General features: G+C 53.6%; 48 protein-coding genes and 1 tRNA gene (2 of these 49 cut by a window edge). 19 read left to right on the top strand and 30 right to left on the bottom strand.

What is annotated here, in order from left to right; all coding sequences use genetic code 11:
* Positions 1 to 620, bottom strand: partial view of a redox-regulated ATPase YchF gene (gene ychF / locus QMG27_RS02770; RefSeq protein WP_281812948.1) — the 5' portion only. Its footprint begins 472 nt before the window's first position; only the first 620 of its 1,092 coding nucleotides appear in the window; the start codon lies at positions 618 to 620; its stop codon lies beyond the left edge, outside the window.
* 62 nt (positions 621 to 682) lie between these two features.
* On the opposite strand from ychF, the gene QMG27_RS02765 reads away from it, so the two are divergent.
* Positions 683 to 1,090, top strand: a complete 408-nt coding sequence (locus QMG27_RS02765; RefSeq protein ID WP_281812946.1) for a hypothetical protein — start codon at positions 683 to 685, stop codon at positions 1,088 to 1,090.
* On the opposite strand, the gene QMG27_RS02760 is transcribed toward QMG27_RS02765, so the two are convergent.
* Positions 1,091 to 2,038, bottom strand: coding sequence for an MOSC N-terminal beta barrel domain-containing protein (locus QMG27_RS02760; protein ID WP_281812943.1), 948 nt, complete (start codon positions 2,036 to 2,038; stop codon positions 1,091 to 1,093). It abuts the gene before it with no gap.
* 33 nt (positions 2,039 to 2,071) lie between these two features.
* Here QMG27_RS02760 and QMG27_RS02755 point away from each other — a divergent pair, with 33 nt between their 5' ends.
* The 7 genes from QMG27_RS02755 (at position 2,072) to QMG27_RS02725 (ending at position 8,569) form a co-directional block, all read left to right on the top strand.
* Positions 2,072 to 3,193, top strand: coding sequence for an FAD-dependent monooxygenase (locus QMG27_RS02755; protein ID WP_281812940.1), 1,122 nt, complete (start codon positions 2,072 to 2,074; stop codon positions 3,191 to 3,193).
* 78 nt (positions 3,194 to 3,271) lie between these two features.
* Positions 3,272 to 3,958 carry a DsbC family protein gene (locus QMG27_RS02750; RefSeq protein WP_281814484.1) on the top strand — a complete coding sequence of 229 codons (687 nt, stop codon included), beginning with the start codon at positions 3,272 to 3,274 and terminating at the stop codon, positions 3,956 to 3,958.
* A gap of 31 nt (positions 3,959 to 3,989) precedes the next feature.
* Positions 3,990 to 4,442 carry a DUF3429 domain-containing protein gene (locus tag QMG27_RS02745; protein WP_281812937.1) on the top strand — a complete coding sequence of 151 codons (453 nt, stop codon included), beginning with the start codon at positions 3,990 to 3,992 and terminating at the stop codon, positions 4,440 to 4,442.
* Between the two features lie 5 nt (positions 4,443 to 4,447).
* Complete coding sequence (locus tag QMG27_RS02740; protein WP_281812935.1) at positions 4,448 to 6,253, top strand: peptidase M61; 1,806 nt, start codon at positions 4,448 to 4,450, stop codon at positions 6,251 to 6,253.
* Between the two features lie 49 nt (positions 6,254 to 6,302).
* Positions 6,303 to 7,082, top strand: coding sequence for an enoyl-CoA hydratase (locus tag QMG27_RS02735; RefSeq protein ID WP_281812932.1), 780 nt, complete (start codon positions 6,303 to 6,305; stop codon positions 7,080 to 7,082).
* Between the two features lie 77 nt (positions 7,083 to 7,159).
* On the top strand, positions 7,160 to 7,897 hold the full coding sequence (locus QMG27_RS02730) for a TerC family protein (protein WP_281812930.1): 738 nt from the start codon (positions 7,160 to 7,162) through the stop codon (positions 7,895 to 7,897).
* 123 nt (positions 7,898 to 8,020) lie between these two features.
* Complete coding sequence (locus tag QMG27_RS02725) at positions 8,021 to 8,569, top strand: hypothetical protein (RefSeq protein WP_281812928.1); 549 nt, start codon at positions 8,021 to 8,023, stop codon at positions 8,567 to 8,569.
* 38 nt (positions 8,570 to 8,607) lie between these two features.
* Here the strand turns inward: QMG27_RS02725 and QMG27_RS02720 are convergent.
* The 8 genes from QMG27_RS02720 to pal all read right to left on the bottom strand — a co-directional run bounded on the left by QMG27_RS02720 (position 8,608) and on the right by pal (position 14,944).
* Positions 8,608 to 8,684, bottom strand: a tRNA-Met gene (locus QMG27_RS02720).
* A gap of 36 nt (positions 8,685 to 8,720) precedes the next feature.
* Positions 8,721 to 9,635, bottom strand: a complete 915-nt coding sequence (locus tag QMG27_RS02715) for a hypothetical protein (protein ID WP_281812926.1) — start codon at positions 9,633 to 9,635, stop codon at positions 8,721 to 8,723.
* 6 nt (positions 9,636 to 9,641) lie between these two features.
* A complete protein-coding gene (locus tag QMG27_RS02710) occupies positions 9,642 to 10,115 on the bottom strand; it encodes a flavin reductase family protein (RefSeq protein WP_281812924.1) in 474 nt (157 codons plus the stop codon).
* Between the two features lie 19 nt (positions 10,116 to 10,134).
* Positions 10,135 to 11,319 (bottom strand): acetate/propionate family kinase, encoded by a 1,185-nt coding sequence (locus QMG27_RS02705; protein WP_281812922.1) that lies wholly within the window; start codon positions 11,317 to 11,319, stop codon positions 10,135 to 10,137.
* On the bottom strand, positions 11,316 to 12,743 hold the full coding sequence (locus QMG27_RS02700) for a bifunctional enoyl-CoA hydratase/phosphate acetyltransferase (protein ID WP_281812921.1): 1,428 nt from the start codon (positions 12,741 to 12,743) through the stop codon (positions 11,316 to 11,318). The genes QMG27_RS02705 and QMG27_RS02700 overlap by 4 nt, the downstream gene beginning before the upstream one ends.
* 9 nt (positions 12,744 to 12,752) lie before the next feature.
* Positions 12,753 to 13,529 carry an enoyl-ACP reductase FabI gene (gene fabI, locus QMG27_RS02695; protein WP_281812918.1) on the bottom strand — a complete coding sequence of 259 codons (777 nt, stop codon included), beginning with the start codon at positions 13,527 to 13,529 and terminating at the stop codon, positions 12,753 to 12,755.
* Positions 13,526 to 14,431, bottom strand: coding sequence for an NUDIX hydrolase (locus tag QMG27_RS02690; RefSeq protein WP_281812915.1), 906 nt, complete (start codon positions 14,429 to 14,431; stop codon positions 13,526 to 13,528). The genes fabI and QMG27_RS02690 overlap by 4 nt, the downstream gene beginning before the upstream one ends.
* A 24-nt stretch (positions 14,432 to 14,455) precedes the next feature.
* Positions 14,456 to 14,944 carry a peptidoglycan-associated lipoprotein Pal gene (pal, locus tag QMG27_RS02685; protein ID WP_281812914.1) on the bottom strand — a complete coding sequence of 163 codons (489 nt, stop codon included), beginning with the start codon at positions 14,942 to 14,944 and terminating at the stop codon, positions 14,456 to 14,458.
* Between the two features lie 335 nt (positions 14,945 to 15,279).
* Between pal and QMG27_RS02680 the strand changes: the two genes are divergently transcribed.
* Genes QMG27_RS02680 through QMG27_RS02670 form a run of 3 tightly spaced genes read left to right on the top strand, consistent with a single transcriptional unit; the run spans position 15,280 to position 18,461 of the window.
* Positions 15,280 to 16,239: a ParA family protein gene (locus QMG27_RS02680; RefSeq protein ID WP_281812912.1), complete on the top strand. Its 960-nt coding sequence runs from the start codon at positions 15,280 to 15,282 to the stop codon at positions 16,237 to 16,239.
* The gene (locus QMG27_RS02675; protein ID WP_281812909.1) at positions 16,236 to 16,811 is read left to right on the top strand and encodes a hypothetical protein; all 576 of its coding nucleotides are present in this window, start codon (positions 16,236 to 16,238) and stop codon (positions 16,809 to 16,811) included. Before QMG27_RS02680 ends, QMG27_RS02675 begins: the two co-directional genes overlap by 4 nt.
* A 24-nt stretch (positions 16,812 to 16,835) precedes the next feature.
* Complete coding sequence (locus QMG27_RS02670) at positions 16,836 to 18,461, top strand: FMN-binding glutamate synthase family protein (protein WP_281812906.1); 1,626 nt, start codon at positions 16,836 to 16,838, stop codon at positions 18,459 to 18,461.
* 68 nt (positions 18,462 to 18,529) lie between these two features.
* Here the strand turns inward: QMG27_RS02670 and QMG27_RS02665 are convergent, their stop codons facing one another.
* The 8 genes from QMG27_RS02665 to QMG27_RS02630 are packed head-to-tail and all read right to left on the bottom strand — an operon-like array spanning position 18,530 to position 25,136.
* Positions 18,530 to 19,837, bottom strand: coding sequence for a hypothetical protein (locus tag QMG27_RS02665; protein WP_281812904.1), 1,308 nt, complete (start codon positions 19,835 to 19,837; stop codon positions 18,530 to 18,532).
* 2 nt (positions 19,838 to 19,839) lie between these two features.
* Positions 19,840 to 20,289: a hypothetical protein gene (locus QMG27_RS02660; protein WP_281812902.1), complete on the bottom strand. Its 450-nt coding sequence runs from the start codon at positions 20,287 to 20,289 to the stop codon at positions 19,840 to 19,842.
* 22 nt (positions 20,290 to 20,311) lie between these two features.
* Positions 20,312 to 21,874, bottom strand: a complete 1,563-nt coding sequence (locus QMG27_RS02655) for an SPOR domain-containing protein (protein ID WP_281812900.1) — start codon at positions 21,872 to 21,874, stop codon at positions 20,312 to 20,314.
* A gap of 20 nt (positions 21,875 to 21,894) precedes the next feature.
* The gene (gene flhB / locus QMG27_RS02650) at positions 21,895 to 23,043 is read right to left on the bottom strand and encodes a flagellar biosynthesis protein FlhB (RefSeq protein ID WP_281812898.1); all 1,149 of its coding nucleotides are present in this window, start codon (positions 23,041 to 23,043) and stop codon (positions 21,895 to 21,897) included.
* A 1-nt stretch (position 23,044) separates the two neighbouring features.
* On the bottom strand, positions 23,045 to 23,812 hold the full coding sequence (gene fliR, locus QMG27_RS02645; protein ID WP_281812896.1) for a flagellar biosynthetic protein FliR: 768 nt from the start codon (positions 23,810 to 23,812) through the stop codon (positions 23,045 to 23,047).
* Between the two features lie 13 nt (positions 23,813 to 23,825).
* On the bottom strand, positions 23,826 to 24,095 hold the full coding sequence (gene fliQ / locus QMG27_RS02640; RefSeq protein WP_281812894.1) for a flagellar biosynthesis protein FliQ: 270 nt from the start codon (positions 24,093 to 24,095) through the stop codon (positions 23,826 to 23,828).
* 11 nt (positions 24,096 to 24,106) lie between these two features.
* A complete protein-coding gene (gene fliP, locus QMG27_RS02635; protein WP_281812892.1) occupies positions 24,107 to 24,874 on the bottom strand; it encodes a flagellar type III secretion system pore protein FliP in 768 nt (255 codons plus the stop codon).
* Positions 24,864 to 25,136 carry a flagellar biosynthetic protein FliO gene (locus QMG27_RS02630; protein ID WP_281812889.1) on the bottom strand — a complete coding sequence of 91 codons (273 nt, stop codon included), beginning with the start codon at positions 25,134 to 25,136 and terminating at the stop codon, positions 24,864 to 24,866. Before QMG27_RS02630 ends, fliP begins: the two co-directional genes overlap by 11 nt.
* A gap of 103 nt (positions 25,137 to 25,239) precedes the next feature.
* Here QMG27_RS02630 and QMG27_RS02625 point away from each other — a divergent pair, with 103 nt between their 5' ends.
* Positions 25,240 to 26,019 carry a hypothetical protein gene (locus QMG27_RS02625; RefSeq protein ID WP_281812886.1) on the top strand — a complete coding sequence of 260 codons (780 nt, stop codon included), beginning with the start codon at positions 25,240 to 25,242 and terminating at the stop codon, positions 26,017 to 26,019.
* 3 nt (positions 26,020 to 26,022) lie between these two features.
* On the opposite strand, the gene fliJ is transcribed toward QMG27_RS02625, so the two are convergent.
* From fliJ to QMG27_RS02580, 9 genes are all read right to left on the bottom strand, one after another.
* Positions 26,023 to 26,463, bottom strand: a complete 441-nt coding sequence (gene fliJ, locus QMG27_RS02620; RefSeq protein WP_281812884.1) for a flagellar export protein FliJ — start codon at positions 26,461 to 26,463, stop codon at positions 26,023 to 26,025.
* Positions 26,460 to 27,779, bottom strand: coding sequence for a FliI/YscN family ATPase (locus tag QMG27_RS02615; protein WP_281812881.1), 1,320 nt, complete (start codon positions 27,777 to 27,779; stop codon positions 26,460 to 26,462). The genes fliJ and QMG27_RS02615 overlap by 4 nt, the downstream gene beginning before the upstream one ends.
* Before the next feature lie 3 nt (positions 27,780 to 27,782).
* Entirely contained in the window at positions 27,783 to 28,493 is a 711-nt protein-coding gene (locus QMG27_RS02610) for a hypothetical protein (RefSeq protein ID WP_281812879.1), read from the bottom strand.
* The gene (locus tag QMG27_RS02605) at positions 28,480 to 29,904 is read right to left on the bottom strand and encodes a FliH/SctL family protein (protein WP_281812877.1); all 1,425 of its coding nucleotides are present in this window, start codon (positions 29,902 to 29,904) and stop codon (positions 28,480 to 28,482) included. Before QMG27_RS02605 ends, QMG27_RS02610 begins: the two co-directional genes overlap by 14 nt.
* Positions 29,905 to 30,028: 124 nt before the next feature.
* Positions 30,029 to 31,063 (bottom strand): flagellar motor switch protein FliG, encoded by a 1,035-nt coding sequence (gene fliG / locus QMG27_RS02600; RefSeq protein ID WP_281812875.1) that lies wholly within the window; start codon positions 31,061 to 31,063, stop codon positions 30,029 to 30,031.
* A gap of 21 nt (positions 31,064 to 31,084) precedes the next feature.
* On the bottom strand, positions 31,085 to 33,307 hold the full coding sequence (gene fliF / locus QMG27_RS02595; protein WP_281812873.1) for a flagellar basal-body MS-ring/collar protein FliF: 2,223 nt from the start codon (positions 33,305 to 33,307) through the stop codon (positions 31,085 to 31,087).
* Between the two features lie 20 nt (positions 33,308 to 33,327).
* Positions 33,328 to 33,672, bottom strand: coding sequence for a flagellar hook-basal body complex protein FliE (gene fliE / locus QMG27_RS02590; protein WP_281812872.1), 345 nt, complete (start codon positions 33,670 to 33,672; stop codon positions 33,328 to 33,330).
* Complete coding sequence (locus QMG27_RS02585) at positions 33,669 to 35,129, bottom strand: sigma-54 dependent transcriptional regulator (RefSeq protein WP_281812870.1); 1,461 nt, start codon at positions 35,127 to 35,129, stop codon at positions 33,669 to 33,671. Before QMG27_RS02585 ends, fliE begins: the two co-directional genes overlap by 4 nt.
* 398 nt (positions 35,130 to 35,527) lie before the next feature.
* On the bottom strand, positions 35,528 to 39,526 hold the full coding sequence (locus QMG27_RS02580) for a flagellin (protein ID WP_281812868.1): 3,999 nt from the start codon (positions 39,524 to 39,526) through the stop codon (positions 35,528 to 35,530).
* Positions 39,527 to 39,816: 290 nt separating this feature from the next.
* On the opposite strand from QMG27_RS02580, the gene QMG27_RS02575 reads away from it, so the two are divergent.
* Entirely contained in the window at positions 39,817 to 45,957 is a 6,141-nt protein-coding gene (locus tag QMG27_RS02575; RefSeq protein WP_281812866.1) for a hypothetical protein, read from the top strand.
* 47 nt (positions 45,958 to 46,004) lie between these two features.
* Here QMG27_RS02575 and QMG27_RS02570 read toward each other — a convergent pair whose 3' ends face one another.
* The 3 genes from QMG27_RS02570 to QMG27_RS02560 form a co-directional block, all read right to left on the bottom strand.
* Entirely contained in the window at positions 46,005 to 48,563 is a 2,559-nt protein-coding gene (locus tag QMG27_RS02570; RefSeq protein WP_281812864.1) for a M12 family metallo-peptidase, read from the bottom strand.
* Positions 48,564 to 48,635: 72 nt separating this feature from the next.
* The gene (locus tag QMG27_RS02565; RefSeq protein ID WP_281812862.1) at positions 48,636 to 50,411 is read right to left on the bottom strand and encodes a tetratricopeptide repeat protein; all 1,776 of its coding nucleotides are present in this window, start codon (positions 50,409 to 50,411) and stop codon (positions 48,636 to 48,638) included.
* Between the two features lie 54 nt (positions 50,412 to 50,465).
* Positions 50,466 to 50,930: a hypothetical protein gene (locus QMG27_RS02560; RefSeq protein ID WP_281812860.1), complete on the bottom strand. Its 465-nt coding sequence runs from the start codon at positions 50,928 to 50,930 to the stop codon at positions 50,466 to 50,468.
* Between the two features lie 162 nt (positions 50,931 to 51,092).
* Here QMG27_RS02560 and QMG27_RS02555 point away from each other — a divergent pair, with 162 nt between their 5' ends.
* The 6 genes in view from QMG27_RS02555 to QMG27_RS02530 are tightly spaced (at most 19 nt apart) and all read left to right on the top strand, a layout consistent with a single transcriptional unit that may run on beyond the window.
* The gene (locus QMG27_RS02555) at positions 51,093 to 52,598 is read left to right on the top strand and encodes a tetratricopeptide repeat-containing glycosyltransferase family protein (protein ID WP_281812858.1); all 1,506 of its coding nucleotides are present in this window, start codon (positions 51,093 to 51,095) and stop codon (positions 52,596 to 52,598) included.
* Entirely contained in the window at positions 52,595 to 53,389 is a 795-nt protein-coding gene (locus tag QMG27_RS02550) for a glycosyltransferase family A protein (RefSeq protein WP_281812855.1), read from the top strand. The genes QMG27_RS02555 and QMG27_RS02550 overlap by 4 nt, the downstream gene beginning before the upstream one ends.
* A 19-nt stretch (positions 53,390 to 53,408) precedes the next feature.
* Positions 53,409 to 55,646 (top strand): tetratricopeptide repeat protein, encoded by a 2,238-nt coding sequence (locus tag QMG27_RS02545; protein WP_281812852.1) that lies wholly within the window; start codon positions 53,409 to 53,411, stop codon positions 55,644 to 55,646.
* A gap of 11 nt (positions 55,647 to 55,657) precedes the next feature.
* Positions 55,658 to 56,818, top strand: coding sequence for a hypothetical protein (locus tag QMG27_RS02540; protein WP_281812849.1), 1,161 nt, complete (start codon positions 55,658 to 55,660; stop codon positions 56,816 to 56,818).
* Positions 56,819 to 56,825: 7 nt separating this feature from the next.
* Positions 56,826 to 57,644 carry a glycosyltransferase family 25 protein gene (locus QMG27_RS02535; RefSeq protein ID WP_281812846.1) on the top strand — a complete coding sequence of 273 codons (819 nt, stop codon included), beginning with the start codon at positions 56,826 to 56,828 and terminating at the stop codon, positions 57,642 to 57,644.
* 13 nt (positions 57,645 to 57,657) lie between these two features.
* Positions 57,658 to 57,671, top strand: partial view of a glycosyltransferase family 25 protein gene (locus QMG27_RS02530; RefSeq protein ID WP_281812844.1) — the start only. 655 nt of this gene lie beyond the right edge of the window; the window shows 14 of its 669 coding nt (coding positions 1–14); it begins with the start codon at positions 57,658 to 57,660; the stop codon falls past the right edge of the window.

The following is a 57,671-nucleotide window of genomic DNA, read 5'->3' as shown; positions in this document are numbered from 1 at the left end:
TTGGCCACGAACATGGCGGGCTTGGCGGTGATGAGGAAAAACTGCTTGAGCTCGGCGCGCTCTTCTTTGCTGAAGTCGATGGTGCGCACGGGCTTAGTGTCGTTCAGTGCGGCTTGGCACTTTTCCAAAATCGCCAATTGCTTGGCAGCTTCTTTGTCGCCCGAGCGGGCAATTTTGTTAACGCGGTGAATGGCTTTTTCCACCGAAGCCAAGTCGGCCAAGCACAGCTCGGTTTGAATCACTTCGATGTCGGCAATCGGGTCGACCTTGTTGGCCACGTGAATCACGTTGGGGTCTTCAAAGCAACGCACCACGTTAACGATGGCGTCGGTCTCGCGGATGTGGGCCAAGAACTTGTTGCCCAAGCCTTCGCCTGTGCTGGCACCGGCCACCAGGCCAGCAATGTCCACAAATTCCACAATGGCGGGCACGATGCGCTCTGGCGTGATGATTTCAGCCAACTGAGCCAAACGTGGGTCAGGCACTTCGACCACGCCGGTGTTGGGCTCGATGGTGCAGAAGGGGTAATTCTCAGCCGCGATGCCCGCTTTGGTCAGGGCGTTGAACAGGGTGGATTTGCCAACGTTGGGCAAACCCACGATGCCGCATTTCAAACTCATAAAAATATCCTTGTAATTGGTGTAGATTGTAATGAGGCGGCTTAATCGCCTTGGACACCACGATGAATCACGCACACCGTTACGCATTTTTGGCAGCGCACGCGCTGCTGAGCGCCTGCTTGAGCTTGGGCGCACAAGCCCAAACCGAGGCGACGCCTCACAACGAACTTCAAGCCCGTTACCAACAAGACCTCGCCGAATGCGAAGCGCAGCAAGCCACACAAGACCTGGTCGCTTGCCGCCTAGAGGCACGCAACGCTTTGGCCGAAGCCAAGCGCAACCTGCTGAGCGACACCACCGCAAACTTGTTTGAAAAGAACCAACTCAAACGCTGCCGCGTGTTCAAAGGTGAAGACCGCGAGGCCTGCGAAGCCCGCGTACGCAACGAAGGCACGAGCACAGGCAGCGTGCAAAGTGGCGGCATTTTGCGCGAGGTGGTGCGGCCTGTGGCACCCAACCCTGGGCATTGATCAAAACGTCCAATCGGCACTGACGCGCTGGCCGACACGCAGCACATGCCCCACGCCTGCCGTGGGTATGCAGTTCATGCCAAACGTCAATGCACCGTTGACGCGTGGGTCTTGGCGATAGGCCTGCAAGGCATCATTGACTGCCGGATGTGTTTGCGCTGAGTCGGGGTCGATGTTGGGGATGGGGCAACGCGGACACGGCTTCACAGGTTTGAGCTGCACAAATTCACGCTGGCCATCAGGTTGCGTGTGAATCGTGACAGTACCAATGCGGTCTTCATCGTGTGGCAACACCGCTTGCGCGTGTGGTGCATCGCTGTCACCCAACACCACATTGGCGCGAAAGCGGCGCATGTCTACAGTCGCTTCACCCTTGGCTTGCAAGCGGGTGTTGAGTTCATCTAACGACGCTGTGCTGGCCACCAACACAGGAAAGCCATCGCTAAACTGGTTGAATGCAAGCTCACCTTGGGTCCACTGCGAGCTGCTTAGGCGCTGATGGTTGGCATCGAAACGTACCAGACGCAACGACCCCAAACTGCTGCCTAAAAAATCGGTCAACCATTGCGCCACAGCGGGCCCCATGTCGAAGGCGGGAACCTCGTCGTTCCACACACGCACTGGGCAGGGTGAGGCCGTCGCCTCAGCTGCAATCGCCAAATGCAATGCGGCCATGCCGTGTGCACGGAGCACCAGTTCGCTGACGCGCCCGTTTGCTTGCACCAGCTCTGGCTGAACCAAGGCCATGCGTGGCAGTTCGCGTTGGGTCACCATCTCTCCCTCGCTGTCCACCACCATCCAGGCACGGTCATAGGCCAAGCCCGTCGATGTGAGCACTGCCTGCTGCAGCGAAATGCCTGCACACGACTTGATGGGAAACACCCACAAAGCGGCAATGCGGGCCTGGAATTCGGCTTGCGAAGTGAGGGGCTGAAAGCTGGATGTCATGCGGCATTGTGCCGCCCTCCTACAATCGACTTCATGGCTCAAAAACTGGACGTTTGTATTCGTGGCGATGGCATGGTGGGACGCACCTTGGCCCTGCTGCTGGCCCGCCAAAAACTGCGTGTGGGCTTGGTCACTTCACCACCTAAAACCACGGAAGACGTTAGGGCTTACTCACTCAACAGCGCTTCTCGCGACTTACTCTCAGAACTTCGTTGCTGGCCCGACACCTTGCACGCCACCCCCGTGCAGCACATGCGTGTGTGGGGCGACGATGGCGGTTTTACCCACTTTGAAAGCCCCACGCCCGAGGGTCTGACTTGGATTGTGGACGTGCCCGTGCTCGAAGCCCAGTTGGCTGAAGCTGTGCGTTACCAAGCTGAAATTACGCTGCTGACCGCCCCCGAACCTGCAGCCTTGACGGTGGTGTGCGAAGGCCGCGCCAGCGCCACCCGCGCCGAGCTGGGGGTGAACTTTGAAGTGCTGCCCTACCAACAACACGCCGTGGCCGCCCGCGTGCGTTGCAGCACGCCGCACCGCCAGCAAGCGCTGCAATGGTTTCACCACGGCGCACAGGGCTTAGAAATTTTGGCGCTGCTACCCTTGGGCGGCGCGCAGGGCGACACCGCGAGCTTGGTGTGGTCGCTGCCCCCAGACCGTGCCAAAGACATGCTGGCCTTGAGCGCCGATGCGTTTGGCATTGCGCTTGAGAACGCCAGCAACGGGGTGCTTGGCCAAATTGAGCTCACCAGCGAACGCGCCATGTGGCCGCTGCAATTGGCCTGCGCCGACCGCTGGACAGGCAACTTTGTCGACGGCAGCGCTTGGGCATTGGCGGGCGATGCGGCGCACAACATCCACCCCCTAGCGGGCCTTGGCCTCAACCTCGGCTTGGCCGATGTCGCCGAGCTGGCAAATGTGCTGAAAGCCCGCGAAGCCAAAGACTACTGGCGCAGTGTGGGAGACCGCTACTTTTTGCGTCGCTACGAACGCGCACGCAAAGCTGACATGGTGCCCACATGGCTCGCTTGCGATGGCTTGCAACGCCTGTTCGCCCACCCCAACACCGGCGTGCAAGCGCTGCGCAACTGGGGCATGAATGGGTTCAACAACCTCGCACCTGTGAAGGCATGGGCAATGCAGCAAGCCATGGGCTAATGGCATTCATCGCACACATTTTTTGAAACGAAGCTACACATGCAACACACCCTCCGCGCATTCGCTGCCACCGCCTTGATGGCACTCAGCTTTTCCAGCGCCATGGCCCAAGGCCACGAAGCCACCATTCGCAAAAATCTGAGCGAGCGTATTCCGCAAATCCCCAAGATTGAAGAAATCACGCCCACGCCTTTGGCTGGCATTTACGAGCTGCGCCTAAGCACCAACGAGATTTACTACAGCGACGCTGCGGGCAATTACCTCATTCAAGGCAACTTGATTGACACCAAGAGCAAACGCAACATCACTGAAGAACGCGAAGCCAAACTGAGTGCCATTGATTTCAGTGCCTTGCCACTGAAAGACGCCATCACCATCGTGCATGGCAACGGCAAACGCAAACTCGCTGTATTTGAAGACCCCAACTGCGGCTACTGCAAGCGCTTCGAGCGCGACTTGGCGAAGGTCGACAACGTGACGGTGTATTTGTTTTTGATGCCGGTGCTCGGCCCAAGTTCGGTTGAAAAATCACGCAATGTGTGGTGCGCCAAAGACCCAGCCTCCGCTTGGAAAGACATGATGCAAAAAGACGTGGCACCTGCCGCTGCGCAATGCAACACTGCGGCGATTGACCGCAACTTAGACTTCGGTCGCAAATACAAAATCACGGGCACGCCCACACTGATCGCACAAGACGGCACCCGCGTGCCCGGCGCAATTGACAGCAGCAAAATTGAACGCTTGCTGGCTGAAGCAAGCAAATAATCCAAGCCAATCACCAAGAAACGAGTTCGCCATGGTTCACACACCGATTACCCCCGACAGCGATGCGGGTCAACTGATTCGACGCTTGGGCTACGCAGGCCTCATTCCCTTCGTGGTGTTGGCGCTGTTCATGTGGATCGTCACCCCAGAGGCGCATCCATACGTGGCCATTGCACTGAGTGCTTACGGTGCAACCATTGCATCGTTTCTAGGCGGCATCCACTGGGGCATTGGTCTGCGTCACAACGCACCGCAACGCAAACTGCACATGGTGTGGGGCGTGGTGCCTTCACTGGTGTCGTGGATCGCGGTCATCATGCCTGCGTATGCTGGCTTGCCTTTGCTGGCCCTGCTCTTGATCGCTTGCTATTTGGTCGACCGCAAAACTTGGCCCGAAGCAGGTTTGCGTGACTGGATGACCATGCGTTTTCGCTTGACCGTGGTGTCCACCTTGGCTTGTTTGCTCGGCGCTGCTGCAACTTAAAAACCATGCATTACCGCATTGAAGCCGCCGACCTGCACGCCCATTTGTATGGCGTGACGCTCACCATCGCACACCCTACTGCGAACCAACGCGTGTCGTTACCCGTGTGGATTGCCGGCAGCTACATGGTGCGCGAGTTTGCCAAGCAAATTACGGGCATCAGCGCACGCCAAGGTAAGCGCCATGTCGCTGTACATCAGCTAGACAAAGCCACTTGGTCAGTTGACTGCGAGGCAGACAAACCGCTCACGCTGCATTACCAAGTGCACGCGCACGACGATTCCGTGCGCACAGCGTGGCTGAGTGCGCAGCGCGGTTTTTTCAATGGCACGAGTTTGTGCTTGCAAGCTGAAGGTTTGGCCGATGTACCGCATCAGCTCGAACTCGTTGCTGAATCATTCAATGCGGCGGTAGACAAGCGCCACACCAACGCTGCGCCTGCCAAGTGGCAAGTCGCCACCGGCCTGACACCCGTCAAGATTGACCGTCAAGGTTTTGGCACTTATGTGGCTGCCAACTACGACGAGTTGGTGGACTGCCCCGTGGAGATGGGCACGTTTTGGAGCGGTAGCTTCAAAGCCTGCGGCATTGAACATCGCTTTGTGGTGGCGGGTACCACGCCCGCGTTTGACGGCGAGCGCTTGCTGCGCGACAGCCAAAAGATTTGCGAAACTGCCATTCGTTTTTGGCATGGCAACAAACGCTCAGCCACGCCCCACAAAAACTACGTGTTCATGCTCAACGCCGTGGCCGATGGTTATGGCGGCTTAGAGCACAGCAACTCCACCGCCCTCATTTGCAACCGCGCGGACTTGCCACGCTTGGACGATGGCAAGCCAAGCGAGGGCTACACCACATTGCTGGGCCTTATCAGCCATGAGTATTTCCACACATGGAATGTCAAGCGCTTGCGCCCTGCTGAGTTTGCGCGTTACGACTACCGCCAAGAGAACTACACCGAGCTGCTGTGGTTCTTTGAAGGCTTCACCAGCTACTATGACGACTTGCTGCTGCGTCGCGCTGGGCTGATTGATGATGCGCAGTATCTGAAGCTGCTCAACAAAACTATCAACCAAGTGTTGCAAACGCCCGGACGTGAGGTGCACAGCGTGGCGCAGTCGAGCTTTGAGGCGTGGACCAAGTACTACCGCCAAGACGCCAACAGCCCCAACCTCACCGTGAGCTACTACACCAAGGGCGCACTGGTGGCCTTGTGCCTAGACCTAAGCCTGCGCCAGCATGGCGTGAAAAACCACAGCGTGTCGCTGGACGATGTGATGCGTGCCTTGTGGGCACGTTGCTGCACTGGAAAACACGACGGCCCCATGACCGAGGCCGATGTGCTGACCGTGCTCAAAGAGCTCACGAGCCGCTCGTGGGCTGCTGAATTCAAAGCATGGGTGCACGGCACACGCGACTTGCCGTTAGAAAAACTCCTTGCCGCACACGGCGTGCAAGTGAAGCACGAGCCTGCGCAACTGGTGCAGCGCTTGGGCCTGCGCGTGACCGAAGACCACAGCGTGCAAATCAAAACCGTGCTCAACGGCGGTGCAGCACACAAAGCGGGCTTTGCACCTGGCGATGAATGGTTGGGCGTTGAGGTAGCAGGCAAATCACCCTCCGCTTGGCGACTGAAAAAACTCGACGACTTATCTCTGTACGCAGGCAGTGCAAAAAAAGTAACTGCCCTCGTCAGTCGTGACCGCCAATTGCTGCGCTTGAGCCTCACATTGCCCGACACCAAAACCAACAGCACCTGGCGTCTCATGCAGGACAACCCCAAACTCGTGGGCCGCTGGCTAGGCCTATAGTTGGGATAAGAATTTTCAAAACACATTTCACATTTTTGGGAGCCACCACATGAGCTACGAATTCATCACCGTCCACACCGAAGCCGACAAAGTGGGCGTCATCACCTTGCACCGCCCTAAGCAGCTCAATGCGCTCAACGCCGGTCTGATGATTGAACTGGGCCAAGCCCTCAAGGCCTTTGATGCTGACGAAGCCATCGGTTGCATGGTCATCACCGGCAGCGAGAAAGCCTTTGCCGCAGGTGCCGACATTGGCGCCATGGCCACCTACAGCTTTGCCGATGTGTACAAGAACGACTACATCACCCGCGACTGGGAAACCATTCGCACCATTCGCAAACCCGTCATCGCGGCCGTGAGCGGCTTTGCCTTGGGCGGTGGCTGCGAGCTGGCCATGATGTGCGACTTCATCATCGCCGCTGACAACGCCAAGTTTGGCCAACCCGAAATCAAACTCGGCGTCATCCCAGGTGCAGGTGGTACACAGCGTTTGCCACGCGCGGTGGGTAAATCCAAAGCGATGGACATGGCGCTCACCGGTCGCATGATGGATGCGGTCGAAGCCGAGCGTTCAGGCTTGGTCAGCCGCGTGGTGCCACTGGACAAACTGATGGAAGAAACTTTGGGCGCCGCCTTGGCCATTTGCAGCTTCTCGCAAATTGCTGCCATGGCCGCCAAAGAGTCGGTCAACCGTGCTTTTGAAGGCACGCTCTCTGATGGCGTGATGTTTGAGCGTCGCATGTTCCACGCGCTGTTTGCCACCGCCGACCAAAAAGAAGGCATGGATGCCTTCGTCAACAAGCGCCCGGCTGCTTTCAAGAACCAATAAGCCAAGCTAAAAGCCCACAGTTTGTGGACTTTTATGCGCTCGCTACCATGGGGCTCATCTGAATAAGAAAGTACCCCATGGAACTCTTGGCTGACCCACAAACGTGGATTGCTTTTGCCACGCTCACCGCCTTAGAGCTGGTGCTGGGCATTGACAACATCATCTTTATTTCCATCTTGGTGGACAAGCTGCCACCTGAAAAACGTGAGCTGGCACGTCGCATCGGTTTGTTCATGGCCATGTTCATGCGCATTGGTTTGTTGCTGTTGTTGTCCGTCATCGTGGGCTTGGTAGCACCGTTGTTCACAGTCTTTGGCCAAGACATTTCTGGCCGTGACCTGATTTTGATTTTGGGTGGTCTCTTCCTAATTTGGAAAAGCACGGGCGAAATTCACCAATCATTGGAAGGCGAAGAAGAACACGGCAACAGTGCAGTCGCAAACACCATGGCTTCAGTCATCTTGCAAATCATGGTCATTGACTTGGTGTTCTCACTCGACTCCATCATCACGGCTGTCGGCATGGTGGATGAAGTGGCCATCATGATTGCCGCCGTGATTACCTCTGTTGGTTTGATGATGGCGTTTGCCTCTGGCATTGGTCGGTTTGTGTCGAACCATCCTTCCATCAAGATGCTGGCCCTCACCTTCTTGGTTGTGGTGGGTGTGGTGCTGATGGCCGAAGGTTTGGGGCATCACATTCCTAAGGGCTATATTTACTTTGCCATGGCGTTCTCGGTCATTGTTGAGATGCTCAACATACGCTTTCGTAAGCGTGCACAGAAGGTGGTGCAATTGCATCAAAGCACGCCCTGAGCTAGACCAAAAGCTCTATAGACAAGCCCTCACCTGTTATCACTAAAATCGTCATGAATTTGAATACAAATCAACCCCTTCATGACAAGTACACAAACAGACTCACCCAGCGTGAGCTTAGCCATGCAAGCATGGCTTGTGCTGGCATGCGGGATTGCTTATTTCTACGCTTTTCAGCTCAATAGCTACTGGTTTAACCACTGGCTCGAGTTCTCGCCCGGTGCCAATTGGATTTTTATTCCCAGCGGCTTACGTTTGCTGTTTGTGCTCGTGCTGGCTACCACTGGCGCAGCGGGAATTGCCATCAGCTCGGTCGCCATCAATTACAGCTTTGGTGACCCCAATGCACATGTGTTCAATGTGGTGACTGGGCTCATCTCTGGTGCAGCGCCATGTCTGGCCCGATACCTGTGCATCACGTCGCTTCATCTTGACACCCAGTTGAGCAATTTAACGAGTCGTACCTTTTTAAAGGTGTCCGTTTTGTTTGCCCTCGTGAATGCACTGATGCATCAAACTTGGTATCACTGGATCGGTCACACTCACACCTTTGTCTCCAGTACAGCAGTCATGGCGTTAGGAGACTGGCTAGGCACAGTCCTTGTTTTAGCAACAGCCAGCCTATTCGTTCGGCTATATAAATTGCTAAGTGTTTCCGCAGATAAACCATGAAAAAACCCCACCATGTTGCCATGATGGGGTTTTCAATTTGGTGGTGGTAGCGGGATTTGAACCTGCGACATCAGCATTATGAATGCTGCGCTCTAACCAACTGAGCTATACCACCGAACAGGCCAAGATTGTAAACCATTTTGCAGGCCACTTACTCGAGCACCTTGAACATCAAGGCTGAGAAAAAGCCGACCAATGTGGCTAAGCCTACCCAGTTGGGCGGGGCCAAGTGGGCCGCCTCAGGCAACATGGCCGCACAAATCATGGTGAGCATGGCGCCAGCAGCGACACCCTCAATAAAGACCATGGAAGCATGCGGTACCCACTCGCCCATCACGGCGCCTAACGCAGCGCTCAAGCCTGTCATGAGCACCAAAGACAGCCACATCCCCAGAATGCGTTGAACGCTCATGCCCTGCATGCGCATTTGCGCCGAGCTCGACAAGGCCTCAGGCAAGTTAGACAAAAACAAGCCTGCCAACAAGGTATAGGGCAGCACATCCCAAAAGGCTACTGGGGTGCCTGCTTGGACATGCGCCACCACCGTGGCCATGAGTACTGTGCCAACCACAAAACTCTCGGGCAGCCCATCCAGCAAATTACCCAACCAAATAGCCACCGCCGCATTGCCGTGCGCATCGTGCTTTTGTTTGAGCTCTTGAGCCGTGGGCAAGGGTGGCGTGTGCTGCTGGGACAAATGCGCTCGCTCCATCATGATTTTCGAAATCAGAGAGGCCGTTTTGCGCAAATAGCCGCCGTGCTCGATCAACACCCAATCGAGCGCCACAAAAAGAAAGCCTCCTACCAAAGCCCCTGCGACCAAGTGAAAGAAGTTACGAATCTCGTTCACCCTGATCTCGGGCGAGCTCGCGTGCATGAACGCATCGATGGAAGGCGCCACCAACTCAATGGCCAACGCAGACAGCAAAGCGCCCGCACCAAAAGCAGCCATCAGCCCAACGACGCGTTTGGACATCTTGAAGTAAATCCCAAGCAAAGCACCGATGATCAAGGAAACCGAACACATGGCGCCAAGCGTGAATGCCCAAACGATGTAGATATCCATCTGACTTTAATCTTCTTCTAGTGGTGCAAGCACACCAAAACTGCGCTGCGCATAGGCCAACCCATGACCAGCCTGCACGCCAAAGTCAAGCACTTCGCCAATCAAAATGTCATGATCACCAGCCGACACCACTTGGGCGATGCGGCAATCAAACCAAGCAATGACCCCCGCTAAACGAGGATGCTGATTGAGGCCGCGCACCAATGCTTGCTCTGTGAATCGATCGTGTTGCGAACCTTGTGCAAACTTGAGTGCCAAATCTTTTTGCTGTGCACCAAGCACGTTGACCATGTAGCCACCGGCATTCACAAAAGCCGCATGACTGAGTGAGCTTTTGCGCACACTCCACAACACCATGGCGGGGTCGAGCGACACGGTATTGAATGAGTTGCAAGTCATGCCCCAGTCTTGTCCCTGGGTGTGTGCGGTCACAACAGTCACGCCTGTGGTGAAGCAACTCATCGCGTCTTTGATGTTCACGCCGTACTTTCAGATGTATTTATAAAAACGCGAGTGCGTCTTGTGCAGCCACACGGCCTTCGTCGGTGGGAACCACCCAGACCTCAACGGCACTATTGTCGGCATGAATCGAAGCCACGTTGTCGCCTGCGGCTTTTGCGTTGCGCGCGCTGTCCACTTGGACACCAAGGTAGTTCAGTGCATCACCAACCTGTTGGCGCAAGACTGCATCATGCTCACCAATGCCACCCGTGAAGGCAAGCACGTCCAAACCGCCAATGCTGGCGCTCAAAGCACCCACTTCGCGCACCACACGGTGGGCAAACAAATCGGTGGCAAAGCACGCCACTTCAGATTTAGAGGCGCGCAAGGTGCGCATATCAGCGCTCTCACCCGACACCCCCAGCAAACCACTTTGTTTGTAGAGTAATTTTTGAATGGCGTCGTGGCTCCAGCCCTGTTCCATCAAATACAGCAACACACCGGGGTCAAGCGCGCCACTGCGTGTGCCCATCATCAAACCATCTAGCGCAGAGAAGCCCATGGTGGTGGCTCGGCTTTGATGAGCCGTCGTGGCACACACGCTAGCACCATTGCCTAGGTGCGCCATCACCACACGACCGAGCGAGCGCGGCACCTCGCGTTGCAACACCTGACTCACGTATTGGTAGGAAAGGCCGTGAAAACCGTAGCGACGCACGCCTTGTTCGGTCAGTTTTCGATCAATGGCAAAAGTGGTCTCCAGTGGTGACAACGTGCGATGAAACGCGGTGTCAAAACAGGCCACCTGTGGCACATCGGGGAATGACTCTGCAAAAGCGCTGATACCGGCCAAGTTGTGCGGTTGGTGCAAGGGCGCGAGGGCGTTGAGTGTGGCGAGTTTCGCCATCACCTCAGGCGTGACGCGCACGCTGCTGCTGTAGTACGCACCCCCATGCACCACACGGTGTGCGATGGCCTGTACGCGCAAATGTGCAAAGTGTGAGGCCAGTAAAGACTTGAGCGTCTGCAGTGCAGCGTCAAAGACATCTTGTGCAGGCTGCACGGCAATGTCGGCAGATTGTTTCGCTTCGCCTGTCGCACAAAAGCTGATACGAGGTTGACCCGATGGTTCTAAGCCCTCAATGTTGCCTGTGACTTCAGCCTCACCTATGCCCGCACCTGCCATTGGGTACAGCGCAAACTTGAGGCTCGACGAGCCCGCGTTGACAGACAAGATACTCATGCGGGATGCGTGCGGTAGTGATGGGCAATGAGCTTGGCCAACAATGCCGAAGCGCTGCGTGTGGTGGCCGTGTCCGCACGACTGGTCAACGCAATTGGCACGCGTGCACCCAACACCACACCAGAGCCAGAGGCGCCTGCCAAGTATTCCAACTGTTTGGCCATCATGTTGCCGGACTCCAAATCAGGCGCCATCAAGATGTCGGCATCCCCTGCGACCGCCGAAGCGATGTGTTTGATTTGCGCGGCGTGGCTAGACACAGCGTTGTCAAACGCAAGTGGTCCATCCAACAGGCCGCCTTTGATTTGCCCACGATCGGCCATCTTGCACAAGGCGGCGGCATCGAGTGTGGAGGGAATGCTGGGGTTGACGGTTTCCACGGCAGACAACACAGCCACCTTGGGCTGAGACACGCCCATGATTTGCGCAAACAAAATTGCGTTTTGAACGATGTCCGCCTTCTCGGACAAAGTGGGCGCGATGTTGAGCGCTGCGTCGGTGATGTACAGCGGTTTGGGGTACATCGGGGCTTCAAAGCGAAACACATGTGACATGCGTCGACCTGTGCGCAAGCCTTTTTGAGACACGACTGCATGAATCAGCTCGTCTGTGTGCAAGCTGCCTTTCATCAAGGCTTCTAGCTTTTTGTCAGCTGCCATTTGTGCGGCCACTTCGGCAGCTGCATGGCTGTGCTCAACATCAATCACCTCTATGCCAGTCAAATCAATACCCGCATCGGCAGCGACCGCGCGGAGTTTTTTCTCAGGGGCAATGAGCACTGCTTGAATCAGCTTGGCATGGTGGGCATCCATCGCACCTTGCAAAGAGTCTGCATCGCACGGATGCACCACACCGCAGCGCACAGGCTCAAGTGCAGCGCCAAGCGCCAGCAAGTTGGCATGGCGTTGCTCTGGGTCAAACAAGCTGATGTGCGGCGCGTGAATGCGCGGCATGCGCAGCTTTTCGGTCGGAGCCATCACTTTGGCCACGCCGTACAACACACGCTCGCCTTTTTGGTTCACCAAAGAGCAATCGAGCTCCACTGTTTTTTTGTCGTCGTGTTTGGCTGTGCAAGTCACCGTCACGTTCAGGGTGTCTCCCACACGCACGGGACGACTGAAGTGAAGGTTTTGCTCCAAGTAAATCGTGCCGGGGCCCGGAAACACCGTACCCAAGACCGTACTGATGAGCGAACCGCCCCACATGCCGTGACCGATCACGCCATGAAATAAGGTGGCGTTCGCATATTCAGGGTCAAGATGTGCGGGGTTGGTGTCGCCCGACACTGCGGCAAATGCTTGGATATCCGCGACTGTGAGCGTACGTACCATGCGTGCGACTTGCCCCACCACGATGTCGCTGTAAGGGTAATTTTCAAGCCACTCGTTGTTGGGGTCGTTGGTGGTTTCGGTGATGTCGTTCATCTGTGCTCTTCAGTTCACGGCGTGGCTGCCGGCATCTACATAAATGGTTTGACCCGTCATGCCGCTGGCGGCATCGGTGCACAAGAAAGTGCTGAGGTTGGCAATTTCCTCGAGCGTGACCAAGCGACCCAAGGGCGCTTTGGCAATGTTGTTTTGCATCAGTGTGTCAAACGCTTCAATGCCAGAAGCCGCGCGCGTGAGGATAGGGCCAGGCGATACCGCGTGGACACGCACGCCTTGCGACCCCAACTCCAAGGCCATGTAACGCACCAGCGATTCAAGTGCTGCTTTCACAGGCCCCATCAAACCGTAGTGCGGCACTGCCTCGTCGGCCCCCAAATAAGACATGGTGACCATGCTACCGCCCTGCCTCATATGCGGCGCACACAGCTTCGCCAGCGTGGCAAACGAGTGACACGACACTTCCATCGCACGCGCAAAACCAGTGCTGGAGCTGTCAATCACACGGCCATGCAAATCCTGTAAAGGGGCCCAAGCAATGGAGTGAATCACAAAGTCCAAACGGCCTAACTTGTTGGCTGCATAGGCCACCAGTTTTTCCAGTTCTTCAGGTGTTTCAATGTTGCAGGTTTGCAAGTCCATGCCTAAAGGCTGCGTAAAGGGTTCGACATACGCACGCGCTTTGTCGTTCAAACATGAGGCCACCACCTCAGCCCCCATGGCCTGTGCTTGACGCGCACAGCCCCATGCAATGCTGTGCTCATTGGCCAAGCCAAGCACCAGACCTTTTTTGCCTTGCAAATCAAAGGCGGACAACTGGTTCATAAAAATTCCTCAAACCCACCGATGGGTTCAAAACGTCCCGCCACAAAACGCAAACGCGTCGGGCCGGGCATGGCACGCTGAGCCACCGAGTGACGTGGGTCACCGGGGTAACACAGATTGCGCAAACCATCTTCATCAAAGGCCTCAGGCAAGACCACAGGCGGTGTCTGCGCCTTGGCGGCGGCCAAGACTTCGCGCGTGTGCGCATACGGCAAAAGCGACACCAAAGTCATGATTTGTGGTGGCGCCAGCGGCACCTCTCCTGCCCAATAGCGTTGAAGCGCATCCATGGGCGTGTGCCACACGCTGTCAATGGCCTCAACGTTGTCGTGAATGGGGTACTGCCCCTCAGGCAACACCGCCATAAAAAAACGGGTGTCAAAACGTTTATTGGTCACCGAGGGTTGAATCGGCGTGATCCAACGTGACCACGGAGCCAACTGCTGCGTGTCCACGCACAAACCAGCGCTGTGCAACACGTTGGCGAATGACGCCCCGCCATGCAGGGCATGCTGCCATTGCTGGCGTTGCGTTGCACCGTGCACATCTTGAGCCGAAGCGACGGTCGTACCTACACGAGCATACAACACACCACACTCCTCGAGTACTTCACGCACAGCGGCCACATACAAACCTACCGCGGTGTGCACAGGCAAATCAGGCTCACCCAATGTGTGGTGCAGGGCCTGCGGTGAGGCATCTAAGTAGCGATGCAGATCGGGGGTGCAATCCGCCTCATCCAATTTGCCACCCGGAAAAACATAAACGCCGCCCAACACAGCCGAGGCTGTATGGCGGCGTAGCAAAAAGACCTGTAGACCTTTTTGGGGCTCATCACGTAACAACACCACCGTGGCCGAAGCCCTCGGTGGTGTTGTCACGATTTCGCTGTTAAGTTGCATCAACCGCAGCGATAAATCCGGAAATCACTTACCCGTGTAAGCCACATCTGCGCGGCGGTTTTGGGCCCATGCAGCTTCGTCATGGCCTTCAGCTTTTGGCTTTTCGCTGCCAAAGCTCACAGGCTCAACTTGGCCGTCTTTCACACCATAAGCCTTCAAACCACGCGCCACAGCTTCAGCACGCTTTTGGCCCAAAGCCAAGTTGTATTCGCGGCCACCGCGCTCGTCAGCATTGCCTTCGATGCGAACTTTCAGCGCAGCGTTAGCTGCCAAGTACTTGCCTTGACGCTCAACCACGCCAGCTTGGTCTGCCTTGATGTCGAACTGATCGAAGCCAAAGTAAACGCTGCGCTCTTTAGAAATGGCGCTGTTGGGGTTCAAATGGTCTGCTACAACAGCTGCGACAGAAGAAGATGCTTTGGCATCAGACACATTGTCGAGTTTGGTTGAGCTACATGCAGACAAGAGAGCAACAGACACGATAGACAAGAGAGCAATGAGACGTTTGGACATGAGAAGTTTCAGGTTGTAAAAATTGACCCTTAGATTTTAACGGATCGACCGCTCACAGCTTTTCAATGGCAAAAGTGTTGTTTTTTTTGACACTTTATTAAATTCTTTTGAAAATCAACAACTTAAGTAATTTTCTTAATTTCGATTCTTTATTTAATCGAAGATAAATTAAAAGTATTCAAATAAAGGTAAAAAGCGGTTCAACCCCCTCTTTTTGTTACTAATTTTCAAATTGCCTAAGTTCCGACAGAGGGGTAAATTCCATTCCCCGTTGTCAATTTTGGCAATTTAAAACAAAAAGAGAGCGCTGCCCGTCAGTCGCTTGGAGGTGAAAGATGTCAACATTCAAAATTTTGGTCACCAGTCAAAAAGGTGGCGTAGGCAAAAGCACGGTTTCTGCCAACTTAGCGGCTTATTTGCGCCGTCAGGGCCAAACCGTCACCCTGATCGACTTTGACACACACGGCTCCTCCAGCACTTGGTTAACCCGCGCACCCAATATCGGCGTGGTGGTTCAGCACCATGTACTGCCTCTGGATCAAGGCGGCAACCGACCTATCTTGGATGCACGCCTGCATTTGCGTCGCGCCGCCAGCAGCTCCGAGGTGGTCATTTGTGACTTAACTTGGACCGACTCCATTGCAGGCGAACTGATGTTTGAGTACGACTTGATCATCGTCCCCACTTCGGTTTCAGAAATTGAGTTGGCGGCCACGGCAGGCTTTTTGAGCCGGCATCGCTGGGTCTTTGACTCAGCCATTCATACCCCACCCACGTTGTTGGTGTGCCCAACCCGCGTGCAACCTGAACAGTTACAGAGCGATGTTTTCTCAAAGCAACGCTTCCCCGTCAGCTTCATGCTTGCCCCTCCAGTGTTAGAGGCCCAATCAGCGCGTGAGATGTTTGAACGCGGCTATTTGATGGACCTACAAGATAACTGTGGCCAATCGTTCAACGAGTTCGGTAAAGCCGTGTGTGCAGCGCGTGAAATGCGCCAATCGGCCCAAGGCATGCGACAAACAACCAGCACGCGTGTCAATATTCCAGCCAATCGCTCTTTTAGCACATCTAAAGTTGCCACCGAAGGAGTCAAACGCAACAATTTGTTGTCTAATTCAGCTACGCTGTCGAGTCAGTACTCCATCTTGGGGCGTCACCGCATGCAAAAAGTTCGTCCAGAGGACATGTCCAATCAATCGGCGCCTCAGACGAGTGCCTCACCAAGCACGCAAATTGCATCCATGGGGATTCCTCAATTTCTCAAACGCATGTCCATGGGTGTCATGAATAAATGAGCTCCGAACCACAATTCCTGTCCTTCAAAGGACTCAAACAGTACACGCCTGAAGACGGGTGGGGGCAAGTCAATGCGATCTTGCAGTCACATGCTCAGCAGGCCGTCGCGCCCATGCAAGCACCGCAGCCAGTACAACAACGCACTGCTGCGGCAGCACAACCCGCGCCCCAAGCCCATTACCCGCAACAACCAGCAGTCCCCGACAACATCCCCACGTTGACGGAAACACCAGACACATCACAACCCGATACCTCTGCTGTTTTTGACCCGCTGATCGATGAGTTGTTTGAGCAATTGCGCGTTCCGCCCAGTGATGACTTGACACAAACCTGGCGAACCATTGCGGCTGAAGTGAACTTGCTGACAGAGCGAATGGCACTGCAACGCGAGCTGCAAGAGCGTTTGCAAAAACTCGATCAAGAATTGCTCAGTCTGCGCGGCACGATTTTGTCGCACCTCACCGACGTGCAACAAGCCGCAGACCAACAACTCACCTCGGCACGCTTGCGAGCGGAAGTCTCGGCGCTGGCTCAAACCAAACTTTCAGCCAAACTCAAGGCCAAACTTTAAACACCTCATCAAGGAGCGTTGCGCATGCTGGACAAACTCAATCAGATTTATCCGGTGCGCTACACAGCGTTCATTGCATCGGTTTTTTTATTGCTGGTCTCTCTGTTAGGGGCAGGCGTGATGGGCCTCAGCGGCTGGTGGCCCCTGATCTTTTTATGCCTGTGCGGCGTGGGTGTGTACGACTTGCAGCAATCGCACCATGCGATTTTGCGCAATTACCCCATCATTGGGCACTTGCGCTTCATGCTTGAGACCATTCGCCCCGAAATTCGCCAATACTTTTTAGAGTCGGAAACAGAAGCGTCGCCTTTTTCTCGCGCCCAGCGGACCTTGGTGTACACGCGTGCCAAAGGACAATCTGACAAACGCCCCTTTGGTACACAGCTTGATGTGCGTGCCATTGGCTACGAATGGATCAACCACTCAATTGCGCCCACGCATTTGGCTGGCCATGACTTTCGCGTGAAGGTCGGTGGCAAAGACTGCACCCAACCTTATGACATCAGCCTATTCAACGTTTCGGCCATGAGTTTTGGCGCCTTGAGCGCAAATGCGATTCAAGCATTGAACTTAGGCGCCAAGCTCGGTGGTTTTGCACACGACACGGGTGAAGGCTCTATCTCTCGCCACCACCGCACACACGGCGGAGACCTAATTTGGGAAATTGGCTCTGGCTACTTTGGATGCCGCGACGAGCACGGCCACTTCAGCCCCGAACGTTTTGTGGAAAACGTGCGCTCCCCCCAAGTCAAAATGGTGGAAATCAAACTCAGCCAAGGCGCCAAACCTGGGCACGGTGGTGTGCTGCCTGGCCCTAAGGTGACGGAAGAAATTGCAGAAGCGCGTGGCGTTCAAGTGGGCGAAGATTGCGTCTCTCCAGCCGCCCATAGCAGCTTTAGCAGCCCGCTTGAGTTGATGACATTCATTGAGCAATTGCGCACGTTGAGCGAAGGCAAGCCCGTGGGCTTTAAGCTGTGCATTGGCCATCCTTGGGAATGGTTTGCGATTGTCAAGGCCATGTTGGAAACAGGAACACGCCCCGACTTCATCGTGGTCGATGGTGCCGAAGGTGGCACAGGTGCAGCGCCTCTGGAGTTCTCAGACCACATGGGCATGCCGCTACAAGAGGGCTTACGGTTGGTACACAACACCTTGGTAGGCGCTGGACTGCGTGACAGCATTCGTGTGGGCGCGAGCGGAAAAATCGTGAGCGCGTTTGACATGGCGCGCGCCTTGGCATTAGGTGCCGATTGGTGCAACAGTGCGCGTGGATTCATGTTCGCACTGGGTTGCATTCAAGCCCAAACCTGTCACAGTGGCAATTGCCCCACTGGCGTCACCACCCAAGACCCAACTCGCCAACTGGCGTTGGTAGTGCCTAGCAAGGCTGAGCGCGTGCACAATTTCCATGCGCACACCCTAGAAGCTTTGCAAGAATTGATGGAAGCCTCGGGGCTGAAAACACCTCACGATTTCACGCCACGCCACATCATGCGTCGTGTGAGCGAAACTCAGACCCTGCATTTGTCAGACTTGATCGACACCGTCGAAGCCAATGCGTTGCTCAAGGAAGATCTGAGCGACTTACCTGCCGTGTTCAGCGATTGGCCATTGACATCAGCCACAAGCTTTGCAATGACCCGCCAGTAACCCAACTAAAGACGAAAAAAGGCGCCTGTAGAGGCGCCTTTTTATTGGGACCGAGAAGCTTGAATGAATCAATCAGGCACGCGTGGGTACTGAATTGGCTTCTCCCGCACTGGCGCAGCAGCTGCCGCGGCTGCAGCAGCCTTGGCTTTTTCTGCAGCAGCACGCTCAGCAGCGGCAGCGGCACGATCAGCAGCCGCTTTTTCTGAGGCAGCCTTAGCTGCGCGAACCGCAGCAGCTCTTTCAGCAGCAGCTTTTTCTTCAGCAATCTGCTCTGCAGATTTCACAGGCTTTTCAGGCTGCATACGCATGGCGACAGCTCGTTCTGCAGCAGCCCTCTGTTGCGCAATGCGCTCAGCAGCTGCAGCCTTCTCTGAAGCCGCTGCAGAACGCTGCGCTTCTAATGCTGCACGCTGCGCGTCGGCGGCCGCTTTCTCAGATTGGGCAGAGGCCTTGGCTGCCAGTGCAGCCTTGTCGGCGGCCTTTTGAGCCTCACCTGCCACGATGGCAGCTTTCTCTAAGTTTTTATCGATATTTTTCAAAGCGGTGACTTCTGCCGCCGATTGCACACGCTCGCGGTTTTGCATGGCCGCATTTAAATCAGACTTGAGCTTTTGAATCTCCGTCAACAGCACTTGCGTGCTGGGTCCTTGCGCAGCAACAGGTGCAGGCGGGGGTGCAGGTTGCACACGCGCCATGGCTTTTTCAGCCACCGTTTGCAACTTGCCATCGAAAGACTGCAGCTTGCTCTCCATGGTGCTGAGTTGCTTTTGCATGTCTTTGAACTTCAAATCGCTTGACTTGTTGGCCTCGGTTGCGACCACCGTTGGCATAGCGGCCAAGCTCTTACCGAGTTCTTCCAATCGTTTGGCCACTTGGGTTTGGGTGGTGATAACTTCCTCTTGCTTCTCTGTGATTTCTGAGAAGTCGGAATTTGTCTTTCCGATCGCCGTCAGGCTAGCGTCCACCTCGATCACACGCTTGGCCATGGCATACACCATGGTGTCGAGCTCTTTGATGGACTTGGTCATCTTCATGGTGATGGCAAAGAAGATACCCATGGCGATGAGCAAACAAGCACAAAACGCCCCTAGCATGATGCGTGAATGCATCACATTGCGACGGTTGTTTTCTTGAATTTTTGACACCACAGCGCGCATGGTGGCGCTGACATCGGCCGCAATAGAAGCAGAACGTGTGGAGACCTCTGCGGAGTCCAACACGACCGAGGTGAGCTCTTCAATTTGACGAGCCACTTCGTTGGTATCCAAGGATTGCGAAGCAATTTCGGTCAGGCGCTCGGCTGTTGCCTCGACATCCACGATGGCTTCTGCAGCTTCTTGTGCCGCATCGGTGCTCGTTGTTTGTTCATCAGCCATAGTTAAACCTTTGTTTTACTTCGCTCTTCAAGTCGGTCCAGCCGAGCATTGAGCGTATGAATATCATCTGTGAGCTTGCCCATGCGTGCGTGCAGCTCTTCCCCCCATGTATCGGCCTGAGGTGGCGTGTCTTGAATAGGCGCAGCTAACGTTTCCTCACTAGCCAGCGTTTCAACCGCAGAATCTTGCTGCGCTGGGCTTGGCTCTGACGTCTCGGGCTTGTCGGCTTCCTTCACCTGCTCAACAGATTCGCCGTCCACCAACTCGGTCAAAGTTGGCACTTGGGCCAATGCTTCGGCGCTCAAACCCTGCGCGTCTTCCGGCAAATCAGGCACTGAGATTTGTGGCAAGGTTTCGGGCTGATAGCCTGGCTCAAAAGGGGCAGCCTCAGGGCGAATCTCATCAGAGACCGGCACTGGTTCAGATTTGGGCTGTTCGTGTTCTTGGCTCATGCATCATTCCTTGCCTTGGACCTCAAGGTTTCGTAAATTGGCTTTTCATCGATTTGCTGCTACGCAACCACCCCTTGCTGAGCAAAGGACTGGATTGCATAAAAGCATCGGCTTGAGATTTGTTTTCAAAAGGTCCTGCGACCAAAATGTAATAGCGCTTACCGGTGTCTTTGTGCTTGGCGCGCAAAATGCGGGCCTTGGCATACACCGCATTGCTTTTTTGGAAACTGCGCATTTCCTCTTGGGTATCCATGGCTGCGAGCTGCACCACATAGGCATTCGGCGTCAGTTGATCGACCCATGCATCATCTGAATTGGCTTCAGTCTTGCCCTTATTGGCTGATTGATCTGCCTTCACTTCTTTTTCAGCTTTTGCTTTGGTCGTGCTATCTGAGGACGCTGCCTTCACAGGCTCTACCGCTGCAGATGCCACAGGTGCAACAGCCTCAGAAGCTGCTGCACTCGCAGCAGACGCCACCTCTTGAGCTTGACTGGCCACACGAGCAGCTTCTTGTGCCATCGATGCTGCCAACTCAGCCGCGGCCAAAGCTTCGGCGCTTGCTGCAGAAGCGGCAGCGGCTGCGCTGGCCGCCTCTTCGGGCGCAGGCACGGCTGGCGTACCTTTGAGCATGTATTTTTTCAACGACTCCAGCTCTTGGCTCACCAAATCTTTGTACATCAAACCCGAGGTGGCAAGCGAGACCAACACAACCAGCAGGATCCAGCCTGCATAAGACTTTCGAGGTGCGGGCTTGAACAACTCCGCATCCGAGGGAGCTGGCGGCAAACTCGCCGCTTGCAAACTGGGCTCACGCGATGTGCCTGTATCAGGCAGTGCGGCAACGGCAGGCGTTGGCGCTGGGGGCGTCACCTGAGGTTCAACGACAGGCGGAACAAATGCTGGCAGTGGCTCTGGGACGAGCTTGGGCTCTTCTTTTTTGCCAAAACCTGGCACACGCCATGCTGTTTTGGCGGGGATATTGAGCAACTTAGAAACAGGTACCACCTCATCACTCAATGTGGGAGGCTCGGCATGAAACGTAGGCTCAATTTGCTGTGGCTCTGGTTCGGGCTCTGAGGCAACCCAATCTGTCAATTTTTGTTTGGCTTCACCTGCTTCTGTCTCAACTTCCCACTTCACCAAGTTTTTACCAAATGCGTCCACTTTGCTTTGGTAGTTGCCAACACTGTTGATCAACAAGATGACGCTGATATTGCCTGCAGGAAAACCGTTCACTAAACGGGCCAGCAATTGCAATTCAAAATCTTGCATCAAGATGGAATCGCGGAACAACAAAAAGCGTCGTGGAGCGTGCTTCTTGTCTTTTTCTAAGGCCTGATCGAGGGTGATCTCGGACAAGATTTCGTTGAACTTATTGACCAACTGTTCAGAGTTCGTCGAGCTGCACCACTCAATGTGACTCTCGCCTTTGGAGCGCAAGCGTTCTTCAAACAATTTACCGTAGTAATCGAGCACCATGTCATGGTCGCTCAGCACGGCAAGATTGATACTGCCCTCAGTCAATGACTTCAGCAGTATTTCAAATCGCAACCGATCGCCGGGGCTTTGGTAAATGTCTGTCATGCGGGCTCAAACTTCAGGTCTTAAGAATTCATCAAAACACCATTCGAGTCGAACTTCATTTCGTCTGGAATGGTGGGCGATGGTTTGACCACTTCCTGGCCACGACCATAAGACTGGTTCAGGCTGAACACATAGGCAATGACCTGCGCAACAGCGTGGTACAGCGCCTCTGGAATCGGATGATCCAGCTTGGTCGTGAAGTATAAGGCGCGAGCCAGCAAAGGCGCCTCAAAAATATAAACGTTGTGCTCTTTGGCTTCCTCACGAATACGTGCTGCTAAGCCGTCCTCGCCCTTGGCCACCAACAGTGGCGCACCGTCACCCATGGGATCGTAGGACAAGGCCACAGCAAAGTGTGTGGGGTTGGTGATGACCACGTCGGCATCCTTCACCTTGCTCATCATCTTGTTGTTCAAGATTTCGTGCTGACGACGTCGAATTTGACCTTTGACCTCAGGGTTACCTTCTGAGTTCTTCATCTCATCTTTGACCTCTTGCTTGGTCATCTTCAGCTTCTCATTGAGTTGATGACGTTGCAGTGGCACATCCACCAAAGCCACCAAAACAAGACCCAAACTGAGCCACAAACACGAGTCAACAATGATGGTGCCAGCCAACTTGATGGCGACATTCAAATCCATCTGTGAAATATGGGTCAAGTCATTGAGGTTATTCATGACTGACACCAACAAAATGGCCCCCACCAACAAAAACTTCAACACCGCTTTACCGAGGTTCACGAGTGCATCTTTGCCAAACATGCGCGCCAAACCCGTCATCGGGTTGAGCTTGCTGAACTTAGGCATGATGAGTTGGGGTGAAAAAATGAATCCACCCGCCAAAGTGGTGGACAACACAGCAATCACATAGAGCACGGCCATCAATGGCAACACAATGAGAAAACCGTCCACCATCGAACTACCAAAAATTGCAGGCAATAACTCTGCTTTGTCCGTGATGCGTCGATCAAACTGCAGCTGATGCTTGAACAGATTGCTCATGCTGTTGAACAAGTACTGCCCCATCATGCTGAAAAACAAGGTGGCAATCACCATCATGGCCGCAGGCGCTAATTCTTGCGAACGTGCAATCTGCCCGTCTTCACGGGCTTTCTTCAACCGCTGCGCCGTCGGTTCTTCGGTTTTATCTTGGCTGCTTTCTTCCGACATTTCAGCCTCCTAAATACGAACGCAACGTCATGAATGCTTGCGTCCATACCCAATCCATGCGGGCCACATTGCTGCCCATGGAAAAGATCAGCACCAAAAACCCCATCAAAATCAGCGCGGGGAAACCTACCGTGAAAATATTCAAACTAGGTGCAGCGCGTGCCACGAAACCTAAACCGATGTTGATAAACAGCAGCGTCATCATCACAGGCAATGCGATCAACAGCGCGCCCAAGAACATCATGGAGCTCCAGTTGATCATCTTGCCCAGCATGTCCTGACTAAAAAACGGCTGCCCAATCGGCAACAGTTTGAATGATTCGATGACCAAGCCAAACACAATCAAGTGGCCACCCATCCCTAAGAACACCAAGGTACCCATGACATTGAAGAGCTGCGACAGAACCGGCACGCTCCCCATATTCGGGTCGACCATGTTGGCCATCGACAAGCCCATGGAGCCCGAAATTGCCTGCCCTGCCACCACCAATGCAGCCGAGGCGACTTGAAAGACCAAGCCCAATGTCAAACCAATCAGAATTTGACGGGCAATTTCCATCAAGCCATCGGCGGTAACGGGATCAATCTTTGGAATTTCAATGTATTGCGTGACAAAAAATGACATCGCAAACGCCAGTGAAATGCGGATGCGCATGTTCACGGCACGAATCGAAAAAATAGACGTGAACGCCAAAAACGCAGACAAGCGAAGCATTGGCCAGATGACGACCAAAAACTTGTCTAGGATTTCAATGAGTGAGGCGTTCATGACAAATCGCGAGTTACATGAACAGGCTTGGAATGCGGGTGAAGATGCTCTTGGTGTAATCCACCATGGTGTTGATCATCCAACCACCAGCGAGTGACATGGTCAAACCCACCGCCAAAATTTTCGGAATGAAACTCAAGGTTTGTTCGTTGATCGACGTAGCGGCCTGAAAAATACCAACCACCAAACCCACAATCAAACCCACTGCCAACAAGGGGCCCGAGATGATCATCGTCATCCACAGGGCTTGGCGGGCCAAATCTACAACTGCTGCGCTATCCATGATGGCACTCCTTAGAAAACAAAGCTGTTGGCCAGAGACGCCATCAACAGCGTCCAACCGTCAATCAGCACGAACAACATGAGCTTGATCGGCATTGAAATAATCATGGGCGACAACATCATCATGCCCATCGACATCAACACGCTGGCGACGATCAAGTCAATCACCACAAACGGGATGTAAATCAAGAAACCAATCGTGAAAGCACTCTTGATTTCAGACGTGATGAATGCAGGCATCAGTGTCGTGAAAGGCACTTGTGTGGCGTCATCCAACTCGCGGCGGTTGGCGATTTGCATGAACATGGCGATGTCGTCTTCGCGTGTTTGCTTGGTCATGAAGTCACGCACAGGCACTTCGGCTTTGATCAAGGCTTTGTCAAAGTCGAGGTTGCCATTCATATAAGGACCCACCGCTTCTTTGTAGACCGTTTCAAACACGGGCGACATGATGAAAAAGGTAAGGAACAGTGCCAAACCCACCAACACGGTATTGGGTGGTGTTTGGGCAGTGCCGATGGCCTGACGCAAGATTGATAGCACGATGATGATGCGCACAAACGACGTCATCATCAGCAGCATGGATGGCAACAGCGTGAGCGTTGTCATCAACCCCAGCAATTGCAGGCTCATGCTGTATTGCTGGCCACCCTTGCCACCGCTCACATTGACCAACGGTATGCCTTGCGCATGCGCCATCATGGGCAATGAAGTCAACGCCAGCAAGAGCAAGCCCAAGATGACGTAAAGAATTTTTTTGGTGATGGGCTTACGCAGCATGACTTGGCTCCTGCGTCCACGCATGCAGTGTTTTCACTTCTGCCGGACTGACACTGGTCAACACCATCTGGTTGTCGACTTGAATGAGCACCATCTTGTGCTTCAAGCTCAAAGGCAAGGCCTCCAACACCTGAATGCGTTTTTCTTCACCGCCGTGGGTTGCAAAGCCACGGCTTCGCTTGACCCACCACAATGCGCCCACGAGCAGTAACAACACACTGAAGGTGCTGGCGATGAATTGACCCCAATCGAAACTTTGCATGATGTTTTTCCTGTGCGCGATGACGGTTTTTTGACACTGGACGTGCCTATCTGCTGTGGTGTTGCAAGCCACGTGCCAGCTTTGTGGGCGGTATAGTCAGTTCATGCGACAACTCAAAGTTCCCGCCCTTGCGTCAAATGCATTGGGATTCATGCGTGACTTGATTCACGCCGGAGGCACTGGGGGTCTCAACTGGCATGTGCACGCCCACTATTCGCACAAACGCTGGCAGCCCACTGTGCAATTGATCGCGCAGTTTTTTGCATCCATCGACCCCAAATCTGATCATCTGGTGTTGATCGGCGGCAGCGCGGGTTGGATGATGCCGCCGAGCTGGCTGACGCGCTTCCAAAAGATCGATGCCTACGACATTGACCCCTTGGCTGCATGGCTGTTCAACTGGCGGCATGGCACTGCGCTCTCAGCACAAGGCATCACCATCACGCACCACCGAGAAGATGCTCTGCTTCGCCTACCCGAGATCTTGCAAGAACATCCGAATGCCTGCATCTGGTTTGACAATGTGCTGGGTCAACACCGCTATCGTGTACGTGATGAAGTCCGTGTCGAACGCGAGTTAGGCGTCATCAAGACAATCCTCAAAGGTCGCCACTGGGGCAGCCTGCATGATGTGTTGTCAGGTCCAACCGATGGCCGCTTGTTGCCTGCAGGCTTGAATGTGTGGAGCCATCATGTCGCAGCCAAGCAAGGCTTGGTGCCAGCTTTTTCTCAGAAGCTATTGGCCACCGTCGGGGCCAAAGATGTTTGGCAGGACCACTTGACCAGTCATGTCTTTTCGCCGGAGACACAAACCACTTGGATGCCCTGGGCCTTCAAACCCAACTACTGGCATTGGCTTCAGGCAGGTTGGGTGCACGCCTAAAATTTAGTGCTTGAGGTTGTAGAGCGTGACGCCCGCGGCATCCATCTCTTTTTGCTCTCGCTTGCGGTGATATTCGCGAACCGCCTTCAAGTCTTGTTCAACCAAGGTATCCATCTGAATGCGCTTTTGCTCAGCGGCCTTGAGCGCTAAACGTTTGACCTCAACAGCGTGTTGGGCTTCATTCATGTCAATGTTCACACGACTGATCAAGGCCTGGAGTTGTTGCATGAAGCCGCGAAAGTTCAAGGTCTCTGCCATGCTGTGTGGACGACTCTCCGCCTCTTTGCTGCGCACCACATAGTCGGCATACAGCAACTCCATGCGTTCGCGGCTTTGCTCCAAGTGCGTCACACGGTCGCGTGCTTTTTTGAGTTCTGCGAACGCTTCATCGCATTTCTCTTTGGCTTTTTTGGCCAACACGGGCCATGCGGCACGGGGCTTCATGACAGCATTTGGCTCAAGCGGCTACGAGTCATGGCGTAGTCTTCGCCCTTGTCCATGTCTTGGCGCAAGAAGTCGACCATTTGTTCACGAATGCGAATGGCTTCATCCAACTCGGGGTTGGAACCCGATTCATACGCGCCCACTTGCACAAGATCAGCGTTTTGTTGGTAGACAGACCACAAGCGGCGCAACTTGTTGGACTGCTTCAACTCGTCCGAATTGACCAAGATTTGCATCACACGCGAAATTGAACCGTTCAAATCAATCGCAGGGTAATGCGCTTGGTCAGCCAAGCGGCGTGACAACATCACTTGCCCGTCAAGCGACGCACGTGCAATGTCCACGATAGGGTCGTTGCCGTCATCGCCTTCGGCGAGCACGGTGTAAATCGAAGTGATGGAACCATGGCCATGGCGACCCACACCACCACGCTCAATGAGGTTAGGCAACAAAGCAAACACCGAAGGTGGGTAACCTTTGGCGGTAGGTGGCTCGCCAATGGCCAAACCAATTTCGCGCTGCGCATGGGCCACACGGGTCAAGCTGTCGCACAGCATCAAGACGTTTTTGCCTTGGTCGCGGAAGTATTCAGCAATCACGTGCGTCATGTGCGTGGCTTTGAGGCGCAGCACAGGCGACACGTTGGCGGGCGCGGCAATCACCACCGACTTGGCCAAACCTTCTTCACCCAAAGATTCGTGAATAAAAGCCTGTACCTCACGGCCACGTTCGCCAATCAAACCAATCACCACGATGTCGGCTTTGGTAAAGCGCGTGAGCATGCCCAAGAGCACACTCTTACCCACACCAGAGCCAGCCACCAGACCAATACGTTGACCGCGGCCAATCGTCAAAGCACCGTTGATGGCCTTGACACCCACATCCAAAATTTCTTCAATCGGGCCGCGCTCCATGGGGTTGAGCGGGCAGCCTAACAAGCTGAGCTGGTCGGGCAAATGAGGCATAGGCTTGCCATCAATCGGCACGCCACGACCATCCAGCACACGACCGAGCAATTCATTGCCCAAACTCACTTGGCCTGAGTTGCTCATCACACGCACGGTGTCACCTGGGCCCACGCCGACCGGATCGGTGAAAGGCATCAGGTAAAGCGTTTTGTCGTTGAAGCCCACCACTTCTGCCTCGACACGGTGGCCTTGCTGACCAATCACTTCGCAGCAAGCCCCCAAAGGGGCCATGATGCCGCGCGTTTCTAAAGTCAGGCCCACCAAGCGCACCAATGTACCGCTGCGTTGCGGCTCTGGTGTGCGCAGTTTGGGCAACGCGGTTTGAACTTCTTGAGCAAAGTCGAGCATGTGTTATTTGTTCACTTGAATCATGCTGCGAATGACGGCAGCCACACGGTTTTGGTCGGCTTGCACCACCATGCGCACGACACCCACCTTGTCTTCGTAGCTGTTGGCGGTGTTGAGCAACTCCGGCGGAATCGCAGGCTTCTTCGCTTTTTGTTGTTCTTTGCGGATGCGCTCTTTGATTTCAGCCAAGGTCTCACCTTCGCGAATTTCAATTTCACCTTCAGCCACGGGCTCCTCAGCTTCGGCGGGCTCCTCGGTGGCGGCTTCGGCCACCACCTCAACAGGCGCTTCTTCCACAGCTTCTGGCACTGGTTCGACTTCTGGCACAACCTCTGGCTCGGGCGGTGTCTCTTCGGCCACGGGTGGCTCTTCGACCACGGGTTCTGGCGTGACTTCTTGTACAGGCTCCGGCACTTGCGCTACTGGTTCAGGAATTTCTTCTGGCTCGGGTTCGACCACTGGCTTAGGTTTGGGCTTCTCAGGCTTTTCGAGCAACATCATTTGATACTTGATTTTCTCAGCGCGTTGCGCCTCAAACAACTCGGCCTTGCGCATCATCTCGCGCTCGACTGCATCAATGGCTGCGCGTTGCAAATCACTGTTAGAAACAGGATCTCCCACCAAATTCAGGATGAACGGACGAATGATGGTCACAATGACCACCATGAAAATGAGCCCCATCAGCAGGGTATTGATTACGTCAGGAATGAACATCATCGTCCTCCACCACTTCTTCTGTGGTCACATTTTCTGTTGTCACTTGTTCTGTCATCTGCGCTGGTGTGGATTGGGCCTCGCCCAATTCCACGTCTGACGAATCAGCTTGAACAGGCTCAGGCTTCATCAGCACCGATTGATCACGCCAAGCCTCGACATCAGACAACAAGGCTTTGGCCAACCCGCTTAAACGCTGTGCGACCAAATCCTCAATCACGGTGTCATTGGCAAACACGCGCACACTGCCGCGTTGCATGTCATGCATGGCTTCCAAACGCATGCCCTTGATCAACTCGGCATCCTGTGCCTGAAGCAGCGCTTTATCTTGCGGATTGAGTTCCAACACCACCGCACCATGCACGGGGTGATCGAGTTCATCCAAACAACGCTGCACCAAGCGCGAGATGGCTTGACTTGAAGTTTTCAACTCACCCAGCACAACTTGCTCTGCAATATGCATGGCCAAGCGCTTGAGTGGATCGAAGAATTTCTGAGGATCTGCGATCAGCTCATGCAAGGCGTGTGCTGCGTTTTCAAACACCACACGTTGCGCTGCCATTTCATCAGCAACTTCCTCACGTACCTTAGTCTCTGACTCAGACGCACCGACATCCTTGCCTTCTGCAAAGCCTTGTGCTTTACCCTCTTCCAGACCTTGGGCATGACCTTCTTGTTGGCCCTGCGCTAGACCTTCGGCAAACCCCTCTTCTCGGCCCTGTGCAAAGCCTTCTTCTTGACCTTGCGTGATACCTTTAGCCATGGCTTCTTCAGTGGCGACACGCACGGCTTCAGCCAATTCAGCGGCAGCCTCTTCACGAGCTTGGGCCAAGCCTTTGGCATATTGCTCTGCTTCACGCTGTGCGACTTCTTCAGGCGAGATGCCGCCCGCCACCATGGGCAGTTGTGGCTCTGGCTCTGGTTCTGGTTCAGCCATCACCTCCTCGGCAGGGGCAATGTCTTGAATAGGCTCGGGACTCAAAGCATCGGCTTGAACAGACACGGATGACGCATCCGTGAGCAGTTCGAGCGCTGAGGGTTCTTCTTGCTCATCGGGCACATCCGGATGGATGACGATGGGGTCGGCTGCCTTGTCATCTGTGGTGATGGGGCTGACCACCAAAGTTTCCGCCAATTCCGCATGTGCCAATGCACGTTGCAACACACTGGGTGTCAACTGCACGCGCAGTTTGGATTTGCGTGTGGCGGCATAGTCATCAAACACAAAAGGTAAATGGGCGTTGGGGTCCTCTTGCGTTTGAACCTCGGCCGGATTCGCATCAACCGACGCCTCATTTCGATATTCGCGCTCGAACAGCGCCAAGGATGCTTGGGCCTGCTTGCTCAAAGATTGCTTGACCGGCTGGTAATGCGCCGCAGAAAAGCCGCTGCTCTTGGGGGGAAGCCCCATATCAGCAAAGTCTGCCGGCGCCTCATCTGTCCAACTGGTCGTGGTGTATCCACGATCACACAGCTTTTGAGCGAGGCCGACATGGGACTGCCATGGCACAGCAGCCCGAGCGGAGTGCGGTTGATTAAACAAAGTCTGCGCCACCCAAGATCAATTCGCCCGAATCGGACAACTTACGCGCCTTGCGCATGATTTGCTTTTGCGCGTCTTCCACGTCAGCCATGCGTTGTGGGCCTTTGGCTTCCATGTCGTCGCGGAACATACCGCGCGCACGTTCGGACATGTTGTCGAAGAAACGCGCTTGGCATTCTTCGCTGGCATTTTTCAAAGCCATCATCAACAAGTCTGGCTCCACCGCACGCATGAGCACTTGAATACCCTTGTTGTCGACACTGACCAAGTTCTCGAACGTGAACATATTGTCTTGAATCTTGAGCATCAACTCGGGGTCGATCTCGTTCAAGCCGCTCATGATGCTGTTTTCCAAAGCGGTCTTGGTCATGTTCATGATCTTGGCGGCCGCTTGCACGCCACCAAAACTGGAGGATTGCGCCGACGCGTTCTTAGAGAACTGCTGCTTCATGATGGCTTCGAGTTCGGCCATCGCCGAAGGTTGCACCGTATCCAAACTGGCCACACGCTGAATCACCTCAGCGCGCGTGTCGGGTGACAGGTATGTCAACACATCAGCGGCCACTTCACTCTCAAGCAAGGACAAGATGATGGCCACCACTTGAGGGTGCTCACCACGAATCATGTCGGCAATGCCACGGGCATCCATCCAAGACAAGATATCCAAGCCCTTGGTGCCTTGACCAGGCATGATGCGTCCGAGCACAGAGGCCGCTTTGTCGTCACCCAATGCCAAACGCATGACGCGCTCCACATAGTCGGCGCCGCCAATGCTGACGTTGTTTTGTTTCTTCAAATGGTCCACAAACTCATCGAGCACATAGTTGACTGCTTCTTGTGAGAAGTTAGCCACTTGCACCATCGCAGCGCCGAGTGCTTGTACCTCTTTAGGGCTCAGGTATTTGATGATTTCTGCTGCTTGCTCTTCGCCCAACAACAGCATCAAAACAGCTGCACGTTGCGTGCTGGTAATGCCTGCGAGCTCGGCTCGCAGCTTGTCGGTCATCACAATGGTGTCGTCAGCCATGATTCAATTCCTCACTCTTAATTACTTCTCGATCAAGCTCTTCAAGACGCCTGCCACACGGGTGGAGTCTTCAGCCATGATCATGCGAATCAACGCCACTTTATCGTCATACGAATTAGCCGTGTTGAGCAAGTCCGCAGAAATCGATTGTTTCTTGGGCTTCATGCTGGCCATACGGGCCTTGACTTCTTCCAATGTTTCACCTTCTTCGATTTCGATGGCTTCACCAGATTCGCTTTCGGCGGCTGCCGCAGCGGCCTGTTCTTGGGCAAGACGGGCAGCTTCCTCGGCGGCCAAACGTTCTGCAGCTTCACGCTCGGCTTGAGCCACGCGTTCAGCCAAGTCAGCGGCACGGGCTTGTTCGTCAGCCAACAAGGCGGCTTGACGCTGACGCTCTTCTTCAAGGGCTTGCGCTTCAGCAGCGGCCTTCGCCTCGGCAGCCAAACGGGCTTGCTCGGCTGCGTATTTGGCTTCTTGAGACAAACGCACGGACTCTTCTGCGGCACGCATGGCTTCATCAGAAATTCGCAGCATTTCGTCGTCGTGTGCTTTCTTGGCATAGGCAGCGGCGGCTTGTGCGGCGGCGTTTTCCGCCGTGGCCACATCAATCGCCATCTGGGCTTGCGTGGTCGCTGCATCAGCGGCGGCGGCGGCCAGGGCTTTGGGATCAATCTCGGGTGACAACAAGCGGCGCACCATCGGACGGACCACAGTCAGGAGGATGAGCAAGAAGATGCCACCCACCACGCCGGCGTTCACCATCACTTGGTAGTTTTCATCGCGCCACCATGGAATCACGGTAGGGTCGTACTGAGGTTCAAACTTGGTGCCCACCACAGTGACCACGTCACCACGGTCGTTGTTGAAACCCACAGCACCTTTGACCAATTGGTTCAAGCGCTCGATTTCTTCAGGGGTGTAAGGCACAGACGTAGGCGTCGAACCATCGGGGTTTTTCTCGACCTTGGCACCTGGGGGCAAAGGACGTTCGTTGATCAACACACCCACACCAATCTTGGTGATCGTGCCCATGGCGCCTTTGGTGTGGCGCACCGCACGATCGAGTTCGTAGTTTTTGGTGCTACGGGCTGTCACTTGCACGCCCTTTTCGCTCACACCCTTCAGGGGGTCGGCGTTGGTTTGCGTGGTGGCTTGTGGGTTGGTAGGCGCTGGAGGGGTGTTAGACAACGCGCCAGGAATACCAATCGCGTCACGGAATGTGTTGCGGTCTTCGACAAACAGTTCAGAACGGGTCTTAGGGCCCTTGTCTTGTGCGTCAAATTCTTCGTTGGTGACTTCGGTTTGGGTGAAATCCAAAGTCATGCTCACCTGTGCGGTCACATTGCTCTCGCCCACGATGGGGGCCAGCAACTGAATCAAGCGGGTGCGATAGAGGTCTTCCATCTGCTGCTTGTGCGTCAACTGCTGTGCGGTCAAACCCAACGGGGCTTCCGTCAACATGTCATTCATCAAGCTACCAAAGTTGTCCACCACCGACACGTTTTCAGGTGCGAGGTAAGGCACGCTCGAAGCCACCAATTGGATGATGGCTTGCACGTTCGCGGAAGAGATGGTGCGACCAGGCAAACGTGTGATCACCACAGAAGCCTTGGTCGGTGCGCGGTCGCGCACAAACACGCTTTGCTTGGGCGCGGCCAAATGCACGCGGGCAGATTTGATGCCACCGATTTGCACAATGCTGCGCGCCAGCTCTTGCTCCATCGCGTTGTTGTAGCGAACTTGTTCCATGAACTGGCTGGTCGTCATGGCTGGCATGTCTTTGAGGTTGTCCATGCCAGAGGCTTCCGTGCGAGGCAAGCCTTTAGAAGCCAACAGCATGCGGGCCTCTTGGAAACGTGATGTAGGCACCGAAATTTGACCGGTGTTGACATCCACTTCAGGCTTGAACTCAGCGGCCTTCAAGGCTTCGATGGCTTGTTGCTTGTCAGCGTCGCTGAGCATCAACACCAAGGGACGGTAAGGCGTAGGCTTGAGCGATGTGAAAAACACAGCCACTGAGACCAGCAGCATGAAAATCACAATGAATGGCAACGCCTTGCGCACGGTGGGCTGGCGCAGCACATCCATGACGGCAGCGCCTGGCCCCTCTTGGGCGTTGATCCATGCGGGCATGCGAGAAGCGTTGCCCGCTGTGGCCGTGTTGGTGTTGGCGGCACTGGTGTTGTCCACACCGGTGGCCACGGGTAAGCCCACGGCGTTCATGTTTAAGGTATCGGTTGCCATATCAGTCTTTCAATCCAGCATCACACAGGCATGTTCATGATTTCTTCGTACGCTTTCATCACTTTGTTGCGTACTTGCAAGGTGGCTTCAAACGCCAATGACGATTTCTGCATGCTCAACACGACTTCGGTGAGCGGTACTTCTTCGCCACGGTCATAGGCTTCTTGCAGCGCATCGGCCTTGATGTCTGCGTCGTTGACTTTGTCCAAAGCGTTTTGAACGGCTTTGAAAAAATCGGGTTGTCCTTGAACCTTGGAGGTGCTAGCTTCGCCCGCTGGTGAGTTCACACCCGCTGCTTGCGTTTGATGCGCACGCAGGGTTTCAATCATGGATTGAATATTGGCGTTGGAGATGCGATCAATCATGCTGAGACTCCTTCAGTCATACCACGGGTGCGCATTTGCGCCAGCTTGTAGCGCAAGGTGCGTGGGCTAATGCCCAACTTGGCAGCGGCCTCCATGCGGCTGTCGGTGCTTTGAATGGCGGCCATGATGACTTGCAATTCACTGGCTTTGACGGCGCTGTCTAAATTCACGGGAGCCGTTTCAATCGGCGCAATCGGTGCCATGGGCGCTGCGGCATATGCAGGCGCTGGCATCACAGGTGTTGCAAGCTGCTCTGCCGTCGCTGGTGTTTCCATCGCCATAGGTGGCAATGCGGCATGCATAGAAGGCATCGCTTGCTCATCCATTTGTGCATCATCGAACATCAAGTGCGCTGGGCTGATGGTGCGGCCACCGCTCAACACCACGGCGCGTTGCACCACGTTTTCAAGTTCGCGCACGTTGCCAGGCCATGGGTAGTTTTGCAACATCACTTGTGCTTCGGGCGTGACGGTGAAAGGCAGACCGCCTTTGACATGACGCGCCAAAGATTGCGCCACCAAGGGCACGATGTCACCTGGACGATCTTTGAGAGGTTGAATACGCAAGCGGAAAGTGCTGATGCGGAAATACAAGTCTTCGCGGAATTCGCGTTGCTCAATCGCCAGCTTCAAATCTTTGTTGGTCGCAGCAATCACACGCACATCGAGGTCGATGGTGGCTTCGCCGCCCAAGCGGTTGAGCTTTTTCTCTTGCAGGACGCGCAACAACTTGGCTTGCAAGTTCATGGGCATCTCGCCAATTTCGTCCAAGAAGATGGTGCCGCCGTGGGCTTGTTCAAACAAACCTTTGTGCTCTTTCAAAGCACCTGTGAAGGCGCCCTTCTCGTGACCGAACAACATGTCTTCGATCAAGTGCTCTGGCATCGCCGCGCAGTTGAGCGCCACAAACGGCGCCTTGGCGCGAGGTGAAGACTCGTGCAACACACGGGCCAACACCTCTTTACCAGCGCCTGTGGGGCCGACCAACAAAGCGGTCACATCGGTTTGTGCCACGCGTTGGGCCAATGCCAACAAGTGTTGGCTGGTGGGGTCCACAAACACATAGCTCTTGGTTTTGAGTTCAGGGGCGTTCAAACCTTTCACAGCAGCTTGCCAAGCTTCGGCAGACCACTCGTCTGACGACAACACATGCAAAGCACCCAAGCGCATCGCGTCGACGGCCACTTCCATGCGGCGGCGATCCACGCGGCACAACACAGGCACGGTGTGACCAAGTTGGGCAATGAGGGTTTGAACTTCTTGGAGCAGCTCGGCGCTATCGCCCAAGCGAATGACCAACACATGTGCACGGCGCAAGGCCAGCGTGAGGTCGCCCAAGGTGGAAACGGTTTCCAGACTGATACCTGCGGCATCCAGCTGGGCGCGATCTGCGGCATCGATTGGACTAAATGGGTCCAACCACACGGCATGAATTACGTTGACAGAAGAAGCATTCACTTTGAGTACAGTCCGAAATAAAGGTAAGACTGTTATGCAAAGGCCGTGCCAGGTATTTTTGTAACCTATGTAATTAAATTTATATGCGTAATGAGCCTAGGACGGTCAGTTTCTCGACGTTGCGACGAGTTACCGACAGGCTTTTTAGAGGCTTTTTGGGTGTCAGGCTTGCCAGGTTTAGGCGAAAAACCGCCACAAAAACGCCCGTCCGTGCGCAGCACCTCCAAGGAAGGAACGACTTTCGAACGAAACCCCATGAGTTTGCAGCCATAAGGCATGCGCACATCCCAAGTCACCGCCATATAGCGGCACTCCCAACAATTGGGGCCTTTTGGAGGTTGAGAGGATGATGGCACAGCGCCTTGCTCAGCTTTCATGCATTAACTCAAAGGTGGTGATTAACCACCCAAGAGTTTGAGCACCGACTGTTGGCTGGTGTTGGCTTGCGCCAGCACGGCCGTCGCGGCTTGCTGCATGATTTGCGTCTTGGCCAAGTCGGTCGACGCTTTGGCGTAGTCCGCGTCTTCGATCTGGCTGCGAGAGGCAGACAAGTTCATCGACACATTGGTCAAGTTGTTGATCACATGATCCAAGCGGTTCATGATCGCACCCATGGTGGCACGGGTGGCGTTGATCTTGTCCATGGAGTCATCCAACATGGTCAACACGGCAGTGGCACCTTCGCGGGTGTTGATGCGCGCTGTGCGTTGCTCAACGTTCAAATCGACGTCACCGGTAATCTGGCTCGTGATGGAGCCGTTCTTACCAAAGTCAGCCAAATCGATGGTGATCATTTGGTTGGCAGTAGCACCCACTTGGAAGGCCAAACGACCAACACGTGGAGGATCCATGGCCGCGCTTGATTGGCCGCCGAATGTGCCCACTTCAAAGCCCATGGCTGCGAAGTTGCTGTTCTTACCAAAGCCGTCATCACCCACAGAGATGGTGAAGGGTTTGCCAGATGCTTTGAGCAAAGCCATTTTGTCTGACGGTGGTGCACCCACAGGCGATGGCAAGTTTGGCAACAAGGCCGGATCTGACACCATGCGCACCGTGCCATAGAGCGTTGTAGCTGTCGTGGACTTTTCCGTGGCAAACAAGATACCTGTGACATCGTTGTCACCCGTACCGTTGGGTGTCAGGGTTTCCAGCTTCATGCTCAAATTAGAGTCAGCGGGCGTCACCGAAGCACCTGTCAAGGTGAAACCGGTGCCTGGCACTTTAGATGTGAGTTGCAACGCATTGCCCACCAGTGAAACACCAATGTTCTTCAAGCCAGAATTGCCAATGGCTGTTTTCATTTGCTCAGCGACTTCAGCCAACGTTGTTGCGCCACCTGCTGTTGTGATGGTTTTGCCATTGAGCTTGATGCTCAACTGATCGCCCAAGTCTGCACCGCTGCCGCTGAAGGAGATTTGTGACACTTGCGCCACTGAACCACCTTTTTCCAGACCAAAACTCGCGGCGCTCAAACTGTCCACGCTGGAGTCAAACCAGACAGACATGTTTCGACCATCGCTGGCCAAGCTCACGCCATAGCCGTTGTCAGACGCGGTGACACCGTGCTGACCCACACGTTGGTTGATCGCTTCCACCACTTTGGTGCGACGCTGCAAAGCGGTATCCATGGGATCGAGTTCGACGGTCACTTCTGTACCGTTGACGAACAAGGATTGCGGACCTTTGAGAGGCTGTGGCAATACCGTGGTGACGGCACCTTTGCTAACGACTGGGTTGGCATAAGCACGCACACCAGTTTCTGCAGATTGCGAGTTAATCGCAGCTGCAATCGCAATGGCGCTCGCAGTTTTATCGCTGCTGGTAGGAACCGTGTTGGAGAACTTGTCATCCGCTGTGGTGGTGGCGCGAATTTTCACGCCGTTGATCACGAGGTCGTTCAAACCCAAGGGTTTGACATCTGCAGGGATGTTGGCCTTGGTGACACCGTAAACATTGTCATTGGTGACAGCACCTGCTGCGCTGGTGCTTGACACTTTCAATGAATAAGCAATACCAGGCACATCTGCGGTCAACAACAACTCATCGGTGGAATTGCCCGCTGTCGCTGTGACACCCACGTCTTTGATTTTGGAAATCAAAGAATTGCGAATTTGTGCAGGTGTTTCACCGCCCACCGCTTTGTGCGTGAACTCCACACCGTTGATGGTGAGGCTGAACAACTCATCGGCCACAGCTGCGCCGCCGCCTGTAGAGAATTTGACACTTTCCACTTGTGCTTGTGTGGCCACCACGGGAGCGCGCTCACTGGTGTTGAAGACCGATTGGTTTTTGGTGAAGTTGCCAGCAATCAGACCTGATCGACCAATGTCACCAATGGCGGAAGAAGTCAAAATCACAGGTGCTTCAATCTTAGATTCAAGCGAATAGGTACCTGCTTGAACACCTTGACGCATACCAATGCTTTCGCCAAACAAATTGGCGTTGAAATCGGTTTCAAAGCGAACTTCAATGTTGCGGCCATCGGCGGCTACCAAAGTCACGCCCTGGTTATCAAACCCTGTGTCAATCGCTTTGACACCTGTTTTATCGCTGATCAAGTTGATCGCACGTACCACGTTCGCACGTGTTTCACGCGGATTGTTAAGCACGGTGGTGATGTCAGCGCTGGCGTAGCCGTTGATGAACACAACACCTTTGACCACATTGGTGGACGACATAGCGCGACCGGTCACGATGTTCTCGTTGACCTTAGCAAACACGCCTGTGCCTTGTACGGTGGTTTGGTGTTCGACGGTGGTGTCCACGGTAGCGACCAAACCTGTGGTGCCTGCGTTGACTGGGGTGTCAGCCACATCACCTTCGTTGACAGAGTAATTGATACCGATGGTGCCACTGCCTGCGTTGTAAGTCACGGTGCGGCCTGTCCCTGCGTCATACAAAGGGCTGGCGCGCAATGCAGCAGCAATGGCAGCCGCGGCTTGAACTGGTGTCGTGTGCACAGATTCATTCAATTGAACCGACACACCACCGACGGTGATGGTGCCAGTTTTGGGCGTACCCATGAATGTCAATGTTTGTGACTCACCCACAGACTGTGTGGTGCTCACTGCTTTACGGTTGATCGCAGCGGCTTTGGCAATCGCACTGCCTGCAGCGTTGTTAGGGGGCGATAGCGCATCGTCTTCCGCAAATGAGGGACCGACATCAATGCCATTGATCAGCAAGTCGCCAGCTTTGAGAGCGGGGATACCGCCAGCCACATTGACTTCCATCGATAGCGGACGATCAGTGATGTCAACCGCGTTGCCTTCGCTGTCACGGAAGGTATACACCATGTCATTGGAGATCACCTGACCGTTGAGGCCTTGGTTTTTGGTAAACGTGACGGTTGAGCCGTCTGGATCACCCAACTCACCCGTCATTTGGATGGTTTTGCCATCGCTGGTCAAGAAGGTGGCGGTCAGTTTGTTTTGCGTGGCATCCAAGTTATTGGGCGTCCAATCAATGGTCAATGCACCGCTGCGCAAAAACTCACCTTGGCCGTCCATGAATTCCTCGCTGGCAGCCACCACCGCCTGATCAGGCGCTGTTTGTGCTGCGACAGTGGCAGACAATGTGCTGCCGAGCGCAGCAGACATCGTCACATCCACCTCTGAGACATCTTTGTCTGAGCTGGTGTATTTGATGACCAATGTGTTGTTGGCTGCGTCAATCGAGACATCGCGGCCGGAAGACTTCGAGAAACGATCGCTTTGCTTCAACGCATCACGAATTTCCACCAAAGCTTCACCCAAATCGGTTTTTGTCACAGGAACAGTCACGCCATCGATCGAAATCGACTTGTCTGAGCCTGTCACATTCAAACCAGCACCGGTGCCTGAGAACACAATGCGTTGTGTTTCACCGACGCCTGTGCCAGAAATTTTCCGTTCAGTGGTTGGGTTGACATACTTGGTCGAGAATTCGCTGGTCGCTGTCGTTTTATAGACAGGCATTTCGCCCACACGCTCACCCGCTGTACCGTTGAGCACAGGGAAGCCGTTCCACTCCGTACTTTCAGAGATGTGCACGATTTCTTGTTTGAGTTGTTGAAACTCCAAATCAAGATAAGAACGTTGTGCGTTGTCATTGGTGTCGTTGACCGCTTGAATCGCCAACTCACGCATGCGTTGCATCATGTCTGTGATCTCATTGGTCGCGCCTTCAGCGGTTTGAATCAGTGTGATCGCGTCGCCTGCGTTGCGCACCGCTTGATTCAAGCTGCGGATTTGATGCGTCATGCGCGTGGCGATGGCCATACCTGCAGCGTCATCGCGTGCCGAATTGATGCGTTTGCCTGTCGACAATTGCTGCATAGCCACGGACTGGCTTCTCTCAGTCGAGCGCAAGGCTGCCTGTGAGAACAATGCTTTGACGTTGGTATTGATAACTGCCATGTTTTTCTCCTGCCCGATACGGGTCAATCAAATTTCCAACGAGTTAAGCAGATACCGTGCCAACTTGTTTTCCGACAACTTGAGGGGTTCTAAAAGAAATATTTACCCTAAGTGGCAAGTACTAAAGCGGCAAAGCGGCAAGGAAATGGCGGCAAAACGGCAATGATTTGCCGTTTTTTAGGAACAAATCGTGTTTTTTAAAAGTATCAGCAAATACTCGCCGAGTCGGCGTGAATCTTGCATGAAGGTGTCGAGTACTCAACACAACACTTTTATAAGTTCGTTCCTTTATGTCAAACGGTATCAATTCTTCTCTCAGCAACTCGCTAGGCAACTATGCCTATGCCAGCGTGCAAATGAGCGCCCCCGCGTTTGGCACCACCACCGACATTTCTGGCTACAGCTCAACGCAAATTGCTGCGTTAACAGTAAGTCAAATCAGTGGACTCACAGGAACACAGGCAGCCGCCATCACCACTAGCGCACTGGCTGGACTGACTGCTAAACAAATTCAAGGACTCAATAACAGCAACCTAGCGACGCTGACCACCTCACAAATTGCCGCACTCAGCGCAGATCAGCTCAATAGCCTGCGCCCCAGTCAAATCAGCGCCTTAACCTCCACACAGGTCAATGCCCTAACGTCTACCCAACTCTCGGGCTTGAGAGCATCACAAGTATCTGCATTTAATAGTCAACGTATGGGTTCTGTCAGTACAGGGGTACTTCAAAACCTAACAACCAGCCAAATTCAAGCACTGACCACCAATCAAATCATTGGTTTGATTGATACCCAGTTGGCGGCTCTGGGAACAGCGCAGATCGCCGGCATGAAGGCTTCACAAATCAAAGCCATTGAAACCCGTGATTTAGCTGGCTTAACCACCGCACAAATGGTGGCATTGAATGTCACCCAATTAGCGGCTTTCTCTAGCAGCCAGCTCAATGCACTGAGCAGCACGCAAGTCGCAGCCATTGAAACGGCAGACTTGGTGGCACTGTCGACCAAGCAAATTGCCGCATTCAGTGCCAATCAAATTGCGGGCATGACCACAGCGCAACTCAGCAATATGCGCGCTTTCCAATTGATGGCGTTGAGCACCGATGGCATTGCCGCCATGAGTGATGCACAAATTCAGTCGCTCTCATTGGCTCAGCTCTCTGCGCTCAAACCCGCACAAATTCAAGCCATGACCAGCGGTCAGCTCTCGGCCCTTGGCACAGACTTGATCCAAGGCCTGACCGCCAAGCAAATTGCCGCCATAGAAACGCGTGATTTGGCAGGATTAGACACGGACCAAATTGAAACATTGAGCACCACGCAGCTGAGTGGATTCACAGGGGCCCAACTCGCAGCATTGAGCACCACACAAGTTTTCGCACTTGAAACTGCAGACTTAGCTGCCGTGCGAAGCAGTGAATTTGATTCGTTCACCACGACACAAATTCATGCCATGACGACAGCGCAAATCAATGCGTTAAACAAGGCCCAAATCACAAAACTCAGCACATCGGCTATTCAAGCTTTGAGCACCACACAAGCTGCGGCCATCAGCAGTGATCAATTGCAAGCGCTCAGCGCAGCACAAGTCAGTGCGCTCAGTAGCTCACAGGTAGGCGCGATAGGCGCCAGTACCTTTGCCACGCTCAAATCGAGCTTGATCAGCGCCATCACCTCATCGGCAGTGGCTGGGTTAACCACCTCGCAACTCAACGCATTGGCTGCAGCACAGCTGGCTCAAATTTCAACAACACAGATCGGGGCACTCAGCAACACACAAATTGCCGCTATTTCTGCTAGCGAAATCACGGCCCTCACATCACGCCAGTTGACTGCATTCAGCACCAGCCAAGCGCAAGGCCTGACGGCTGACCAAGTGTCTGCGCTCAAGCCCTCGCAAGTGGGCGCGATCCCCACGCAAAATGTGGCGGCACTGACCACCACGCAAATAGCAGCGCTGACGGCACAGCAAGTGCCTTACCTCAGCAACAATCAAATGGCTGCGCTCAGCGACAGTCAAGTGACCGCCCTTGGCACACAAGTGGCCAATTTAAAACCGACTCAGCTCACCGCGTTGACAACCGATGCTTTAGCTGGTTTGGATGATTCGCAAATGGCCGCGCTGAATGGTTTGCAACTGGCTGCACTGAGTACGGCTCAAATTGCCGCGCTCTCAACCACGCAGGTCGCAGCGATTGATTCACAAGACGTGCGCAGCCTGACCCGAGAACAACTGATTGCATTGTCCACCGACCAAGCGGCAGCGCTCACCAGCGAGCAAGTTTCCTCTTTAACGGCGACTCAGATTGCTGCGTTTGAAAACCAAGACATCGCTGCATTGAACACCACCAATATCGCGGCGTTGACCACCCAACAGGTGAAGGCGATCACGGTGGGCCAAATTGCAAGCCTGACCACCGAGCAAATCACGGCTTTGGAAACAGATGATTTGATGACATTGAATGCCAATCAAATCACTGCACTAACAACACAGCAGTTTTCGGCCATGACAACTGATCAAGTGGCCGCACTCACGCCTAAGCAAATTGCAGCCATTGAAACGCAAGACATCGCTGCTTGGGACGACACGCAAGTTCAAGCCCTGACCACCTCACAATTACCAGCGCTCACCCACTATCAGGTGAGTCGCTTGACCACCAGCACGCTTGCGGCATTGACCACGGATCAAATTCAGGCACTGACCCCCAAGGCCATCAGTGTTCTGACGAACGCACAGATCAGTAGCCTGAGCACTGATCAAGTTGCGGCATTGACCACCAGACAGCTCCAGGCCATCACAGCCACTGGCATTACTGCATTGACGACTGCGCAAGTGAATAACCTCACCACAGCGCAAGTCGCCGCACTCACCGGCAATCAGATCAAGGTATTGAGTACCGCGCAAATTCAATCGTTGACCACCGAACAGGTGCCTGCATTGGAAAACCGTGATGTGGCCCTGCTAAGTCCTGGTCAGCTCAACGCCTTGACGACGGACCAAGTCAACGCCTTGACGACCACGCAAATCACGGCACTGACCTATAACCAAGTCGGCGTCATGGGTCTAGACCAAATCGGTGCACTCAACACATCCCAAGTGGCCGCCTTGAACAGTCGACAAGTTCAAAGCCTCTCGGGCGCACAAATTTCTGTGCTATCGACCGAGCAAGTAACCGCGCTAGAGACAAATGACTTGAGCGCCATGCTCAACACCCAAATTACCGCTTTCAGTGCTGACCAAGTGGCCGCCATGACCACATCGCAAATTGCAGGTCTCAAACGCACGCAAATCGGCAGTTTGACCAATGCCCAGATCACAGCACTGGACACCTCTCAAATTGCAGCCATCGAAACAGCAGACATTTCCGGCTTGGTCAGCCGCCAAATCAACATCATGTCCAGCGATCAGTTGGCGGCCCTGACCACCAACCAACTGGCCGTGCTCTCTGGTGCCCAGTTCGCTAGCATCGCCGTTGAAAACATCAGCACCATTTCAACTGCACAAATTGCAGCCATCAGTAGTAGTGCGTTTGGCGCACTCACGTCAGCCCAAATTCAAGAGTTGACAAATGATCAATTAAGCACCTTGGGCACCAGTTATGTTCAAGCCATTCGTGCAGATGTGCTCTCCGCTTTGAGTTCGGGGCAAGTCGGAGCGCTCACCACAGCTCAAATCGTGGCACTGACCGAAACACAGGTACAAGGCCTGAGCACTGACCAAGTGACTTGGTTTGACACCACGCAATTTGCAGCACTTGAAACACGTGACATCATTGCCCTGACGGCTCAGCAAATGGCCGCCGTCACCAATGACCAGATTCAAAATCTGACCAGTGCACAACTGCAAGCCATTGAGACACGTGATTTGGTGGCCATGAGCACCAACCAGATTTCAGCTTTGCAGACCAGCCAAATTGCCGATTTGACTGGCACGCAGATCAGCTCGCTCTTCACAGACCAAATCGCTTCGCTGAGTACAGACCAAATTGCCGCCATCGAAACCAATGATGTGGCAGTACTCACCACACAGCAAGTCAAAGCACTGACCACAGACCAACTGCCAGCCATCAGCACGGCACAAATGCGCGCCCTCACCTCAGCGCAAGTCGGTGCATTTGCATCCACACAGCTACGCGGGCTAGCCAGTGAGCAAATCAATGCTTTGACGACCGCACAGTTCAATGCGCTCAGCACAACACAGTTGATCACACTCAAGACCGAGCAGGTTGAAAACCTCACCACGGACTTGGTCAAGGGCCTCAGCACCACTTTGGCATCAGCACTCACCAACGAACAATTGGGTGCGCTCAGCACAGCGCAAGTACGGGCCATCACCTCGGCCAATGTGTCGGCTTTGCTCAGCGACCAAATTGCCGCGCTCAGCACCGACCAAACTCAAGCCTTGACCACGGCACAAGTAGTGGCCATCGAGACCCAAGACGTACCCGCTTTGCGTGAAGAGCAGCTTGCAAGCCTGAGCACCACTCAGGTCTCAGCCATGACCACAGCGCAGATCAATGCATTGAGCACAGCCCAGTTCCAAACGTTGCCAAGCACACAAGTGGCGGGGTTGAACACCACACAACTGGCCAGCCTGTCGACCACCAAGGTCGCACTCTTGCATGACAGCCAATTGACGGTGCTCACTTCGAGCCAGCTCAACAGCCTGAACACCTCACAAGTTCAAGCGCTGACCACCGATCAGCTGCAAACCTTGACCACCACACAAGTGGCGGCGTGGGATGTCAGCAAATTGAATGTAATGAGTACCACTCAATTCAATGCCTTGACCAACGACCAATTGGTGGCATTGACAACCACGCAGGTGGGAGCACTCAACAGCAGCAACTTGTCAGCGCTCAATGTGTCCGATATGCCATTGTTCAGCACCACACAAATGGCAGCATTGACGACAACGCAAATGCCTTTGCTGGCTACGGCCCAATTGGCAGCCTTGACGACATCACAAGTTTCACACCTGAGCAACGACCAGTTGGGAGCGCTGAGCACCACGCAGACCAATGCATTCACCTCAGATCAATTGGCCGCCTTGACTGTGTCTCAAGTCCAAAACTTGAGCACCACTGCGTTGTCAGCACTGCCCAACTCGAAGCTTGCCAGTTTGACGACCACTCAAGTCGCCGCATTGACCAGCGATCAGATTCAAAGCATTACCACTTCGCAGCTGACTGGGATGACGACCGACCAAGTCGCGGCGTTGACCACCTCGCAACTGCGCAACCTGACCACCACCCAGCTCACCAGCTTGACCACCGATCAACTGCCCAATATGGGCACTACCCAGATTCAATCGCTGTCGGTGGCACAGGTGGCCTTGTTGGGCACACAACAAGTTGCCAGCCTGACCTCCAGCGAAATTGCAGCCATGACCAGCCAGCAAATTGCGGGCATGTCGACGGCACAACTCAGCGCCTTTGGTTCCGAGCAAATCCAAGCCTTGGAGTCTGCCGATGTGGCTGGCCTCAACGCCACACAAATCGGCGCCTTCAGTGCCGATCAGTTAGGCGTCTTGCCAAGCAGCTTGGTCAGCGCCATTCGTACCTCTGCGGTGAGCGTGCTCAGCACGACCACACTCAACGCGATGACCACCAGCCAATTCGCGAACTTTGATGTAACACAGATCGCAGCTTTCAGCACAGCACAAATTGCCAGCGTCTCAGGCACCCTGCTGTCTGCTTTGAGCAACGACAACATGGCGGCCATGTCCAGCTTGCAAATTGGCGCACTCACGGCGGCTCAACTGCCCTCGTTAACAACCTCGCAAATCAGTGCCATCGATTCCGCAGACATTCCTGCCATCAGTACGACGGCTTTGCGTTCGCTCACGTCAGATCAAATCGTGTCGCTCACCAGCGACCAAGTCAGCACGCTGCGCACTGAGCAAATTGCAGCCTTGACCACAGATCAATTTGAAGCTCTAGAGTCCACCGACATTGGCACACTCAACAGCCATCAGATTGGTGCGCTGACCGCCGATCAAATCGGCGTCATGACAGTCGCTCAAGCGCAGGCCATTGCAACAGGCTCCTTGAAAGCCTTGTCATCGACGCAGATTGCAGCCATCACCACCGAGCAATTGGCAGCCATGTCGACCGGTCAAATCCGAGGCTTCCAATACAGTCAAATACCGGCCTTCAGCTCGGATCAAATCTCTAACCTCACGACCACCGAAATTGCCGCGTTCAGCACGCGTCAGATGCAGGCACTCACCACCGATCAAATCTCGGCCATTGCCAATTGGCAAGTACCCGCCATTCCAGTGGAGAACCTCTCCAATATGCTCACGTCACAAGTGGTGGCCTTCAGCACATCGCAACTGTCAGCGTTCAATGCCCAACAGGCCGCCGCATTTGGCAGCACACAGCTTGCAGCCATGAGCAGCGAACAACGCGCGGCACTCGGGTTGTAAAAAACAAAAGCCGAATTCATCGACTTTTGTTTGTCATTGCAGAGGAGTTAAACCTCGAGATCGAGGCGTGAATGCGTGATCGATGCCGTGTCGGCGTTGTAGTACTTGACGATTTCCACGTTCGTCAAGCGCACGGTGCGATGCAAGTTGTCATTCACATAACTGTTGTTACGAATGACCCAGTCGGCAGCCGTACCCGCCAAATAAACCGTGTCGTTCTCGCCTGCGCCCCCATCTATCGTGGCATCCGACAGGTTGCTGGTGTAGAACACATCGTCACTGCTTCCGCCCTTGACTTGTGTGACTTGACTGCCATACGCCAAACCTACGTTGTTCAACCCAATATAGGTGGCCGTATTTTTCAATGAGGCTGGAAAACTATCCGTGATGCTTTTAGGAATGACATTGATAGAGCTGAAAGCGCCTGCACGCAAATCAATGATGTTGGCATTGCTCACTGCAGAGGCGTCGATTTCACCCGCGGTTGGCATCCACAAGGTCTGCATTCCCGTCCAATCGGCAGTGAACGAACTGACTTGGTATTTCTCAGCGCCCACGCCATCGCCTACACCGTACAAATACTGCAGGGCGGCCATATCAAACATCATGTAAGTGCTGGGATTGACCGTGGTGCCTGTGTAGTTGACCAACCCATTGCCTGTCCGCTTGCTACTCACCAACATGCTTCCAACAGGGTTGTTGTAAGACATCAAGGTGTACAAGCGGGTATCCAAGGCCTTACTCAGAAATGGCCCAGGTGAACCACCGCCGCTGGCGTTGTAGTTGCCGGGATGTTTAAGACCTAGTGTGTGACCAATTTCATGAATCAGGGTTTGCCATCCATAAGTCCCCTGCGTCATATTACCGTTTAAATTTCCCGCTCCGTTGTCGAGCAGGAGATACACCCCGTGGTCACCACTGCCGTTGGGGACATTCGCATAGCCTGAGCTACTTCTGGCCGATTGGTCGTTGGTGCCAAAGTTGATGTCTGCTTGGCCCGCTTGATTGGACTCCTCAAACGTGACCGGAATGATGCTCGAGAGATAGGTAAAGGCATCACGGACAGCCTGACGTTGAGTGGCACTCATGGATTGGAAACCCACGCCATCCTCAGTCCCTGCCACGTTGGCTTTTTGTAAAAAACTATAGGTGAACGTTTGGCGGCTACTCCCCTCGCCTAAGGCATAGACACCGGCCTTGACTTGCACATCTGAGGTCGTGAGCGAGTTAGCACTATCACGCCACCAATAAGGCGTTCCACCTAGCAGCATGGCATTGATATTGGCGTCCCCAGTATCCGCAAAGGTACTGGTGTCCCGAAATGCAAAGATGTTCACCCCTTTGTATTTGGCGTTTCCGACTGAATACGTGCCGTCCGTGTTGGCTTTGATTTTGTAATCGTTGTAATTGCCATTGAATTGAACCGCAACCGCAGCACCTGACACCTTGGCGAGCAAGGCGCTACCCTTTTTGTACTGCGCTTCACTCAGCTGCAAAACAGGGCGTGCCGTATCTGTCAACTGAATGGCCGTGATTTTTTTATTGGCCACCAATGCATCAAAATTGTTTTGAATATTGGCGGCTGTATCTGTCAGTTTGATACCAACGCCAGCAATCGCACCAATTCCTTTCGCTTGTGTCACTGTCAGCGACAGGACGGGTTGACTGCTGTCTGTGAACTTCACACCCGTCAACTTCCCCCCCGCTGCAAAACTTTGTAAAGCGTCGATGTTGGCTTGCACTTGAGCCACAGTGTCAACCACCGTCACCGCTAACCCACTCAAAGCCTGAGCGTTGTCAGCAATGGCTTGCGCCGTATCTTTGATGGTGTAGTTCACGCCTTGTAATTTGGCACGCAATGCTTCGCTGCCAAGGTATTGCGCGGCCGTTAAGGTGAGCGCTGGTTTTTTGTCAGTTAACACCACTGCATCGAGCTCACCACTGGCCGCTTTGCTACGCAAGGCTTCAAAGTTGCGCAACACTGCCGAGACCGAGTCTTTGACTGTCACTCGATCAGCCTGCGCCAAGCTGGTGCCAGCCACATTCGCCGCAGTATCCAGCACATCCACGGCCACATTGAGCAGCGGGCGCAAAACGCTCGTGCCCGTCCACTGACTGACTTTGAATGTCAGCCGACTGGGGCTATCGGTCAGACTCACGGCATCCAACTTTTGACTCGCCGCCAATGACTCTAAAGCGCTCAAACTGGCCATCATGCGTGTCGAGGTGTCTTGCACTCGCACCTGCATTTCAGGCGAAAGCTTGGCTGACGAACGTGTCAGATTGGCTGCCGTGTCTTGCACCGCCACCGCTATGCCCGATGTATTGAATTTCGTCAGCAACGCTGCGCTGCTGTTGAGTTGTGAAGCGCTCAAACTCACCACAGGGTTGGCTTCAGACAAGCTGAAGCCACTGAGCTTGCCACTCGCTGCCAACTTTTGTAAACCGGCCACATTGGCTTGCACATTGGCCAAGCTGTCTTGCACGACCACGGGTGAGGCATTTTTGGCCATCATGGCCTGCGTGACCGTCACAGCCGTGGCACTGCCCAACGCCATGCTTTGCATGGGGGACAAACCAGATGTGAAGGAAACCGAAAGTGACACGCAGCAACTCAAACAAGAAAGTGGACTTTCTTGTATCGGATGCTGATGCTCAAACTAAAGGCTTCCCCCTTATTAAAGGGTCTTGACCATTTGCAGCAACTGAGCCTCTAGGCTTTTGACCAGCTTTTTAGGTGCATCAAGTCGCGCTGCCACGCCTTGGAGCAATTGCTGTCGATAAGACGCTAGGCGCGTACGGTCGTGCGCCAAATCGACCACCAAATTCTCGTAATCTGCATGGCTATAGGTGATCAAATCATCTAAGCCTGCCGCATGCAACAAGCTCCCCGCCATGCGTGACACGCACGTACGTCCACTCAGGGTGACCATCGGCAAACCGCTGTCAATGACATCTCTGGCTGTGGAGCCTGAGTTGTACGGTGTGGTGTCTAAAAAGACATCCGCCAATTGCATGCGTGTACGGTATTGCACATGTGAGGTTCGCTGGGTGAACACCACACGCTCGAGTTCAATGCCATGCGCTGCGATGTGCTTTTTCAGCTCACGGGTGGCGCTGGGATTGTCATCGAGCAGCCACAGAACGGCATCGTCCACACGTTTCAAGATGTTCATCCATGTGGCAAACATCTGTGGATTGAATTTATAGACATTGTTGAAGCACACCATCACAAAGGCGTCTTGTGGCAAACCCAAATCTGATCGGGTTTCGCGACACTCGGCTGTGGGGGTGTGGTGAAGAGGTAAAAAGCTCCCCTCCACATAAAGCGGTTTTTCCGAGAAAAATGGAATGAGCGACTCAGGGAAAGTGAATCGATCGGTCACCACAAACTGCAACCATGGCAAGGTTGTGGTGCCGATGAAGCCAAGGTATGTTCCCTGCAAAGGTGCTGGCTGCATGGCCAAAATGCCTGGCCGTGCGCCAGAACTCAGGCCGTGCAAATCAATCAGTACATCAATTTCTGCGAATGCAATTTCAGCAGCAGCTTGCGTGTCATCTAAAGCGCGAATATCCACCACATGATCAAACGCCTGCTTCAACCGTTGACGGTATTCGCTGCCATCTTCAGGACTGTAGTCAAAGGCGTACACCTCGAACCGATCTCGATCATGGGCTTCCAGCAATTCAGCCATCAACAGACCAACCGCATGGGTACATAAGTCACCCGATAAATAGCCAATCCGAATGCGTTCATGTGCATAAGGTGCATGAACGCAAAGGCGATGGGTCGGTAAATTAAATTTGCGTTGAACGAACGCTTGTGCTGCCATGAGTTGCAAGGCAGGGTCGTCATGCAAAGCCAACATGGCCAGTGGCGAGGTGTGCGTGAGCATCAAATTCACCGGCACGCCGGGCAACGCTTGCATGGCGGGCCATTTGCATTGTTTGCTGCGCAGATGCACCCAATGTTGCAAGGCATCGGCTTGTCTGGCTTTGAGCTGCAAGCTTTGCGTGAGCGCGTTTTCAGCTAGGTCGTAATGCTTGAGTTGCTCTTGCAGACGCCCAATGTGGTTGAGCGCCAAAGCTTGCAAGTCGAGATTCGCTGAACCTTGCAAGTAGCCCGATGCAGCCACTTGACTCCACTGCAGCATGGCATCGTCATGTTGACCCTTGCGCTCAAGCAATAGGCCAAGGTTGATGCGTGCCTGCGCAAAGCCCGGGAATAAATTCAAACTTTCACGGTAAGCCTGCTCTGCACCTTCGATGTCGCCCGCATTGAGCTGCATGACACCTTGGTTGAACCAACCAATGTGTCGATCATTCGACTCACTGTGTTGGTTCCATAGACCATAGAGCGCAATCGCATCTGCGGTGCGCCCTGTGGTTTGAAAATGCTCAGCCAATTGGATGACTTGGTCTAAGCCCAACTGACTGATTTCTTCAAGGTCCATAAAAATGGCAAGCCATGGCAAAACTTTGCCGCCATAGCGGCAAAAGTTGCCGCTTTAGTGGGTGTGGGCTGAAGTGGCCATGAGACCGGCGAACTCGTCCAGAGCGAGACGTTCAGCTTCCAACTCCAATTGACCAGGGTAAAAATGCAAGCCTTGGTTAGCCATCTTCAATGCACCTGCGGGGTCCAAGTTGCAGCGCAATGCGCGAACCAACATCACATAAGTGAACGGTTGAATATTGGCGCCCTGCAATTCGACCAAGTCTTGCAGCAGCTCTACGGCAGCTGGCCAGTCTTGGCGCATCACAGCGAGCAAGCCACAAATGGCGAGCATGTCTTCGCTGGAAGGGTAAATAGCCAGGCCCGCTTCACCCAAGGCATAGGCTGTTTCGATCTGTTCAGTCGCCACCAAGGTTTGAATGGTTTCGCGGATTTCCAAAGGGCTGAATCGCTTGATGTTGCCACCTTGCAGCAAGCTGCCGGTTGCGCTTTGGTTCATCAATTCTTGGATAAGGGTCATCTGAAAACTCCTGGTTGTGCAAATTAAGTTAGGGAACACCAAGCGATTTCTGTGCCAACTAGCTTTGCCGCTTTACTTGACACCCTCAGCTGACGGAAAAACTTGGCTTACATATTGCGTATCAGCCATTGTTTTATGGTTTTCAGTGTCAAAAAAACAGTCATGAGCACATCGCAAGTTCGCCCGTCCTCGACGCCCGCTGCAACGCGGGAGGCCTTGCTACGCCAAGGCGCGGCATTGATGCAATCCGAAAATTTTGAGGATGCGGCCCATTGGTATGGCCTCGCCTTAGACGAATTTCCAGACGATGCTCAGTTTTATTACTGCAAAGGCGTCGCGCACCACCAAGAGCAGCAATACCTCAAAGCCATCGATTGCTACTGTGCTGCACTGCAAATCAAGATCGACTTCGCCGATGCGTTTGAAAACCTGTCTGACGTACAAGCCAAGATGCACATGTTTGACGATGCATTTTTGAGCATCAGCGCGGCCATCGCGTTGCGTCCGAAAAAAGCACTCTCGCATGCAAGACAAGCCCAAGTTTTGGTGCAGCAAGAAAAATTCTTACTGGCGATTCAAGCTGCCAATCAAGCCATCAAGCTTGATCCAACGGTCACATCGGCCTACATGGCTCGCAGCAATGCCCACCGTGCACTACTCCAGATCGATGAAAGCATGGCTGATTTGCGCAAGGCGATGGCCCTCAACCCCGACAACCCCGAGTACGAATACAACCTATCGTTTGACTTGTTGCTCAGCGGCTCATTCAAAGAGGGCTGGCAGTGTTATGAAAAACGCTTTCAAACAAGCAACTTTTTAAACAACCCCACAGTCCCCATGCGAACGCCACTGTGGGATGGTGTGCAAGACATCACAGGCCAACGCTTGTTGATTTGCCCTGAGCAAGGCCTAGGTGATCAAATTCAATTTGCGCGATACGCATTGCTGCTGCAGCAGCGCGGAATCCATGTGATTCTTTCTGTCGAGCCTGCACTGATCGAGTTACTCAGCAGCATGCATCCAGCCTTACAAGTGGTGTCTTCACGCCAAACAGCAGACACCTTGCCTGCGCATGATTGCCACATCACCCTGATGAGCTTGCCTCGCATTTTCGAGACGCAACTTGACACCATTCCAGCCACGCCCAGCTACTTGAAAGCGGATGCCGTCGTCCGTCAGGCATGGCGACAACGGGTCCCTCAACGGTCTCGTCCACAAATTGGCATCAGCTGGTCAGGCAGCACCACACATGTGAACGATCACAACCGGAGCATGACGCTGGACCAACTGTCGCCACTGTTGGCGATGGACATGGATTTCCACATTTTGCAAACAGAGATTCGCCCCTATGACGAGGCGCGCTTACGTCTGTGGTCGAATTTGCATGATTGGCGCCCCGCACTCACCTCTTTCAATGAAACAGCTGGCCTAGCCAGCGAACTGGATGTCGTGATCACAGTCGACACCTCCGTCGCCCATCTCACCAGTGCGCTAGGAATACCCACTTGGGTTATGTTGCCGTTTGCCCCTGATTTCCGTTGGTTACTCGACCGCACAGATTCCCCCTGGTATCCCAGCGTGCAACTCTTTCGACAACCTGAACCCAAAGCATGGCTCCCCGTCGTGGAAGCATTGGCGCGAGAACTCACGGATCGGTTCAACGCATGAAGCCGCCTTATTTCAGCATCATCATCGCAACGCATGAGCGACCACGGTTGCTTGCGCGTGCCATGCAATCGGTCTGCGCCAATACCTTCACAGATCACGAAATGATTGTGGTGGCTGACACAGTGGATGCAGCCACCATGCATGTGATCAGCCAAAACCTGCGTGAGCAAGACAGTTTTTGCAAACGAATCGGCAAACTTGGGCCTGCACTGAGTCGAAACGTAGGTCTTTCCATGGCGCGTGGGAAATACGTGATCTTCTTAGATGATGATGATGCGTTCAGCATTGATTATTTAGAACGTGCTTTTTTGACAACCTTGGATAACCCAGGCTCGGTGATTTACACCAACTACTGCGTCATTCAAGAAGATCGCTCTCAACCAGACCTCCCCCCTCAACCAGGGCAAGCCTTCTCAGTAGCAAATGCTGACTTCAACGCGTTGTACGTCAAGAATTTCATCCTGAATCACAGCGTAATTTTTCCCCGTGAGGCTGTGCATGGTCGGTTGCAAGACCCCCACCTTTCAAGCTTGGACGACTGGGACTTTTTGCTCAACGTTGCCAGCGACACCCCCTTTGTGCACGCCAACATCACCGGCGCCATGGTCTACAAAGACTATGTCAACCAGCACGACCGTCGTGGCGGGAACAGCCAAAGCAATGGCATGCAAACTGTGACGGATTACTTGTCTATCTACAAAAAATGGCCTGCACCTAACCTCGATTTACGTGTGAAACGTCAACAACTTTTAGCCTCAGCCGGCCAGCATGTGCCGATTGACTGGGTATAACCAAAGCGAAACACCGCATATGACTACCAAAGCGCCAAAAAAATCGATTCAGACCCTCATCAATGAGGCTCTTGCACACCAACATGCAGGCGAGTTAGACGCCGCGCAAACGTTGTTTGAACAAGCACTCAAGCTCGATGCGAAGAATGCAGCTGCGCTTTATTCGCTAGGAGCGATTGAGTCGAGCCGTGGTCGATATGAGCAAGCGCTCCCACATATGCAAAAAGCGGTCAAGGCATCGCCTAACTTTGCGCAGGCACATCTCGCGCTGTCGGTGATTTTGTATCACTTGAATCGCATCCCAGAAGCGACTCAGGCCGTCAACAAATCTCTCAAGCTGGACCCGCGCCTCACGGGCGCGCAGGCTCATTTGGAAACGTTGCGACTCTCTCAAAATGGCACCAACCCAATGAGCAGCAGCAACCCTGAAGCAGCTGCACTCAACTCGCAAGCCATCGGACTGCAAGGCACTGGACAACATGCACAAGCAGAAGCCCTTTTGCAACAAGCATTGGCCATTGACAGCAACAACTTCATGACGCTGTATTCGCTGGGTGTGTCGTGCTCTCACCTCGGAAAAACCAAAGAAGCCTTGGGCTACTTTGATCGCGCCACACAAGCGGCACCACATTTGCCGCTTGGCTTTTTCGCCAAAGCCAAGACCTTGCATGACTTAGGCCTGGCGGAAGATGCCATCGTTGCGTACGACCAAGCGATTGATGTCGACCCCCACTACATGGAGGCCTACACCAACAAAGCCGCGTTGTTGCAAGGCATCAACCGTCACCACGATGCACTGTTGACTTTGACAGCTGCGACAGAGATTGAACCCAACCATGTGCGCGCCTTAGAAGGCCAAGGCCAATTGTTGGGTCAGTACAAGCAATACACATTGGCCACGCGTGCGTTTGCTCACGCATTACAAGTTGCACCTGACTATGCCTATGGCGAAGGGCATCTGATGGGTGCTCGCATGAGCAATTGTGACTGGACCGACTTCGAGGGAGCCAAAGCCCGCATCATCGCAGGCATTCATGCCGGCAAACTCACCTGCGGCCCGCTGACCATCATGTCTATCACGGATGATGCAGCCACCATTCGCAAATGTGCTGAGTTGTATGCAGCTGACAAATACAAAGCCTCTTCAACACCTTTGTGGACCGGTGAAAAATACCAACATCGCAAAAAACGTGTCGCATTCATGTCGGCCGATTTCCGCATTCATCCCGTCGGCTATTTGCTGATTGGCCTGATTGAGCAGTTTGACAAGAGTAAATTTGAATTAACAGGCTTCTTTACGGGCGTTGGCGACGACAGCGATTTGTGGCGTCGTTACCGATGCGCTTTCGACCATTACATCGACTGCAACACCATGCCTAGCATTGAGGTGGCCAAACTCATGCGGGCGATGGAAATTGATGTGGTGGTCGAGCTGTCGGGTCACACCGAAGGCACTCGTCTCGACATCTTGGCGTATCGCCCTGCGCCAACCCAAGTCACCTATCTAGGTTTTCCAGGCACCTTGGGCTTGCCATACATTGATTATTTGATTTCTGACCCGCGCATCATTCCGCCTGAGTTTGAAAAGCACTATCAAGAAAAAATTCTCACCCTGCCGCATTGCTACTTACCGCGTGACGATACGGTGGTGCCATCACCTGACACTCCCAAACGATCTGACTTTGGTTTACCAGACGAAGGCATTGTGTTTTGCAGCTTCAACCACGACTACAAAATCAATCCGCCTCTGTTCAAAGTTTGGATGGATTTATTAAAAGAAGTCCCAGGAAGCGTGCTGTGGTTGATGAAACTCAACGAAGGTGCTCACAAAAATTTGGCACAAAGTGCACGTGATCATGGCATCGATCCTGAACGCATCATTTTTGCTTCACGTCTCCCACGCGTCGAAGACCACTTGGCACGCTATCGCTTGGCCGATGTCTTCATTGACACCTACCCCTACAACGGCCACACCACGGCGGGTGATGCCTTGCGTTCAGGCTTGCCAGTTGTGACGTTGTGTGGCGGGAGCTTCTCTTCGCGAGTGGCCGCCAGCCTGCTGCACGACATCGGCATGAGCGAGCTCACCTGCACCAGCTTTGAGGAATACCACGACAAGGCATTGCGCTTGGCAACCCATGCTGACGAACGCGAAGCAGCCAAGCGCAAGCTGCAAGGCATTTTGGACCGCCAAGAGTGGCCACATACACCTGCACATCAGGCACGGGCGCTTGAGGCTTTGCTGCTTGAAATTTAATTTGTTCGACCATGTCTGACGTCATCGCCCGAAAAATTGAAATTCAGAACATCATCCGCCAAGGCAATGCGCCCTTGGCAGAGATCTATGCGCGTGAATACTTGGCGGCACATCCTGAGGATGTGGACTACAAACAGCAGATTGAGCGCGAGTTCGAAATGGCGTACGGTTTTCCAGAAAACTTTCGCGCCTGTGAACTACCTCATGCATCCGTTGATCCCGGAAAATATCTGATCATCAAAGCTTGGGGGCATGGATTTTGGAGTGAAGTCCATCACCTTCTGTCACAACTGTTGGTGGCGGAATTAACGCATCGCACGCCAATTCCGCTTTGGGGAACGAACTGCATTTTCAGGCTTGAAAACACACGCAACAGCATCAGCGAGTTTTTTCAAGGCTTCGAGAATCCAGACTTAGAAAAGTTGTGCACTGAAGACGGCATTTATCCGCCGAAGTGGCATGGCCAAAACATCTATACAGAAAATAGACAAATATTTTCTGGTGAATACTCCAAGCAATCCGCTCAATATTTTTTGAGTCGCACAGAACCTATTTTGGTGAGTGATTTTTATACATCACTCACTTCCATCAAGCCTTGGATTTCAGAAAAGTCTTGTTACTTTGGCCTGTCTGAAGATGACATTTACAAACTCTTGTTTGAAAAATTCATCCAACCGACCGATGCCATGCAAGCCAAAGCAGATGACTTCTACCAGCGCCACATGGCTCAGCGCAACTGGATAGCCGTGCACATGCGCGGCTCTGACAAGATTCATGAATCACCAGGCTTGCAAAAAACCAATGCACATTACTTTGGATTCATAGATCGCATGCTGGAGCTCAACCCTGGCATTGGCATCTTTTTAATGACCGATGCTGTGCAAATTTTGGAGTACTTCCAAATCAAATACGGTGAGCGTGTCCTCTTCACACCATCAGAAAGAACCAGCTCGCAAATTGGCGTACATCTGTCTACGAACGATGGCCACAAAGCTGGACAAGAGGTGTTGATTGATGCGCTGATTGCGTTGAAATGCGATTACTTCATTGGCAACAAAGAATCCAACGTATCGCTTGCCATTGCCAATATGAAACGCTGGCCAAACGGGTTTAGCTTCTTACTTGGCAACGAGATCATGCACTACTCAGATCGTTTGATCTTGCAAATGTGAGACCCCTATGGACTGCTACTACATCAACCTCGCATCTGAAACAGAAAAGCGTGCTCAGCTCGAGAAAAACTTTGCTCAACACAACACTCTGAACTGGCCACTTCATCGGTTTGAAGCTCTTGACAAAAAGTATGTTGAAGCAAACAACATTCAAGGGCAACTCTCCAACGGCGCAAAGGGCTGCTTCTTAAGTCATCGCGAGTTGATGAATCAAAACATCAATAACAAAGACCATCTGTTTATTGTTGAAGATGACATCGTGCTTTGCAACAAAACGCAAACCGTTATTGAAAAAATTATTACTACTCCAGAGTTCGAATGGGACCTGCTCTATACGGACATCTGCGTACCGAATGCAGCAACCATGTTGGATTTATTTCAACTCAAACAAAGCTGCCTTAAAAATGATCAACTGCGCATTCTCGATCTTTGCGAAATGAACTTTGCCAGTACCGCAGCGTACATTGTTAACAAAAATTCCATCAGCAAAGTTGCATCGATGTTGAATGCCATGCAACAACTAGATACACCAATTGACCTGACGTACCGTGCATTGGTTCAGACTAGGAAACTCAAAGCTTTTGTAGCGTTCCCATTCTTAACTTCACTTTCATCTGAATCTGAAGACTCAAACATCCAAACAAAAGAGCATGCCTATACGGAACTGGTGTGGCATTCATTTAGAAAACTTATTTGGATGGGTGGGAAGTCGGATCACATAGAGAAAAATTTAACCCTAATACGAGAAGGCGACTTTACCGATGAAGCTAAGGCATTTTCTACGATATTAAGCGGCACGTTTTCGCAAAGTTTTATTCAGAAATAAATTGGAAATCATCATGACTTTTAGCTT

It is taken from the genome of Limnohabitans sp. MORI2 (assembly GCF_027925025.1).
GTDB lineage: Bacteria > Pseudomonadota > Gammaproteobacteria > Burkholderiales > Burkholderiaceae_C > Limnohabitans.
This window is presented reverse-complemented; position numbering and strand designations above follow the sequence as displayed.

Excerpts from the sequence above, each read along its gene's own strand:
- QMG27_RS02765 (WP_281812946.1), top strand. The coding sequence starts at position 683 with ATGAATCACGCACACCGTTACGCATTTTTGGCAGCGCACGCGCTGCTG.
- QMG27_RS02760 (WP_281812943.1), bottom strand. The coding sequence starts at position 2,038 with ATGACATCCAGCTTTCAGCCCCTCACTTCGCAAGCCGAATTCCAGGCC.
- QMG27_RS02755 (WP_281812940.1), top strand. The coding sequence starts at position 2,072 with ATGGCTCAAAAACTGGACGTTTGTATTCGTGGCGATGGCATGGTGGGA.
- QMG27_RS02750 (WP_281814484.1), top strand. The coding sequence starts at position 3,272 with ATGGCACTCAGCTTTTCCAGCGCCATGGCCCAAGGCCACGAAGCCACC.
- QMG27_RS02745 (WP_281812937.1), top strand. The coding sequence starts at position 3,990 with ATGGTTCACACACCGATTACCCCCGACAGCGATGCGGGTCAACTGATT.
- QMG27_RS02740 (WP_281812935.1), top strand. The coding sequence starts at position 4,448 with ATGCATTACCGCATTGAAGCCGCCGACCTGCACGCCCATTTGTATGGC.
- QMG27_RS02735 (WP_281812932.1), top strand. The coding sequence starts at position 6,303 with ATGAGCTACGAATTCATCACCGTCCACACCGAAGCCGACAAAGTGGGC.
- QMG27_RS02730 (WP_281812930.1), top strand. The coding sequence starts at position 7,160 with ATGGAACTCTTGGCTGACCCACAAACGTGGATTGCTTTTGCCACGCTC.
- QMG27_RS02725 (WP_281812928.1), top strand. The coding sequence starts at position 8,021 with ATGCAAGCATGGCTTGTGCTGGCATGCGGGATTGCTTATTTCTACGCT.
- QMG27_RS02715 (WP_281812926.1), bottom strand. The coding sequence starts at position 9,635 with ATGGATATCTACATCGTTTGGGCATTCACGCTTGGCGCCATGTGTTCG.
- QMG27_RS02705 (WP_281812922.1), bottom strand. The coding sequence starts at position 11,319 with ATGAGTATCTTGTCTGTCAACGCGGGCTCGTCGAGCCTCAAGTTTGCG.
- QMG27_RS02700 (WP_281812921.1), bottom strand. The coding sequence starts at position 12,743 with ATGAACGACATCACCGAAACCACCAACGACCCCAACAACGAGTGGCTT.
- fabI (WP_281812918.1), bottom strand. The coding sequence starts at position 13,529 with ATGAACCAGTTGTCCGCCTTTGATTTGCAAGGCAAAAAAGGTCTGGTG.
- QMG27_RS02690 (WP_281812915.1), bottom strand. The coding sequence starts at position 14,431 with ATGCAACTTAACAGCGAAATCGTGACAACACCACCGAGGGCTTCGGCC.
- pal (WP_281812914.1), bottom strand. The coding sequence starts at position 14,944 with ATGTCCAAACGTCTCATTGCTCTCTTGTCTATCGTGTCTGTTGCTCTC.
- QMG27_RS02680 (WP_281812912.1), top strand. The coding sequence starts at position 15,280 with ATGTCAACATTCAAAATTTTGGTCACCAGTCAAAAAGGTGGCGTAGGC.
- QMG27_RS02675 (WP_281812909.1), top strand. The coding sequence starts at position 16,236 with ATGAGCTCCGAACCACAATTCCTGTCCTTCAAAGGACTCAAACAGTAC.
- QMG27_RS02670 (WP_281812906.1), top strand. The coding sequence starts at position 16,836 with ATGCTGGACAAACTCAATCAGATTTATCCGGTGCGCTACACAGCGTTC.
- QMG27_RS02665 (WP_281812904.1), bottom strand. The coding sequence starts at position 19,837 with ATGGCTGATGAACAAACAACGAGCACCGATGCGGCACAAGAAGCTGCA.
- QMG27_RS02660 (WP_281812902.1), bottom strand. The coding sequence starts at position 20,289 with ATGAGCCAAGAACACGAACAGCCCAAATCTGAACCAGTGCCGGTCTCT.
- QMG27_RS02655 (WP_281812900.1), bottom strand. The coding sequence starts at position 21,874 with ATGACAGACATTTACCAAAGCCCCGGCGATCGGTTGCGATTTGAAATA.
- flhB (WP_281812898.1), bottom strand. The coding sequence starts at position 23,043 with ATGTCGGAAGAAAGCAGCCAAGATAAAACCGAAGAACCGACGGCGCAG.
- fliR (WP_281812896.1), bottom strand. The coding sequence starts at position 23,812 with ATGAACGCCTCACTCATTGAAATCCTAGACAAGTTTTTGGTCGTCATC.
- fliQ (WP_281812894.1), bottom strand. The coding sequence starts at position 24,095 with ATGGATAGCGCAGCAGTTGTAGATTTGGCCCGCCAAGCCCTGTGGATG.
- fliP (WP_281812892.1), bottom strand. The coding sequence starts at position 24,874 with ATGCTGCGTAAGCCCATCACCAAAAAAATTCTTTACGTCATCTTGGGC.
- QMG27_RS02630 (WP_281812889.1), bottom strand. The coding sequence starts at position 25,136 with ATGCAAAGTTTCGATTGGGGTCAATTCATCGCCAGCACCTTCAGTGTG.
- QMG27_RS02625 (WP_281812886.1), top strand. The coding sequence starts at position 25,240 with ATGCGACAACTCAAAGTTCCCGCCCTTGCGTCAAATGCATTGGGATTC.
- fliJ (WP_281812884.1), bottom strand. The coding sequence starts at position 26,463 with ATGAAGCCCCGTGCCGCATGGCCCGTGTTGGCCAAAAAAGCCAAAGAG.
- QMG27_RS02615 (WP_281812881.1), bottom strand. The coding sequence starts at position 27,779 with ATGCTCGACTTTGCTCAAGAAGTTCAAACCGCGTTGCCCAAACTGCGC.
- QMG27_RS02610 (WP_281812879.1), bottom strand. The coding sequence starts at position 28,493 with ATGTTCATTCCTGACGTAATCAATACCCTGCTGATGGGGCTCATTTTC.
- QMG27_RS02605 (WP_281812877.1), bottom strand. The coding sequence starts at position 29,904 with ATGGGGCTTCCCCCCAAGAGCAGCGGCTTTTCTGCGGCGCATTACCAG.
- fliG (WP_281812875.1), bottom strand. The coding sequence starts at position 31,063 with ATGGCTGACGACACCATTGTGATGACCGACAAGCTGCGAGCCGAGCTC.
- fliF (WP_281812873.1), bottom strand. The coding sequence starts at position 33,307 with ATGGCAACCGATACCTTAAACATGAACGCCGTGGGCTTACCCGTGGCC.
- fliE (WP_281812872.1), bottom strand. The coding sequence starts at position 33,672 with ATGATTGATCGCATCTCCAACGCCAATATTCAATCCATGATTGAAACC.
- QMG27_RS02580 (WP_281812868.1), bottom strand. The coding sequence starts at position 39,526 with ATGGCAGTTATCAATACCAACGTCAAAGCATTGTTCTCACAGGCAGCC.
- QMG27_RS02575 (WP_281812866.1), top strand. The coding sequence starts at position 39,817 with ATGTCAAACGGTATCAATTCTTCTCTCAGCAACTCGCTAGGCAACTAT.
- QMG27_RS02565 (WP_281812862.1), bottom strand. The coding sequence starts at position 50,411 with ATGGACCTTGAAGAAATCAGTCAGTTGGGCTTAGACCAAGTCATCCAA.
- QMG27_RS02560 (WP_281812860.1), bottom strand. The coding sequence starts at position 50,930 with ATGACCCTTATCCAAGAATTGATGAACCAAAGCGCAACCGGCAGCTTG.
- QMG27_RS02555 (WP_281812858.1), top strand. The coding sequence starts at position 51,093 with ATGAGCACATCGCAAGTTCGCCCGTCCTCGACGCCCGCTGCAACGCGG.
- QMG27_RS02550 (WP_281812855.1), top strand. The coding sequence starts at position 52,595 with ATGAAGCCGCCTTATTTCAGCATCATCATCGCAACGCATGAGCGACCA.
- QMG27_RS02545 (WP_281812852.1), top strand. The coding sequence starts at position 53,409 with ATGACTACCAAAGCGCCAAAAAAATCGATTCAGACCCTCATCAATGAG.
- QMG27_RS02540 (WP_281812849.1), top strand. The coding sequence starts at position 55,658 with ATGTCTGACGTCATCGCCCGAAAAATTGAAATTCAGAACATCATCCGC.
- QMG27_RS02535 (WP_281812846.1), top strand. The coding sequence starts at position 56,826 with ATGGACTGCTACTACATCAACCTCGCATCTGAAACAGAAAAGCGTGCT.